The organism is Fimbriimonadaceae bacterium (assembly GCA_019638775.1).
Classification (GTDB): Bacteria; Armatimonadota; Fimbriimonadia; order Fimbriimonadales; family Fimbriimonadaceae; genus JAHBTD01.
In genome coordinates this window covers 1,147,551-1,205,221 of the sequence record JAHBTD010000001.1, presented here as the reverse complement: position 1 = coordinate 1,205,221, position 57,671 = coordinate 1,147,551, and the positions used below count along the sequence as shown (strand labels likewise).

Genomic DNA, 57,671 nt, shown 5'->3' with positions numbered 1-57,671 from the left:
AGTTTGCTTCTTGCGCTTGCCAATCTTTGCCGTAAGCCACTCCACGCGCCTGGACATCGAGCCTTGACTTCATTGTCCAGTCACCATCTTTGGGGAAGATGAGGGTGGCCTTACCGTTCAGAATAAGTGTTTTTGCCGAAATGAGCCGGGGCCACTCTTCGTCTTTAAAGTCTTCAATGCCTGCGAGTTTGCCCACGATGTCAGCGCCTTGGGCATCAAGGAACTCCACTTCGGCGACGAGGGCGGAGCTTGGATCTTGCCGAAGCGAGGCGAGGATGGAACCGGCGGCTCCCGAACGGGCGAGGTCGAGCTTGGCGACCCACTGCTCTCCGAGCCCCTCCACTTTTGCAGAGCCGATTCTGTATTCGCCGGTGAGGAGCCCGCCATCGGCGTCATCTTCTACGGTGAGCTTTGCCCCTTCGATCTCGACGGAGAACGGGGTTGTGCTCGGTTCGTCGGTGGACTCAGGCAGATAGTTCAGGGCGGGGAAGCTGCGATCGGCGTTGCGCTTGAGCACGGCCTGCAACCCGCGCACGCGAACGTTTACGGGCCCATTCCACTGTTGGTCTGAGCCGGGCATCGTCGCGGTCAGGCGGTCGGCTCCGGCAAGGAGGCTTCCGTCGGCTTCATAAATCCTCACCTTGTCGGCGATGAGAGCCCCTTGCCAAATACTGATGGAGTAGCGATCAGCCTTGAGCCGGAGGTCGCCAGAGCGGGTGGGTATGGAGACATCAAGCGGCTTGCCAGGGGAGAGCAACTGGTCGAAACAGGCAAACACGTAGGTTGCACCCCAAAAAGTGAATATCAGGATGGGGGCAACGAGGGTGAGCCAGCCAGCAAAGCGGGTAAGCAGCTTCATGCGGGCCTCCCTTTCGCGGCGTCGGCAACCACATCGGTTCTTCTATATGTGGCTTGGTCCCTGGTGGTCATTCGTAATAATCAGGTTCTTCAACGACCGTGCAAATACCTACAACATGAGCCTGAGACGGTGGTTGTCAAGACAGTTGGCGGAGGCACTCTTGGGCGCAAGAGACACCACTCCTCCAACTGTATCTCTTTAAGACGTCAAAAGGCGGGGGCGCTATTCGCAAAATGTTTGGGAGCGGGGGTTGGATGCGGCAGATCGAAGGTTCGCGATCATTCAGCGATTGGTAGGGGGATACCCTTGCCGACGCCCTTGCGGGCTTCCTGGGCATCCATCGCGGCGAGCCGTTCGCCCATGACTTTCTTGCTGAATTCGATGGCGTTGTAGGAGCTGCGGATAAATGGTCCGCTAGCGACAAACGCAAAGCCAAGCTCTTCACCGATGGTTTCGTACTCTTTGAACTCGTCGGGATGGATGAAGGAGTGGACGGGCAGGTGCTTCATCGTCGGGCGCAGATACTGCCCGATGGTGACGGCATCGACGCCGACGGACCGGAGGTCTTTCAAGACCTGCAAAACCTCATCTCTCGTTTCGCCGAGACCGAGCATAATGCCCGATTTTGTATAGATCGTTGAGTCGTACTCCTTGACCATTTCGAGCACTCGAAGCGTCCGGCCGTATTTTGCCTGTGGGCGCACGATCTTGTGCAAACGGGAGATCGTTTCGATGTTGTGGTTGTAGATATCGGGGCGTGCGTCGCAAACGATCTTGACGAGTTCTGGCTTGGCTTTGAAGTCGGGGGTAAGCACCTCGACAATCGCAAGCGGCGACTTGTGCCGCATCGCACGAATGGTTTGGGCAAACTGCTCCGCTCCCTCATCGGGTAGATCGTCACGGGCTACGCTGGTGACAACAACGTGCTTCAGTCCGAGGTCGGCGGAGACTTTGGCGACATTGGCGGGCTCGAACGGATCAAGCTCCAGCCCCTTACCGACCTTGATCGCACAGAATCCACAGGATCGGGTGCAGGTATCGCCCAGGATCATAAAGGTCGCGGTTTTCTTGCTCCAGCATTCGGGAAGGTTCGGGCAGCGGGCGCTCTCACAAACAGTGTGGAGGTTTTTCGAGCGCATCATCCCCTCAACTTCCTTGATGACCTCCGGCCTTGGGAGGCGGATTTTGAGCCATTCGGGGAGACGCTGCGTCATGAGTTCAGTTTACCAGCGGCATGCTCAGTGAGGCGGACCTGCGACTTACGTGGATTTGCTGGTGGGAAAACACGTATGCCTTATGGTTTGAAGGCGGTGGCGCTGATCTCGGTTCCCGGCTTTGCTATTCCTCTGGGCTCGGGGGTGTCGGGCCATATTCCGTACCACTCGGCGGCGAGTTCGACATCGTGGAAGAGCAGCCAGGTTTTCTTGGGGACGCTAAAGCTGCTGAGAACGTCGCGGACGATGGGAAGACACGCCGGGACATTGGTTAGGGCGAGTTCTATTGAGAGATGTTTTGTGCCAAATCCGCTGCCTATGACACAGCCAAGCCCTTTGGGGACGAGGGCGTTGTCGAGAGCGTCCTCCATGGTCGAGCGCGTTGCGATGCTGTGGGGTAGCTCTTGGGCGCTGTTGTCGATCTGTATGAAGCAGAACGTTTCTCCGTGGCGCGAGTGACGGACCGAGTAGAAGAGCGGACCGGTTAGGAACGCAGCGCCGATCTGAGAGTCGATGGTGAGCGTGACGAGATCATCGCGGGACACGTCGTCGGTCTGCTCGCGTGTGTGCTTTCCAAGGTCAAACATGCCATAGTTGATCCCATCGCCTGGATTCTTCCATCGTGGCGATTGCGGAAGATCGGCACAATAGCGATGGATGATGCTGTCGACGGCAGGATGCAGACCGGCAAGCTTAAGCTTGCCGCTTCCGACGAGTGCGGACCGGGCGCTAATCTGCCCAATCCAGATATTCAAGACCTCTTCGCCGAGAAGAGTTTCGGTGAGAACAAACGCCTCCTCGAAGGCGGTTCGCTCGCTGTATCCGATGGTAGGGAAGTAAAACTCCAGGTCGATCTGGCCGTGCTTGCTTGGTCGAACATCGACGCCTTTGCAGGTGGATTTGCGCCCAGTGCGCGCATAGACAATCGACTCGGCCATCTCAGCAGATTCGGCAACACGGCAAGGGAGGAACTCCCACCCGTCCATCTTTGGCGCTCTTCGGATAATGTCCCGAACCATAGGTCGGAGACAGTGAATGTGTTCGCATGTGATCACGAGTCGGTGCCCGCTGCCCCGTGTTTTTGGCCCGAACTCCCACATCAAGTTGGGGTCGATGGCGTGGAGCGATTCATGCAAGAAAGCCGGGATATCGAATTCGTTTTGGTTCTGGAGTCGCCCCAGGATAAGCGGCGTAGCCTCCTTAAACGCTTTCCACCACCCATCGATCCTGTCAATCACCGCCTCACGCCGCGCGTTCTCAGCGTGGTCGTCAGGGTCGGGATAGCGCCATCGCATGTATCCGTTCATACGTTTGACGTCGTTGATAGTTCACCCCGGTTTGCTGTCCTTAACCAGAATCGGGACCATTACAATTCCGCATTTGTGCTTCCAACAATAGCCGAATCACCCCGTTGAATGCATCAGAAATCTTCAGTTCGTGAAGATTTTGTTTGGACGGATGCTGGAACACTATGGGTTGTGAGTCGTTAATCGTGAATCGTAAAGACTCAAGCCTTCAAGGCATGCCGTCAGATACGTTCTCATTGCGCGATGCCTAACGCGTGATGCCAAAACGGTCCCATAATCAGATTGGAGCCAGCTGGGCGACGGCTATCGTGATGCGGGCAACCGCATCCGGTAGAGGAAAGTCCGGACTTCATAGGGCACGGCGCCCATCAAGCTTCGGCAAGGTGGGGCGGGGCGACCCGACGGAAAGTGCAACAGAAAGAAAACCGCCGGTTGGCGTTGGGCTTTAGGCTTTAGGCACCGGGAAATCCCCGAACGCCACACGCCTAACGCCCGATGCCTTCCGGTAAGGGTGAAACGGTGAGGCAAGAGCTCACCAGCGCATTGGGTAACCATGCGGCTCGGCAAACCCCGCCGGAAGCAAGGCCAAATAGGGAGGGGATGACTCGGCCCGACGACCCTCCGGGTTGGCCGCATAGAGAAATCGTCGCACAAAGACAGAATCCGGCTTATAGGCTGGCTCCGGAAGATTTGTAAAACTTGGGTAAGGAGTGGAGAAACGGGGTGTGGAATCGCTGAGTGGCTCTTTTAGCCTCCACCCTTTGGGAGGGTGGAGGCATGGGTGTTAGCATCCAACCGTAGCTATCAGCTATCGGCTATCGGCTATCAGTTCTATGACTTGCCGGACTCCATCTCTTTGAGGAGTTTATTGACGGCGTCTTCCATCTGCTCATCCCGAAGGTCTTTGAAGCGGATGACGCCCTTGTGATCGATGATGTAGATCGTGGGCCAGCCACGAACGTTCCACTTTCGGGGAAGGTCACCATTGGTCGAACCAAGGATGCCCTGTCTCCATGTGATTCCCTGTTCCTTTAAGATTTTATTGACGACTGCACGGTCGCCATCGCTGTTGAGCCCGAGGAGAGCAAAAGGTTTGTCTTTCAGACGCTCCACCATCTCTTTCTCGTGCGGCAACATCGCTCTACAGGGACCTCACCAGAACCCCCAGAAGTCCAAGACCACCACTTTGCCTCGGTAGTCGGAGAGCTTCCACTTGACACCATTCTCGTCTTCGAGTTCGAAGTCGGGAGCCACTTTGCCGATCGAGAGATTGTCCATCTCGAACAGAGCGCCTTTGGCGCGCTCGGCGTACTGGGTATCTCCGTACTGTTCGATCACACGGTTAAAAACCCGTTTGGCGGCGGCGATGTCTGGCTTCTCCGTTTCGTACGGCGAGCTTAGTAGTACTCCCCTTTGATAGAGAGCGGCTACCCGCACCTCTTTGTGGGGCGATTTGGTTTCGATCGTCATCAACGCCTTCGTCGTTGCCTTGTTCGATTCCTCCGTGTTCCACCCCAGCATCATGTCGTAGCCCATACAGATCGGATAGAGCTGCTGTGCCAGATCAGGTGATGTGATATACATCCCGAGCAGCTTGCCGATGGATTCCTCGGTAGCCTTCTTGTCCCTATCGCCGGCAACTTGGATGACCATCCCTTCGGCGAGCGGCCCGGCTTTCAAATCGCCTTCGGCTCTCTTGGCAAAGCTCTTAAACCTTGCGAGGAACAGCAAGGCTGGGTCCTTCGATTTGTCGAGCTTAGGCGGGGGCTTGCCATCTTTGGCCGCCTTTTGGTAGGGAGCGTAGTACTCCTCTTGCGCTTTGTAGAATTCTTGCTGGAGCTTCGTAAACTCCTGCTTGAGTTGTTCACTTGTCGGCTTCTTTTGGGGCGTTGCCGCTATCAATAGCGGCAGCGCCAAGGCCAAAATGCCGACGGTTTTGATTTTCATCATCGACCTCCGTTTGCAGTGAGGTGAATCCTCTCTACAACCTTGAGTATTTTAGTGCGATTTGGGCCTCTTTGCGCTCGTTTCTTTGGCTGGCATGTGCACACTTTTGAAAGAAATCATCCTTTTGGAACTGAGGGGAAAGAGGCCGTCGTAATCAGTCCGAACGCATGACGTTCGGCGGGGAATTGGAGGAAGGATTTGCGATTTGCGGTTGTGGGCGGGCTCCTTATGCTCGTGCATGGTGTTGTGTGGGGTCAGGAGTCGGCGAGGAAGCTGCCGGCGGCAAAGATTGTGACGCCGCCCGTTATCGACGGAAAGCTCGGCGATGGCGAATGGGAGCAGGCCTCTCATTGCACCGGCTTTGTCGAGCGGTTCGACGGTTCGGCTCCTGTTGAAAAGACAGAGGTATGGATCGGCTACGACGACAAGGCGATCTTTGTGGCGTTCAAGTGCTACGATTCTGAGCCGCAGAAGATCGTCGCCCGAGAAATCAAGCCGGGAGTCGATTTGAGTGGCGATGACGTCGTTGTCTTTCGTATTGACCCCTTCAACACCCAACAGTACGGCAGCACGAGTTTCTTTCGCGTGAACGCGATTGGGACGCAGAGTGAAGAGATTGCCGGAGGCCGCGCAAGCAAGCGCGAGTGGCGGGGTGACTGGCAGGCGGCGGCTCAAAAAACTGATTTTGGCTACGTCGTGGAGATGCGAATTCCTTGGGAGGTCATCGACCACCCCACCGGAGGCGAGCCGCGCGATTTGAACTTTAACTTTGTGCGCTGGCACGGACGCCAAAGCAAGCTCTCCATTTGGAGCTTTACAACTTCCAGCGAACGCCCCGAGCTGAATGCGACCTGGCAGGGTGTGCAAATGCCGACTTCGCGCTCGAAGCCTAAGATTCAACTTCTGCCGTATACCGTTGGCGAATGGGATTTTGAGAACAGCAAGATCGGCCTTGATGCTGGCTTGGACGTCAAGATTCCAATCTCGTCGCAGTTGACGGGAGTTGCAAGCTTCAACCCCGACTTTAAGAATATCGAGCAATCAGTTGTGGGGATAGAGTTCACGCGGTCAGAGCGTTTCCTCGGCGATACAAGGCCATTCTTTGCCGAAGGTGGCAGCCTGTTTAATCTGACTTGGCAGCACAGCATCGGCAGACTTTTTTACAGCCGGAGGATCGCTGATTTTGACGTGGGAACGAAAGGCTACGGCAAGCTGACTGACAAGATTGCTGTCGGAGCTTTGGCGACGTTGGGACAGGACGACGAGGTGAACGGTGCGTTTAATCTCGATTACGACGCCGACGCAATGACGCAATATGGTTTATTTGGGACCACCCATAACGGTTCGGGCAGGCAGAACTCGGCGGTTGGCGCCAATGTCTTGAAGAGGCTCGGCAACTGGTTTGTGTCCGGTGAAGGGATTCGAGAGATGGATGCGAACTACAACGCGTCAGCATATTCGTATTCCGTCGACTATCAGGTGCCCACGCTGTTTGCGACGTTGAGGCACATGGCGATTGATCCGGACTTCCGTCCGGCGCTGGCCTTTATTCCGTTTAACGACCGTCGAGGGACTTACCTGTATTCCGAGTATGGAAGGCAGTTGAACGACTCTTGGATTCAGAGTTACGACGCCAACTTCTTTGCATCGAGCTTTGATCATTACGACGGGACTGAAGACGAGCACGGCTGGGATTTGAGCCTTGGCTTGCGCACACGCAACGATCAGCGGACGTCGGTGAGCTATGAGAATCGGGTGTGGGAAGGTGCAAGGGATACCGTTTGGGGCGTAGGGCACACCATCGGTCAGAGCAACCGTTTCCAGAGGTTTAACATTTACCACCAATTCGGCAAGAGAGCCGATCAGTCTTACAAGCTCTACAGCGCCTCGGGAAGCCTGCGGGTGATGCGAAGGATCGACGTTGGCGCACAGTACAACAAGCAGGAGTATTTCGGCACTGACGACCAGTTTGTCGGTACGGTTTCTTGGGAGATCGACGCAAAACGATCGTTAAGCGGGCGGCTAGTACAAACCAATGGGACCACAAACTGGTATGTGGCCTTTCGGAGCGCGGGCTTTAAAGGCGCGGAGCTCTTTGTAATTTTGGGCGACCCCAATACGGCAGAGTTTCGTCAGCGGCTTGCGATCAAGCTTGTGATTCCGGTCGGGTAGCGATTAGCCGTGTTTGAGTTCGCGCCAGAGCAGGCTAAGGGCGGATAGAACGCTTCTTTCACGAACGCTTGAACGATCTCCGCGAAAACGGTGCTCTTCGACCTGCACTCCTCTCGGGCTTTGCAGGCCGATATAGACCAGACCCACAGGTTTGCCAGGGGTTGCCCCGCCCGGTCCTGCGATTCCGGTGATGCTGAGCGACCAGTCGGTTTTGAGATTTTTGGCGGCTCCTTGGGCCATCGCTTCAGCGCATTCGGCTGAAACCGCGCCGGGACCGCCTTCGCTGAGCATCGCAGGATGGACGTCGAGATGGCTTGTCTTGACTTCGTTGGCGTAGCTGATGATGCCGCCGACAAACACATCGCTAGAGCCGGGCACGTTGGTGAGTCTTGAACCGAGCCCACCGCCGGTACAGCTTTCTGCGACGGAGAGGGTCTGCTTCGCTTTCCGCAACAGTTCCAGAATGACCTCTTCAAGCGTTTGATTCCCCTTGCCAAAGATGGCGTCTCCGATGCGACTGCGGATTTCGGCTTCGAGGGGGCGCAGCATCATGTCGGCTTCGACCTTGTTTGACGCCTTTGCGGTAAGCCTCAGATGAACTTCACCGGGCTTTGCGTAGGGAGCAACGCTTGGGTTATCGACCGACATGAGGTCGCGAAGTCTGTCTTCGACGATGCTCTCGCCCATTCCGACAACCTTGAGGAATCGGGAGCGGATGACCTCGTCGGCAGCGAGAGAAGTGAGGAACTCGTGAACTGGACCGTCAACCATCGGGACGAACTCACCCCGGGGTCCAGGCAGGGCGATGACGATCTTTCCATCCTTTTGGCAGATGAGGCCAGGGGCGGTTCCATTAGGATTCTTGATCGGCTCGGCGCTGGGGGGGAGCATGGCTTGCCGGATTTGAGTCTCCATCCAGGGCAGATTGCGGAGCGCAAAGAGCTTACGGAGCCTTTCTTCAAGCACCTTATCCAAGATCAACTCTTCCTGAAGGGCAGCAGCAATGCCGTCGCGAGTGAGATCGTCTTCGGTTGGGCCGAGGCCGCCGATGGTAAAGACAATGTCTGCGCGGGACAGCGCTAGCTTAAGCGCCTCGGCAAGGCGTTCGGCGTTATCGCCGACGGTTTGGCGGTACCGATGCACGATGCCGAATTCTGGGAGAAGCTGTCCCAGGTGCTGGGCATTCGTGTCGACGATTTGGCCCATGAGAATCTCCGTTCCTACGGAGACGATTTCGGCAGTCATGTGGAGAGTTTAGTCGGAAAGTTTAAATGGTCAGCGGGCACCGACTGTGATCCTGTTTCTCGAGATGGCGCAAAGCCGTCCCACAGGACTCTCTTAGCTGTCAGTGTTTCTTATGTGTAGGTCGCACGGCATCATCGCGGCGAGGCTCTGTTGCAGCTCATCCCCACTGCCTCCCACTCCGCGTCTCGACGGCGTAAGAGCCAAGGAGGGGGAGGAAGGTTGTGGCTATCGGCTATTAGCCGATAGCCACAACAGTTCCTTAACTGCTAACCGCCCCCGACCTTTGTCTTATCGGGCCAGGATGGCTTTGCAACCGGCTTCACAGGATTATTGGCAATCTCCTTCAGCAAGATCTCAATCGCCTTTTCCAACTGTGGGTCACGGCCCTGACGCCACAGCGCCGGGTCCATCTCCACTTCAACGTCGGGAGGTGTGCCCTCATTTTCGATCATGAACTTGCCGTCCGGTGTTCTCGCGGCAAATCCAGGTGCAGTCTGAGTTCCGCCATCGATCAGGTCCGGCGTGCCGCCGATTCCGACCAAGCCGCCCCATGTCCGCTTTCCAACCAACTGTCCAACCTTATGGAATCGGAACAGGTAGGGAAGGTAGTCACCACCGGAACCAGCGTACTCGTTGATGAGCATCACCTTGGGTCCGTTGATCGCCTGAGCCGGAGACGCAAAGTCTTCGCCCTGACGCCCGGTCCACACGCTCGCCACAGGCCGCCGCATCATATCAACGATGTAATCTGCAACGAATCCACCGCCGTTGTACCGCTCATCGATGACCGCGCCCTCTTTTCCTATCGCCGCGTAATAGTAGCGATTGAAGAACGTAAAACCGGGAACGCCGGTATTCGGCAGGTAGACGTAGCCCGCCTTGCCGCCGGTCGCTTCTTCCACCTTTCGGCGGTTGCCCTCGATCCACGCGATCTGGCGCAGACCACCTTCACCGCCGGTCGGCACAACGACAACTTCACGCGAGCCCGTTCCGTCAGGATTGGGGCCTACCTTCAGTCGAGTGTGTTTGCCCGCAGTGCCTTGCAGGAAAGCATAAACGTTATCCGACGCGCTGAGCGCTTTGCCGTTGATCTCCAGCAAATACTCGCCTGCCTTCACGTTTACGCCCGGCTCCGTAAGGGGAGCGCGCAGGCCAGGATTCCAGTTCTCACCGTTGTAGACCTTGGCAAACCGGTACTTCCCGTTCACGATCTCATAGTCTGCGCCGAGCGCTCCTGTCAGAGTGCCCGAAACGGAAGGCTGATCTCCCCCGCCGATATACATGTGGCCGATGCACAGTTCGCCCATCATGTCGACGAGAAGATAGTTCAAGTCTTCGCGGGTGACCAGATTCTCCAAGAACGGCGTGTACTTTGCCTTGAGAGCTGCGAGATCGACGCCGTGGTAGTTCGGGGCATAGAAGAAGTCGCGCTGAATGCGCAAAGCTTCGTCGAAGATCTGACGCCACTCTTCGCGAGGTTCAAGCTTCATCTGAAGCCCAGCCACGCTGACTGCGCCCTGCCCAGGCTGAGGCGGAGCCATCGTCGAAACAACGCTGGGCGATGCACCCTGAAGCAGGAGAATGTGCTGTCCGCCCGCCGCAACTTCGAAGCCAGTCACGCCCTGCGCAAACGGCATCGGCCGGCGCGAAGCGAGATCAAACTTGAACAAGACGGTGTTTATCGCACCTGCCCCAACCAGACTGCCGATGGGGGCAACTTGCAACACAAAGAAGCTGCCTGCTGGTCCCGAATGCAGCGCCGCATAGTTTCCTTGTGGCATCGGAAGGCTAAGCGTTCGCTGGCCGATTCCGTCAAAGTCGATCCGCACGTCGGCGGGTGGCTCCGGCTTCTGAGGAACCACGTTCTCTTGATCGTTTGGAGCGGATAGCGGCGAGGGCTCATCGTTGCGAAGCACGACAAGGTACACCGAGCTATTGACGTTGATCGAAGTGAGGCTCGACATATCCAGCCAACCCTTCGATTGGCCCGAATCCGTACTGGCGTAGAAGTACAGATACTTTCCGTTTCGGTCGAAAGAAGGGGAAGCGGCATCGCTCATCCCGTCGGTGATCTGGGTGCTCTTGCCACTCTCCATCGAATAGACAAAGACCGCGCCCAAACGGCTCTTGAGCTGTCTAGTGTAAGTAATCCACTTGCTATCGTGCGACCAAGAGGGGTTCATCGGTGTTGTGAAATCCGATGCCAAGTAGGGCTGCTCGTCGATCGCCTTGTTCGCGCCCGTCTCTACGTCGATCACCCATAGCTTTTGGCTCTTGTCGGTGTAAGCAATCTTCTTACTGTCCGGCGACCATGTGGGGTTGTAGTAGAAGCTGGCTCCGGAGCCGAGCTTTAATCGCTTGATCACATTGCCGGTGACGGGATCGGCGAGGACCAACTCGTAATCCCCGGTGGAATCGCTCAGAAAGGCAATCGACTTACCGTCTGGCGACCACGAAGGAGCTCGCTCGTGTGAGCCGCTGCTGCCCGTGATGTTCTGGGTTGTGCCTTTGCCAACCGGAACGGTAAAAATCTCACCCCGTGCACTCGCCGCAAGACGTACGCCATTTGGAGAGACCGAGCCGCCCGTGATGGAGTCGCCAACATTGATGTAGCGAGTGCGGACCTCTTGGAAGTCGGCGTTGATCTCTACCGGTACATGGGTGAGCTTCTTCGTCGCCAGATCATAAAGCTTGATCGAGCCAAACTGCTCCAACACAATCGCACCAGGACCTGCGCTTGCCGATTTAAAGTCGAAGCCTGTATTGTCGAGCACTCGCCCAACTCGCTTGCTGTTTACGTCGTAGTCAAAAAGCTTGACCTTGCCTTCGCGGTCAGAGAGGAAGTAGACCTTGTCCTCCACCCACATCGGCATAAAGTCGTTCGAGTTCTTTCTTGGGATCTCGGTCACTGTCGAATCGCTCATCTTGGCGATCCAGATCGGGTAGGTTTGGCCGCCGCGATAGCGCTTCCAAGCCGCTTGAAATTGGAATTTGGGCACGTAGGCAAGCCGCGCCCCATCGGGGGAAAAGGAGGCCTGATGGCCCTCTGGGAACGGAAGCTGCTTGGGCAGTGACCCGTTCAGATCGACGGTAAACATCGCGGGCATACCCAGCGCCTGCCGATATCCCGACGAAAACACGACGCTTTTGCCATCGCGACTCCAGCCGATCACGCTGTCGCCCTCCGGGTTATAGGTCAGCCGCTTGGGCACTCCGCCCGAAGTTGGCATCACATAAACATCGGTGTTGCCTTCGTACTGACCGGTAAAGGCGATCGTCTTGCCATCCGGCGAGAAGTAAGGATTGTCTTCGTTGCCGGGACTGGTTGTCAGTCGGACGGCGGTGCCGCCATCACGGGGAACGGACCATAAGTCTCCTCCAAACGAGAAGACAATGTGAGACGCATTCACGGTGGGATTCTTCATGAGCAAGGGCGATTCCGCAGAATTCGCACTTACCAAGCCTCCGCCCACCGAAAGCGCCACGAGGGGGAATAGATACATCATTGGGCTACCTCCGGGCTGTCTCTGCCAGTCTAACCGACCGCGTGCCCACGGTAATGAAAAGAGCCTGGCAGCAGGACCGTCAGCCCATACGCACCCTTGTCAACGCGGGTTGCAATGAGATCAGCGCCCCATCCGAAGGTCCTGAGGCCTTTCTTTAGATCGTCGTCTGGCATTATCTACCTATTCATTGCGCATTCTAAACGGGTGAGTCAATTAGCAGTTGTCTATCTAATTTCCAATCTCCCGTTTTAGTTGCTCAACTATTTTTCTCTTAACTTTTTTGTCATAGTCATCAGTAGATAGGGCAATTACTCGTTCGTAGTAGCTAATGGCTGCCCGCGCGTCAGGCTTATGCTTTTCTATACTCCACGCCGAAGAATAACAATGAGCAAGAAGCTTCATTGTCGACAAGGTTTCCCCCGTCTTCTTTAGCAACTCCTTAGCAACGGCAATGCCTTTTCGGCAATCCGCAATGTTACTGTTGCATGCTAGCAGGAAAGCATATTTGTGTGTAGCATATACATCACCCTTGTCCGTTTCATGCAATCTTTTAGCTATGGGCAAGTGTTCAATTCGAATTCTTATCTCTGCCTCAAGCACAAACCGCGCTCTGGCGAAAAGCCTATTCTTCGGAGACGGAGCTTTGCGCACAAGTTTCCATACTGCAATGCCTTCGTGCTGGAAATCGGTCTTCAAATTGATATACTTAAGCGTTTTTTCATAATTGCCCGATGATAGGAGCAACATCCATCTGTACAGGTGTTTGGGGTCATTTGGATTCTCAATGGCCTTACTGCGTACCTTAGTGTACAGATCTGTAATATCAGACTTCTTGTTTATGGAGGCTTTTACTTCGCTTGCTATCTGTTTGTATGCGCGCTCATCACCTGCCCATTCTTCCGTCATCCATCGAAAATCAGTGTAGCTACCTATTGGGTCTGCATTGGGGCCTGATCCTTGAGCAAACGCAAAGGCGACAGCAAGTAGTGTGGGAATAACTAATATTGCTCTCATTACTATACCTGTGGACCGACAGGAGGATCGCCTCCGTCCAATGTAAACGTGGCCCAAACGTCAGTACGTCCATCTCGTCGATTGAGAACCTTACGAATTGGACCTTGATAGCCATTGTTGCCTCGGTAATCGTCAGCTTCCAGAAAGTGTTCAGTTTTGCCAACCATGTAAACGGCTGTCATTTTGTAACTCTCCTTCATTAGTGGATTGTAGGTAGGCAGGTATTTCGATGTCTCTCTCCCCCAATGAATTTCAAAGGCGGCTGAGTGCCCTTGCATCTCTTGCTCAATAATCTGCTCAGTCGCGAGCCCAACAAACGAAACCAGACCCGCCACAATAGGAATCGAGACAAAGTCAGCACCTGTGCCTGCCCAATCTGGAACCCAATTTACGTAGTCAATCCATCGGGCGTTCTGGTCGAATGAGTCCCATTGAAAACTGTCGCCAGGACCGCAGCCGTCAGGAGACGGTTGTGGATTGCGGGTCAGAGTGGGAAAATAACGCTGAACGTCTGGGCTAAACCTAGTCCAGTTCTCAAACGGATAGTGCCAACGAACCTCGAAAGGAATATCAATCTCGGGGTTGTTCTCGTTCTCGCGGTCAACAACATGCGCGATAAAGAGACTGAACTGATTCGACGCTTGCCCAGTCGTGGCATCGTAGTACATTAAGGGACGAATCGTGCCCCAGTCGCCGCCAGAGCTGAAATACACACCACGCTCGACACAGTCGCCATGTAGATGATGAGTCCAGTAGACTCGGTTTGAGTCGTAAATGCTCTGCTTAGCCTCAAGAACAGGTTCGGCATACCATCCCGCAGGATGATTGTAAGTAGCATCACGCCACTCTAAAACGGCATCCACGCGGATGAGTTTTTCAGCGTTCCACAGATTTCGCACTCTTTCACCGTTTGGACCCTTGCCAAAGTTCCCAGAATCTTCATGAAAGACCTCATTGCCCGAAATGTATGGATAGGGCAAGACCTGAGAAGAGAACGCGACATTGCCCATTGGTGTGCCATCCACCGATGATAAGTAGGAGTCCACAAACAACATGTTTGTCGGCATCTCGATCAAGCCCGTGCCCTCCAACTTGTAGACACGGCTTCCCGCTTGTCGAAAGCCATGACTCGACCATGACGTTGGCGAACCAAGGCCGTTATTGACCGTGCCTTGCGGAGTTTGCCCCATCGAGCTTCGCGTCGCGCTTGCCGCGTTTCGCACGTAGACGTACCGCGGCGCGGGCATATTGTTTGGTCCAGCAATCCATCGAAACTGTGGCTTTACTCCACCTGAGAGCGTTACTGCCAGTGCATAAGCGACATTAATGTCGTCTTCTTGGTTTAGCCCGTCCGAAAGATGATCTCCAAATGCAGCTGAGCCCCAGTGCCAGTCCGAAGGGTACGTAGCCCAATCTGTAAGTGGCGTGAAACCTTCCGACGCATATTGGTGCAGTTTGTAGCTTTGTCCAATTTGGAGAAGCCGGACTTGCCAGCCATAGACTTGGTTTGGCCCTTGGCCAAAGCTTGTTGCCGAAAGTGCGATTGCTACTCCACCGCACAAGGTTTTAATCGTACGTTTCAATTTGCCTCCCAAACTCACGCACATATATCCTACAGCAACTTTTCGCCGATAGACTCAGTGGCGCGAACAGAGAATCATTATGATTCTCACATGAAATCATACTGAATCTCATACTCACTGTCAAGAGTGATGCCCACAAAAAGAGCCGAATATGCGGTGTTGGGGGCCGTCATCCGTCAAGAGCGTGAGAATTTCGGGCTAAGTCAACGTGCGCTGGCCCGTAAGACGGGGCGGACCGAAACTTCCATCGGGAAGATCGAAGCGGGCTACCAACGAGTCGATCTCGTGGAGTTGCTAGATATAGCACGCGCCCTACGGGTCGAATTGACTCAAATCGTTGCGACTTTTGAGGAAGAGACCCGGAAGTCAGGATGATTCTCCAGCCAAAGCCCGTAGCTAAGCTAAACCTGACTACCCTAGCCATCAGTTGCAAGTCTCCAGATTCCCACATCCCCGCCGATACTTCCAAATATGGAAGTCTCCGGCGCAAACGCAGCCAATGCCGCCTTACAAGCGCTTCAGTCTGCCGAACCGGCGAAAGCAAAGCTCCAAATGGCTTTGCTCAAAAAGGCGTTGGAAAGCGAGAAAGACCAATCCACCGAGCTTCTCAAGCTCCTGGAAGGCAAAGGTCGGATCGTCGATATCCGGGTGTAAAGGTACAATAGCGCTTGCTGTGACCCGGAAAACCTTCCCAAAACCCGTTTGGTATAAGAACACCTATTTCTGGATCGCTGGCATCCTCGTCGTCATTGCCATCCTCGGATTGCCCTTCCTCGCCGGTTCAGAAGCGATCCGCGATCCAGGACAAAAGCGCGAAGGCGGCCTTGTACTCATCTATCTCGGCGGCGCCATCGTCATGCTCATCAATGGCATTCTCAGCCATCGGCAGACGGTCAAGGCGTACGAAGAACATCTCAACGATCCCGACGCCGCCAAGCCGGCAAAGAAACCAAGCAAGCTTGAAACGGTGGAAGAGAGCGCCGAAAAGGAGTCTGTAGAATGATCACCTGTAAGTGCGGAAAAGCGATTGAAAAGGTTCCAGATTGGTTCCAGGCAGTTCAAGTCGAATTTATCTGCAACAACTGCCCCAACCGAAGGCAGAAGCATGGCGGCCTTGGTGCGGACGCTTCCCCCAACCTCCCCAATATGTCGATCGGAGAAGGCGTCGAAAAGATCGCCGACGAAGAAGAAGACTAAGCCTGAAGTGGCCTAAGCCGCAAGCTGCCGCGAAAGCATCACAATGACTCGCCTCGGCGTCATGTGGAGCCCCAGACCTTCCATACAGCGCCGCTGAATCAGCTTGGGCGTGAGTTCGGACCTGTCCGACAAGGTCACGTGAGCCTGGGTCTCGCCTTCGGAGAGCCAGGTTGAGGCATCGAGCACACCCGGAAGCTCAAGCAAAAATCGCTCAATCTGCTTTAGCTTAAGGGCCGGTTCGAATGGAATTGCCTTACCCACGACCCTCATATCGGCGGGATCGCAGCATTCTTTAGAACCAAGACCGAAAAACCAGCATTCTTGTCAGTTGGGACTGGTTCACGCAAAGCCTATAGCGCGGGAAGCGACACTGTCTCGTTTGTAGGCAGCGACCGGTCGTTCAGGTAAGGGTGGCATTGGAATGAGCCCGTGGGCTTCGCCGCACGTAATGCTTGTACCAGCCCAGCTTGAGGCACAGCCAATGAGCGGCGTCGAATACTGAGGCGAGGATTGAAACTAGCCCACCGATGTACCAAACGGCTGCCATAAACGCACTTGCCCAGAACGAGATCTCTGCCATCCACCAAAATGTTAAGACGTTTGCCACACTTGGTAAATAGAACACAAAGAATAGGCTAAACGAAAAGCTGGCCACCCTTGAATACTTCCGAAAGCAGAAAAGTGCGCCAACAATGAGGACGAATGGAACAAGGTCATTTGCAATCGTGACCAGATTCATAAACCAAGGGTGGGACGAACCTATAACTTCAATATTTGCCCGATAGGTAACCTGAAATTCCGCCTGGTAAGCATCGACTGTAAGATAGGTCAGAGCGACCAAAAGCCAGAAAAGGCCCGCAAAAACTGATCCGGCAACTTCCAGCCAAAGGGGCAGCTTGAAGTCCCAATTGACACCCAGGAATTTGCCTTTATACTCCGCCATGGCGATATATGTATCTTACACCAGCGCGACAACCAAGCTACTCCCTTGCCTCAACCCTTAAGCTTGAGGCAAGGGAGCCAAGATTGGGGAAGAAAAAGCGCCTCCCCACTTACAACTCACTACTTACTGCCCACGCCCGCAGCACTTGCAGCCGCACTTGCCACCGCAATTGCAGTTGCCGCCACCAGGGATCACCCTTTGAGAAACGTTTCGACGCGCAAAGCTGATGTTTCCTGCCGACCGGTCCATCCGAATAATCACCCACGGCTGGCTGATCACTTGCGCAACTGGAGTTCCCGGAGCCGGTGAACTCACTACATAGCTCACCACAACATCGTGGGGACGCGGACGGCTGATCGATTCCACATAAACCTTCGTTCCGCCTGCGCGCATCTCGCCAACATGAATCGCTACGGCCATCTCCTTACCCCACTGAATATCGCGCGGGGCTTGGCTTGGCGATTCGCCAAAAGCCTTGCTCCAATAGCTCTGCCACTCCGCCTCGTTGTTGATGATCCGTGTGTGCAGTTCGTTGTGCTTGCTAAAACCGCCGTCCTTGTAGGTTCGCCATTGGATTGCGGGCATCGCCGTCGCTCCGGAGAAGTAGTTGCTCAGGTTCGGGTAGTACACCTCGGTATAGAGCAGGCGCGGCTCGTTGTTGCAGCAGGCACAGCTATGCGGACAACCCCAAGAATTGTAAGCCGGGTAGGTACAGCCAAATCCCCGAATCGGGTTACGACCGTAATAGGTGTCCATCGGCACTGTGGTCAGCTTCTTGATAAAACCAACCTGTCCAGACGGTCTTTCCAGCATCACGATCATGTACGGGCTTGTCCGCACCATCTGTGTGGGTTCGCCAAAATAGGGATTCTTGTGGGCGTAGTTGATAGTAACGCCGTTTGGAATTGCAACCTGGATTGATTCGACGTAGACTTCGTAACCCGTATTGAGGGTCGGGCCTACGTGAAAGGCCACCAGCATCACCCGATCCCACGGAATGTCAAACCGCAGATGCGATCGCCGACGTCCGAAAGCGGTCTGTAGATAGTCCTCGTATTCGGTCTGATTTTGGATCACAAACCGTCGCTCCGAACTGACCTGGCTGTCGTAGCCATAGTCCACGGGGAACCATTCCGGTGCACGTCGAACGGAGATCTGGGCAGAAGCAACCATTGCTGTGGCCAGTATCAACAAGACAAATAGGGCTTTTCCAATTCGGTTCATAGCTACCTTTTTCGACGCCTACCGCCTGCCAAGGTTTCTGCCAGTAAGTCTTGAGGCTGAGCCTTTGTTCTGTCTCCATCTCTCCGCCGCTTCATTGGGGAGTCTGATCGTAGTACACCCAGCTCTCAGCTCCCAGCTCCTAGCTAACCCCAGCAGGGACCCATCCTCCGACGTCGAAATAAACTCACATGCTCGCCGCATTCTGTCTTGCCGTCACCCTTGTACACCCGCAACAGACGATCCCACCGTACAAGAATTTCCGCATCGACCCGGAAATCCGCGCCAAAGACCTTGTCTCACGCATGACGCTGCAAGAAAAGGTGTCCCAGATGACTCACGGCGCAGCCGGTATTCCCAGGCTCGATGTCGCCCCCTACAACTGGTGGAACGAGTGCCTGCATGGCGTTGCCCGTGCTGGTGTCGCCACCGTTTTCCCCCAGTCGATCGGACTCGGCGCAACCTGGAACGAGGACCTCATGTTCAAGATTGCCGACGCGACCAGCACCGAAGCCCGAGCCAAACACCACGACGCGGCGAGAAAGGGCGACTTCGGTATCTACAAGGGGCTCACCTTCTGGTCCCCAAACATCAACATCTTCCGCGACCCTCGCTGGGGACGTGGTCAGGAAACTTACGGCGAAGACCCATTCCTGACAGCTCGTCTTGGCGTTCAGTTTGTCAAGGGCTTGCAAGGCAACGACCCGACCTACTTCAAGGTCATTGCCACGCCGAAGCATTACGCCGTCCACAGCGGTCCCGACCCCATGCGTCACGAATTTGACGCCAAGGCGACCATGCAGGATATGTGGGCCACCTACCTTCCGCACTTCGAGGCCACGATGGTGGAGGCTGGGGCCTGGTCGATCATGGGAGCGTACAACCGCATCAACGGCTACCCCGCCAACGCGCACCCCTATCTTCTGGAGCAGGTGCTGAGGAAGGATTGGAACTTCAATGGCTACGTCGTCTCCGACTGTTGGGCGATCAACGATTTCTGGGGCGGGCACAAGTTCAGCCACGACAAAGTCGCGGCTGTCGCGATGGCGGTGAAGATGGGCTGCGATCTGGAATGCGGCGAGGCGTACCCCGCGCTGGTTGAGGCCGTCAAGAAGGGTCTGATTACCGAAGCCGAGATTGACCGTTCGGTGCGGAGATTGATGGAGGCCAGGATTCGGTTGGGGATGTTCGATCCGCCCGAGCGCGTGCAGTACACCCAAATCCCAATGACCGTCGTCAACAACACCGCCCATCAAAAGCTCGCCCTCGACGCCGCCCGCGAATCCCTCGTCCTCCTCAAGAACGCAAGGCAGACTCTACCGTTCGATTCAAAAAAGGTCAGGAAACTTGCTCTTATCGGCCCCAACGCCGACAACATCGACGCGCTGGTCGGCAACTATCATGGCACTCCGCGCGACCCGATCACGCCCCTGCGCGGACTCCGCGAATACTGCAAGTCCAAAGGCATCGCCTTCGCCTATGAGCAGGCTTGCGGGCTCACCTCAGCCCCCTCCAACCCCATCCCCGCCGACTCACTCCTTGACGCCACCGCAGCCCGTGGCGGGCTCACCGCCGAGTACTTCTCCAACGACAAGCTCGAAGGCGAACCGACGCACAAAACCGAGGAGGCCGTAAACTTCAACTGGGCTCGCAACGCTCCGAAGCCCGGGGTCCCCGCCGACAACTTCAGTGTCCGCTGGACCGGGTACCTCTACCCGGAAGAGACCGGAGAGTACGAAATCGGATTCACCCACGACGACGGTGTTCGCGTCTGGGTGGATGGCAAGCTCATCATCGACAATTGGCGCGACGACGCTGCCCGACGAAGCTCCGCCAAGGTCAAACTCGCTGATGGCAGTCCCGTGCCGATCAAGATCGAATACTACGACCACGGGCTTGAAGCCGTGGCGATTCTGGACTGGGTCACCCCCGATTCCAACCCCTTCGACAAATCTATCGCCGCCGCCAAGAACGCCGACGTCGTCGTACTCGCCCTCGGCATCAGCCCGCGCATCGAAGAAGAAGAGTTGGACCGCCTCGACATCGGCCTCCCAGCCATCCAGCAGCGGCTCATGAAGGAGATCGTCAAGCTGGGCAAGCCGACTGTTCTCGTCCTCCTCAACGGCGGACCCATCACCGACCTCTGGGCACACCAGAACGTCCCCGCCATCCTGGAGGCTTGGTATCCCGGAGAATCCGGCGGGCGTGCCATCGCCGAAGCCATCTTCGGCGAATACAACCCCGGCGGACGCCTGCCTGTGACGGTCTACCGCTCGCTCAGCCAACTCCCATCCTACGAGAGCTACGCCATGCAAGGCCGCACCTACCGTTACTTCGCCCAAGACCCGCTCTACAAGTTCGGGCACGGGCTCAGCTACACTTCCTTCCGCTATGATCGCCTCCGTGTAACGAACGCTAAAGACGGCGGTTTGGAGGTTCGTGTGCGGGTGACCAACACCGGCAAGCGCGCAGGAGACGAGGTCGTCCAGGTCTATCTCGCTCACGAGAAAGCCCCCTTCCCCAAGCCGATCCGAGAACTGAAAGCTTTCGACCGCATCCGCCTCGACGCCGGAAAGTCTCAGGAAGTCGTCCTCAAGGTACGCAAGCGCGACGTCGGCCTGATCGACCTAAGCGGCAAGAACGTGCGCATCCCTGGAATGCTCCAAGTCTGGGTGGGCGGCCGCCAGCCCGAAAAGGCCGACAAGATCGCTGCGAATTCTGGAGTTGTGGTCGGGGTACGGTATACCATCAAGTGATGAAGCGAATTCCCGGCGTCGCATGTACAATCCCAGCATGAGCCAGTGGATCGAACGTGCGCGGGAGTTGGATGCGCAAGACCCCATCGCGGCTTTTCGCGACGCGTTCGTGATTGAGGATCCCAATCTCATCTACCTCAAGGGCAACTCACTCGGGCGAATGCCAAAGCCAGCCGCAGAGAGGGTTCGACGCACGACCGAAGAGCAATGGGCGGGCAGGCTGGTGCGAGCTTGGAATGAAGGTTGGTACGAACTTGCCTCAGGTATTGGCGACAAGATCAGCCAGATCATAGGGGCAGAACCGGGAGAGGTCATCCTTTCCGACTCGACGACCATTAACCTCTACAAGCTTGCCCACGCGGTCCTTCAAGCAAACCCGGGCAAAACCAAAGTCGTCACCGATACGCTCAACTTTCCGTCCGATTTCTACGCACTTCAATCCGTTGCCAAGCAGTTCGGGGGTGAGGTTGTCGTCGTATCCTCCGAAGACGGCCTGACCGTCACTCCCGAAGCAATAGAGGCGGCTCTGGATGCCGAAACTGCGCTGCTGTCGCTCAGCCTCGTGTGCTTCCGCAGCAGTTGGCTGCATGATGGCGAGCGTCTCACAAAAGCTGCCCATGGTGTAGGGGCGATGGCGTTGTGGGATCTTAGCCATGCAGCGGGTTCAGTGGCAGTTGCACTCAGGCACTGGAACGCCGATCTCGCCATTGGATGCACCTACAAGTATTTGAGTGGTGGCCCCGGCGCGCCAGCATTTCTCTACGTCCGCAAAGACCTCCAAGAATCGCTTGTCCAGCCGCTTTGGGGGTGGTTCGGGCAGGAGCGCCCGTTCGAGTTCGACCTTGAATATTCCCCGGCTTCCGGTCTCGCGAAGTTCTTGGTGGGCACTCCGCCCATCCTCTCGATGGTCCCTATCGAATGCGGAGTTGATCTACTCATTGATGCAGGCATGGGCTCAGTAAGGGCGAAGAGCACTGCCCTCACTGATTTCTTCTTGCAGATCTTCGATGCCGAGCTTTCGCCACTTGGCTTCCGGCTCCAATCTCCCCATGAAGCCCAAAGGCGCGGCGCCCATGTCTCCATGGGCCATGACGAGGCGTACCGCATCTCACGTGCCCTTATCGAGAAAATGAACGTTGTGCCCGACTTCCGCGCGCCCGATAACATCCGCTTCGGATTCGCCCCTCTATACACGCGCTTCGAGGACGTCGCCCTTGCGTGCGAACGACTGCATCATGTGATGGTGGAAAGGGTCTATGAGAGCATCCCCGCCGAGCGCCTCACCGTTACTTAGTCGCCCACCAATCCACAATCGCCTGCTCCCACGACTCCTTGAAAAAGGTATCGACATAGGACTGATAAGAGGCGATTGCCTTGTTATAGTGCACGACAAGCGATTGTGCTTCCGACATCCGAACCCATTCCACCCAAGCCTCTAGCCCGCGAGTGAGCAGGTCGTGGCCTTCATCAGGGGTCGCCTTGCTCGGGTGCTCGCCCAAAACGCCATGAACCTTGGGCTTAATCTGCTTCGGTAGACGGTCAAGCTGAACCAGGTCTGGCCGGATCGCGGAAAGCTGGGAGGTCTCTGATCGTCCCGCATGATCTAGCAGAGCCGGATTGCCCAATAGCTCCAGCGGAGAAGCGGCGAAAACGCGCACATCCCCCTTCTCACAAACGGATCGCGAATAGAGATAAAGCTCGGCCATGTGGCCTTGAGCGTAATGCCCAGAAACCCAACAGATTGTCTTGAATCCGGCCTGGACAAGACCGTTTGTCGTCTCCTCAACGATTCGCCGGAACGTTTCCGTCGAAATCTGAAGAGAAGCCTCGTGGGGAAGAGTTGTCATCGCTCGCCATTGCGTCGGCAGGATGACCCCTTCAAGTTTTTCACAGAGCTGCGAGCCGAAAAACTCGGCGAGCAGTCCATCTAAGCCTAACGGAAGGTGCGGGCCATGCCACTCCAGCGCTCCAAGGGGAACGATCGCAGGTGAATTTCGGTCGATCGCTCCTCGCAACTGGTCGGGATTAGCCTCAGCATATTGCAAAACCATCCATAGAGCTTACTTGGTAGCGCCCTCTCCGAGCGGTTTTACTGGCTCGGAAGGCCCGGACAGACCACGCTTCACCACACAAAACAGCAAGAAACCATGTCAAATAGTGTTCAAAACGCCATTCGCTGATTTTGGTCAAGTTTTGGAGTGACGTTCTCCTCAGGGGCCGATGAAGCCCATTTTCTCGGCTATATTGAGGACAGTCAACACTATGAATCGTCGTGATTTTCTCAAGACAGTCGGCGCCGCAGGAATCGGCGTTGCCACCGGATCGCTCGCAAAAGCTGCCGAAGCAGCGGAGTCATCAACTCCCCAAGCCAGACAGCGCAAGTCTGCCGCTGGGCTCACCGCTCCAAGAATGGACAAAGTGCGCGCCGCTTTCATCGGTGTAGGCGCAAGGGGCCCCGGACACGTCGCCAACTGCCTCAAGATCGACGGTGTCGAGATCACTGCCATCTGCGACCCCCATCTCCCCTCAGCCGACCGTACCGCCGCGATGGTCACCAAGGCTGGACGTCCCAAGCCCGCCATGTACACCAACGGCGACCTCGACTACAAGAAGATGCTTGAGCGCGACGACATCGACGCCGTCTTCATCTCAACGCCGTGGGAGTGGCACGTTCGACAGGCCGTCGACACCATGAAAGCGGGCAAGCACGCTTTTCTCGAAGTCCCCGCCGCTTACACCGTTGATGGGTGCTGGGAGCTTGTCGATACCTCCGAAAGCACGCAAAAGCATTGCATGATGATGGAAAACGTCAACTACGGGCGCGAAGAGTTGATGGTCCTCAACATGTGCCGACAAGGTTTATTCGGCGAACTGCTTCACGGCGAGGCGGCCTATATCCACGACCTGCGTGGGCAAATGCACGAAATCGGACATGGCACCGGATCGTGGAGAACTATTCACTACACCAAGCGAAACGGCAATCTTTATCCCACCCACGGCCTTGGGCCGGTCGCCCAATACATGAACATCAACCGCGGTGACCGTCTGGACTATATGAGTTCGGTGGGCTCACCCGCCCGCGTTCGCGAGATGTATGCGAAAGAACACTTCCCAGAGGGACATGAGCGCCAAAAGCTCAAGTTCGTCTGCGGAGACATTAACACAACCATTGCGCGAACTGTACAGGGCAAAACACTCATGATTCAATGGGATGAGCAACTCCCACGCCCCTACACACGTCATAATCTTATTCAAGGCACTCGAGGGTGCTGGGGAGGCTTCCCAAACCGTCTCGTCGTGGAGAAAGATCCAAACGTTGCGGTAAACGGGACAAAATCCACTGACTCGTGGGCTCAAGGTACGGAACTTGCGGAGTGGTTTAAGCAGTACGATCATCCGTTGTGGAGAAAGATAGGCGACCTTGCCGTAGGTGGCGGTCACGGCGGAATGGATTTTGTCATGATGTGGAGAATAATCTACTGTCTGAGAAACGGTGAGCCGCTTGATCAGGATGTGTACGATGCCGCGACCTGGTCGGTGATTTCCCCACTTTCTGAAAATTCGGTAAAAAATCGGGGGAAATCAGTTGATGTTCCGGACTTCACTCGTGGACAATGGAAGACAATGAAACCTCTAGGAATAGTTTCCTGAGGTCGTATAAAGGTGCGTGGTTCGAAGAGGTTCGCCTCCCCAATCAAATCTCGGAGGGCCCGCACCTTTATACGGAGAAACTTTCTCACCCCTAAACCCCCTTACCCGGCCTGAACGGCCCAACTCTCCCAATCTTTGCCAAGTCGGGATTCTCTCAAGATCTTTTAGTGTTGAACGAATCACGTAAGATCGCACAGCGTCCTCATTGTGTGCGTGTCAAATCGTGAGGCTATATGGCAGTAAGCACCAACGTTGGTGACCCTCCCGCCACCGAGCGCTCAGAAACTCGGTCCCGGTCCGCCCTCGGCATCATGCTCGCCGCGACCGGCATGGCCCTCATCGGGCAAGAGCTGTTGTTCGATGCAGCTACCGGATTCTCGAGCACTCTTTTACTCTTGCTTGGGACAGCGATCACGCTACTCCTACTACGGCAAAGCCTGATTGAGCTAAAGCGCAGTTCGCTCTGGCTTTTCGCTCCTATTGTCGCCGCCGCGATCGGCCTCGGACTAAACGATTCTCGTAGACTTGCCGCTCTGAATGTGCTGATCATCCTCTTTGCCATCGGGCTCATTGTGGTGATCGAAACCGATGATGGCACCCCGAACATTCTCCACACCTTCGTCGTTTCCGCGCTTTACCCAGTTCTCTTTCCGCTCATCTCGCTCTTTCTTCCGTTTCTCGCCGACTGGAAGCGGCTGCGGCCTGCTCCTCAATCTAAGCGGACCTCCGGCGTCATGCTCGGGATTGTCGCCGCAATTCCTGTGATGTTCATCTTGGGCGTGATTCTCGCCCAGGCCGATCCTGTATTTGGACGTCTGTTCTCCCTGGAGTGGAGTATTGACCCCGACACTGTGGTCGAGCGGGGGCTCCTATTCGGAATCGTTGGATCTTTCACGGCTGGGGCATGGATGATGATGTCCTCGCGACTTCGCAAGAAGGCGTTTGAAACTACGGGCATGGGCGATCCGCCCCCCGGCTACACAACCACAAATCCGGCCGCACCGCCTATCGAGACCCAAAAGGCTGGCATTGACGCCACCCATGCCATCAGCGCTTTTGCCACCTTCTTTGGCCTGATCGGTCTGATGTTCCTGATATTCATCCTGGTGCAAGTTCGCTACCTTTTTGGGGGCAACGACGTCGTGCTCAAAACTGCCGAGCTCACCTACGCCCAATACGCTCGTCGGGGATTCTTCGAGATCGTCACTGTCACTGCGCTGAGTTTGCCGATCCTCCTCGGTGCGCAGAGTGTGCTGAAATCGGTCGAGGCTGCCCACCGCAGGCTTTTTAATGCCGTAGCTGTCGGAATGTCCATCCTCCTTCTTTGCCTGCTTGCATCGGCGGGATTCAGGATGTCGCTCTATGTGCAGGCCTACGGCCTCTCGCCCATGCGCTTTTATGTTTGTGCGGGGATTGTCTGGCTTGCTGTCGTGATCGGCCTCTACATGTGGTTGGGCGTGAGTTGGCAACTCTCCCGGTTTGGCCTTGCTTGCATGGCGGCTTTTTTTGCCGTCGGCGTCAGCCTAAACGTCATCCGTCCAGATTCCGTCATTGCATCGGTTAATCTCAACCGTGCCGATAAGCAAAACCTCGACCGCGATATGATCATCAACGCCGGGGCTGACGCTTGGCCCGCTCTTCAGGCCGCTTCCCCGGACTTGCGCAAAGACTGGCTTGATCGCTTTGCCGGGAACAAACGCGGTTGGAAGTCGATGAGTTTGAGCAAGTGGCGTGTGTTCCAAACGGGTCAAGTGCCCGCAGCCTCCGAGTCTAAGAACGAAGACACCGATAGTCTCTTCTGATACTCCAATGCCTCCACCCCCATATTTAGCCTCAATTCTAGGGGAGGATTCAGGCATAGAAATCCTGCGTTTTTACGAGAGACCCGGGAGGGCAACGCTCTGTCGTTGCCGTACAACACAGCGAATGTGCAGGCAAGGACGCCTGCACCACAATCGGTTGAACAGGCTTTGCAACTTGGCGAGAACCAACACGGAAGTTCACGCAGAGGTGCAGAGCTCACAAAGACCTCAACCCAAACTCTGCGTTCTTTGTGAACTTTGCGTGAAACAAAAAAACGCCTCTCTCACAAAGACACGAAGAACCACGAAGGCACAAAGAGGATGGGGGAGGGTAACGCTCCGTCGTTGCCGCAACGACCGCTGAGATTTGGCTCAAACCCGCTTAAAGATCAAGCTCACGTTATGCCCGCCGAACCCGAAAGAGTTCGAGAGTGAATACGCCACGTCAGCCTTTCGCGCAACGTTCGGCACATAGTCCAGATCACAGTCGGGATCGGGATTCTCGTAGTTGACCGTGGGAGGAAGAACCCCTTCCTTCATCGCCAACAGACAGATCATCGCCTCAATCGCACCGGCCGCACCCAGAGTATGCCCGATCATCGACTTTGTCGAGCTCACCGGCACCTTGTAAGCATGTTCGCCAAAGGCGCTCTTGATCGCCATCGTCTCAAACTTGTCGTTATAGGGCGTGGACGTCCCGTGGGCATTGATGTAGCCGATATCTTCCGGTTTTAATCCAGCCGACCGCAAAGCCGCCTTCATCGCCCGACGTGCCCCGTCGCCCTCAGGGTCGGGAGCCGTGATGTGATAGGCGTCTCCCGTCATCCCATAACCCACGATCTCGCCGTAAATCTTTGCTCCGCGAGCGACTGCATGATCGTAGTCCTCAAGCATCATCACGGCTGCGCCTTCGCCCATGATAAAGCCGTCGCGCTCGGAATCGAAGGGCCGAGAGGCGCGCTTGGGGTCGTCATTGCGGTTCGACATCGCCCGGGCCGAGCAGAATCCAGCCAAGCCGATTTCGTTGATCGGGGCCTCGCTGCCGCCCGCCACCATCGCCACCGCATCTCCGCGTTTGATGATGTGATAGGCATCGCCCAACGAGTTTGCACCCGTCGAACAGGCGGTGACCACGCACGTGTTAGGACCTTTGAGCTGATGAACGATAGAGACGTATCCCGACGCCATGTCCGGGATCATATAGGGCACGAGGAACGGCGAAACCTTGCCTGGGCCGCCTTCATACAGACGCTTCGTCTGTTCGGTCATCGTGGTCAGTCCACCGATGCCAGAGCCGACCAAAACGCCAACCTGCTCGCGGTTGTCATCGGTCACCGGAAAGCCGGAATCCTCAAGCGCCATCGTAGCCGCTCCCACTGCAAACGCAATGAAGCGGTCGATACGGCGGGCTTCCTTCTTATCCAGGAAACGCTCGGGCTCGAAATCGAGCACCTCAGCGCCAATCTGTGTGGTGAAATCCGACGGGTCGATAAGACTGATCCGGTCGATGCCGCTCTCCCCTGCGATCAAGCGTGGCCAAAAAACGTCCACGCCGGTTCCCAGGGGGGTGACAGCGCCTAGACCGGTGACGACAACCCGCCCTGAAGGGCGAGGCCAATCACTCATTATTCACTCTTGGATTCGATGTACTTGACCGCGTCGCCAACAGTCTTGATGTTGCTAACTTCGTCGTCAGGGATCTCGATTCCAAATTCATCCTCTAAAGCCATGACGAGTTCCACGACGTCGAGCGAATCCGCACCCAAATCCTCGGTAAACGAGGCTGTGCCCGTGACTTCTTCTTCTTTCACGCCAAGCTCTTCGACTGTGACTTTTTTGACTCTTTCCAATACGTCTGCCGACATGGTTTTGACCTTACCTCACGTCCGCTGCGATTGACTCACGACCCGGACGCATTCCTCATGCATTATGACCGACCAAGGCAAACGCTTTGTCCACCAACAAGCCTATCGCCGGTCAATTCTGGGACGCAGGCCCAGCAAGGTTCGCTTCTGCAATTCGACAACTTCGCAGAATGAATTTGATTTTTTACTCCGTGCGCGAGATCGTCACCCTTGGCTCAAGCTCCAAAATGACCGGCTTCCGAGCGATCTCCGCTCCGCTGGTCGTTGCGGTCGCGGCTCCGCAAGCCACACCCCACCGAAACGCCTCCTCTACCGACTTCCCGCTCTCAAGCCCCCACAAAAATCCCGCCACCAAAGAATCGCCGCTGCCGATCGTGCTCACGGCCTTAACTTTCGGCGATTCGGCGACGAAAACACCTTCCGAACAAGCCAAAACCGCGCCATCTGCTCCACGGCTGATGACAACGAAGTCGATGCCACGCCCGTGCAACTCCTTCGCTCCATCGACACATGCTTCTACGCTGTCCATGGGGCGACCCAAAAGCCGTTCCGCTTCGTGTGCGTTGGGCTTAATAAACTGAGGCCCCGCCTCCAAACCAAGCTTCATGGCTTCGCCGTCCGCATCCAGTGCGAGTTTGCAGCCTGCCTCCTTGAGAAGGCCTCCAAGCGTGCGATAGGCGTCCTTTCCCAGCCCGGGAGGGATCGACCCACCCATACACGCCCACGCTGCCTTAGGAGCCCACAGCGTGCATTTTTGAAGCAGCTCATCCCAATGCTGTGATGTGATCTCGGGGCCACGCTCGTTGAGAGTGGTAGGTGGGCTGCCGTTCCCCTCCTCGATGCTCACATTCATGCGAGTCTCGCCAGCGATCTCCACAAAGTCATACTCAACGCCCTGATCGTTCAGAACGCACCGAATGTATGCACCCGGCCCACCCCCAAGAAACCCAAGCGCAACTGTGTGCCCGCCAAGCTCAGCGGCAACGCGTGAAAGGTTGAGACCTTTGCCGCCGGCGTCGGTCTCTGACCGGCCCACCCTGTTCGTATCCCCAACCTGAAGCGCATCGACAAATACAGTTCGGTCGATGCTTGGGTTTAGGGTCACCGTCAGGATCAAATCGCCATCGCCTCCGCGAGGAGCAACCGGTCGGGGTCGATAGCGCGCTCGGTGCTTAAGACATAGCTCAATGGATGAGAAACGAGCTTGCTTCCATCAACCCCTGCCATCTCCCCCGAGAATCCGTTCAGCAGCCGATTGGTCGCAAAAGCGCCAAGGCGAAGCGCGAGCACGCGGTCGAAAGCGGTAGGCGTTCCTCCCCGCTGCATGTGTCCGAGCACTAGATACCGCAACTCAAATCCGGTGTTCCGCTCGATGAACTCCTTGATATCAACCGCACGAGCCGCTCCCTCGGCGACGACGATAATGCTGCTTTTCTTGCCCTTTGCCGAAGACGATTTGAGAAGGTTACAAACGTCGAGCAATGCATACGGAACCTCCGGGATCAAGATCGCTTCCGCTCCGGCGGCAAGGCCTGCCTCCACCGCGATAAAGCCGTTCTTGCGCCCCATCACCTCGATCACAAAAACGCGCTCATGCGAATAAGCCGTGTCCCGTACGCGGTCGATCGCTTCGACCGCAGTATTCACTGCCGTATCAAATCCGATAGAAAAGTCGGTTCCCGAAATGTCGTTGTCGATTGAGCCGGGCAACCCCATCACGGGAAAATTAAACTCGGTCTGGAGAGAAAGCGCACCGGTGAGCGAACCGTCACCTCCGATCACCACCAGCCCCTCAACGCCAAGCTCCTTCAACACTGCAACGGCTTTCTCTCGACCGGCGGGCTCGCGAAACTCCTTGCTTCGCGCCGTTCTTAGCACCGTCCCACCACGGTCGATGATCCCACCCACCGACTTTGAAGTCATGGGGAAGCTCTCGTTGTTTAAGATGCCGTCGTAGCCGTGGTAAAAGCCCGTGACCTCGACGCCCCTGCCCAACGCTGTACGCACAACCGCACGTATCGCCGCATTCATTCCGGGGGCATCGCCTCCGCTGGTTATGACCGCAATCCTTTTCAAGTCGTCCAGATTATAGTCGAAGCCGTAGAATGGGCGAAGAATGAAAATTCTGCGATGTTAAGGATTGTTAGGAGCAAAGGTTATCGAGCCTGCCTCGGCTATGCGCGGTCTTTACGGAGCCAAGCCGCAAGCTACTCACGACTCACCCCTAGTGACTGACAACCCAGTACAATCGAATCCTATCGAAATGCAGCCCGATTCTCTCGGACAACCGATTTCCGCGCTTGTGCGAACGACCACTGCCCTGGAGCCGTGGGAATCGCTTGCGCGTGCCGCAAAGCTGTTTCGTGAAACCGTATTCGACCGGCTCCCAGTAGTGGAGGAAGATCGCGTTGTCGGAGTCGTCACCCAGCAAAGCCTGGCCCTTGCCCTGGCAGGAGGCGCGATTTTTGAAGAGCCTGTAAGCCTCGCGATGGTTACCGACGCTCCAACGATCACGCCACTTGCCACCGGCGCCGAAGCCCTTCGAATGATGGCGGAAACGGGCGTGCCTGAACTCATCGTTGTCGACAAGGACGGATTTCTCATCGGCATGATTTGCGCCGGAGATCTTGCCGATTCAGGACCCCGATACATCACTCCCCCGATGGTCGGAGGAATGGCGACACCCTTCGGTGTCTACCTCACCACCGGATCGTTGCGTGCCGGAGCAAGCGGGTTCGCGCTCGTCACCACGGGAATGCTCCTATTCTCCATGCTCTTTGTCACCCAATGGACCTCTATCCTCTTGGCGGATTGGCTGCTGTCCCAAGGACTCAGCATCCGATGGGTGGCAAATATCGAGCAGGGGTTGCCCATCATTCTCTTTCTGGTCGCTATCAAGGCGATCCCTCTATCCTCGATCCACGCCGCGGAGCATATGGTCGTCAATGCCATCGAACGCGGAGAGCCGCTACAACCCTCCATCGTCAAGCGGATGCCACGCGTTCATCCAAGGTGCGGGACGAATGTAGCCGTCGGACTCACCCTGTTCTTGGGGATATCGACGACCCCCTGGATCCCTTACTACGAAGTGAGAGTCCTCGCCGGACTTATGGCCGCGATGTTCCTCTGGCGGCCTCTTGGCGGGCTCATGCAGCTTCTGGTGACCACCAAAACACCGAAAGATCGACACGTGGCAATGGGCATCCAAGCCGGAACCGAACTACTAGAGAAGTTTCGCACGACTCGAGGAAGAACCACCGTCGCGACGCGCATCTACAACAGCGGGATGCTGCACGTGATCACGGGCTCCATGCTCTTCTACGGCTTCCTCCAGCTCATCTCTTGGCTCTTTAAGATCAATCTCCCATTCTGAGTAGCCGCCACGGAACATTAGACTTAGGCACTGCCGGAGAACCGATGGTATACTCCTGCACCCAATCGGAGTCAATCGTGCAGACCGTTTATAACATTGTCCTTGGAGTGTCGATATTAGTCGCACTGGTATTCGCCGCGCTGGTGTTTTTCTCCGGCAAGGGCGATGCGATGTCCGGCGGCTCCGGGGTTCGCACGAGCTTCAAAGGCAAGGCGGGATTCGATGACTTTATCTCTCGCTTGATCCTTTACCTGGGTGTCGGGTTTATGGTGTTCATGCTCGTGCTGGACGTTATCGCATCGCGATTTCTTCACAAGTAAACCGACTCAATCTTGACGGCTTTCGACAGCTTCAGCGCTGCCTTCACGTGGGCTTTGTGTCCCGTCTTTTCCATCGTCACGCTCAGCAAACTCGGCGGTAATCCTGAAAGGAGGAGATCGCCTATAGCGTCGAGCATTTTGTGGCGCGCGGGTTCATCGGCAAAGCGGGGTTCATTGACGTACCCTTCCTTCCCCAAGACCAAAGCTTTCTCAAAGTCCAAGCCCTTCGCCAGCCCGGCCTGCTGGATCATCGGAATCTCCTCTTCAAAGCCGAAAGTCCGCGCCGGGGCGATCTCGCCAAGGTAGCTGGCGCATACATTCTCCACTTCAAATATCTGTTCCCTTGGCCACCGTTCACCGGTCAAGAACGAATATCGCCAGTGCCCTTCACCCTTGGCAATACCCATTTTGCAATCGGGTTCCTGCACGAAGACTCGTGTATACAGACCGTCGACCGTGGACCTCCCAATCTCCGTCGTCCCGGCTTTCAGGAGCCCATTGGCAAACTCAAGAGAACTTCCGTCAAGCGCTGGACACTCCCCAGCCGACATCTCAATCTCTGCATCCGTGATCTCGAGTCCGGCAAGGGCGCTCATAAGATGCTCAATGGTCGAAATCGGACCAAGGCGGGTACAGCGCGTCGTCTCCGTGACATTCGCAGCCTTGGCCTCGACCCTTTCTTCCCCAAGCCGAAACCACAATCCACCTTTGCTCGGATGGACCACCAATTGAACCGGCACGCCCGAATGCAGCCCCAAGCCTTCAAAGCGCACCTCGGCTGCAACGGTTCTTCGAACGAACTCTACGGTCATATAGGCTCTCACACTACCCCGATTAAATAGCTGAGATAGGCGCAATCAGAGCCGAATGCCAAACGTGAGAAAAATCTGATTCTGCCCCTGGTTGTTGCCGACAAAACCAGCATTGGAGAGGTGGAGATAGCGGAGTCCATACATGAACTCCCGGTGTCGAGGACCGTGAGAAATCCAGAATGACAAGGCTGGAGAGGAGTTCAGCCGACTGTCCAAATCGCGCGTCCGGTCGCTTCCATAGGTCAAGCCCCAACCCAGGTCTACCAAGTAGGCAGTATCACCGTGCAAGTGCTTTTTGAACCTAAAGAAGACGAGGACGCCGGCACTAATGAGGGTGCTGGGGGGCTCTAGGTCCAGGACACCCCGCCGGTTGTTGCCATAATAGCCTTCCAGGACAAGATCGGCGTTGTGGCCAAAAAGACGTGCGCGTGTGTTCGGGAGCTCGTATTGCAGCCCCAAAGTGTAGCCGCGCCGCAACTCTTCCGATCCCAGAATCGTCAGAGACCGGCCCAGGCCGCCGACAAGGATAAACCTGGAAGAGGAGTTTCGGTAGCCTTGCGCTGGGTTGGATAGCGGCGCAGGCGAAGGCAATTCGTCAGCGGGGCTTAGCCCGCAAGCAGCAAGCAAAGCCAAACTAAGCCATATCTGACGACCGCCCATAACCATCCCTCGCCAAATGATACGCGGGCGCTACGTCCGGGAAGGGACTGAAGGACCGAAGAATTAGGATAAATTCATGCCAGAAAAACTTCCCGTTGTTGTGATTGTGGGCCGCCCGAACGTGGGCAAGAGCACCTTCTTTAATCGGCTCATCCGAAAGAGGGTCGCCGTGGTCGAGGATCAACCTGGCATCACCCGTGACCGCTTGTATGCAGAGACCGAATGGCAAGGCAAGCGGTTTACCCTCGTCGATACCGGTGGAATCCTCTTCAACGATGAAGACCCGCTGGTCGAGCAGATTCGCGTTCAAGCCCAAGTCGCCCTCGAAGAGGCCGATCTTATCCTTTTCCTGACCGATGTGATTGACGGTCTGCATCCCGACGATCAAACGCTCGCCAATCACCTTCGCGGCAACAAGCTGCCCCTCTACGTGGTGGTCAACAAAGCGGACAACTCTCAGCGAGAAAAGTCCGCCGGAGAGTTTTACTCCCTCGGGATAGGAGAGGTCTTCGCTCTTTCTGCACTGCACGGACGCGGTGTTGCCGATCTTCTCGACATCATCGTTGAACACCTCCCCAAAACTAAAAAGAAGGATGAAGCGGAGCAGGAGGAGATCACACTTGCGATCGTGGGGCGTCCGAACGTCGGAAAGTCATCGCTCCTGAATGCCTTCACCGGAGAGCAGCGAGCTATCGTTTCTAACATCCCCGGCACAACACGAGACGCCGTCGATACCCTGCTGGAGTATCGCAATGAGAAGTTTCGCCTCGTCGATACGGCGGGCTTGCGACGGCGTGGAAAGATTCAGGGCACGGTGGAGTACTACATGGCCGACCGAATGGTCCGGGCCGTGGAACGTGCCGAATGCGCCCTCGTATTGATCGACGGTGGGGAGGGGCTCACCGACGGTGACAAGCGTGTCGCCAAAATCGCCCACGATTCTGGAAAGGCGGTTGTTTGGGTCGTCAACAAATGGGACCTGAAAGAGGAGCCCGATGGTCGCCCGAAAACGATGTCTCTGATCAAGAAGGACATGATGAAGATCATCAGCGACCAGGTTCCTGAGCTCCACTATGCCCCCGTCTGCTTCACCAGCGCCAAAGAGAACGCGGGTATGGAGCCTGTGCTGGATACGGCGCTGGACGCGCTTGAGAGCTACAACTTCCGCATCCAAACCGGACAACTTAACCGCCTTGTGCAGGACGCGATCTTTGAAAAGCCGCTGTCTCGAAAGGGCAGAGCGCTGAAGATCTATTACTGCACGCAGGTGACCACTCGCCCGCCGACATTTGTGCTCTTTGTCAACGACCCCGAGCTCGTCCACTTCTCCTATCTGCGCTATATCGAAAACCGTATCCGGCGCGAATTCCCGATGTTCGGCTCCCCGATCCGGCTCAAAGTCCGGAGCAGTCATGAAAGGGCGTAGTAGCGATTCGTTGTCATGTGGTTTGCAAGTGGTCGGCAAGTTGTTTTTGGAACCGACTTGCCGACCACCTGACGACTACTTGGCGACGACCTGTCGATGCTTTCCCCAAAGGTAAACTAACCCCATGTCGATGCCCCTGAGCCGCGAGAACTACTTTTTGCATAAGTTGCACTCGCTCACCGGCATCGTTCCGGTCGGCTTCTACATGGTGCAGCACCTCACGCTGAACTCTTTCACGCTTGCCGGGCCGGAGCGTTTCAACGGCGTTATCGACTTCTTTGAGAGCATCCCAAAACACATCCTGCTGACGCTGGAGATCACGGCGATTTGGCTCCCGTTGCTGTTTCATGCCGTGTACGGGATGTTCATCGCAGGCCGAGCGAAAAGCAACTATTTTAGCGAGAAGTACAAGTGGTCGCAAAACCGGATGTACATGCTCCAGCGCGCAAGTGGCATCGTCGCATTTCTGTTCCTGCTTTATCACATCATCACGACGACTGTTGCAAAATATGTGAGTGGCGCGCATGTGATCAAATATGCCGCTTTTCAAGAGAAGCTGACCTCCTATGGGTACGTCTTTCTGATCGTCTACATGATCGGCGTGCTTGCTTGCAGCTACCACCTGTGCTATGGCATCTGGAACTTCTGCATCCGTTGGGGCATCACGGTGAACGAGAAGGCACAGATCACGGTCCAGAAGCTTTCGGGCGCGATGTTTATTGCACTGACCTTGCTGGGCTGGGCGGCTCTGTTTGGGTTCCTGATTCACAAGCCGACATCTTCGGGCATTGTCGTCGATAAGAGCCCCTCCCAAGCACAGACTATGGCTATCGTCGCGCGATAGCGCGAAGTTACAGATACGTCATCTGCGCGATACAACGGCAACAACGGAACGTTGCCCTCCCATGGCGACTTGGCGTGCAACAAACTTTGATCCCTCATACCGCTTGCGGTGAAGGGTCTTTTCAAACATTTGCTTTGCCTGCTGCGCTTGTGTTGACGTCTCGCGTGAGATGGATTTTGTTTCTCGCAAAGGCGCAAATCCTGTCTAAGCGGCTAAAATCCACTAAATCCCCGATCCTTGAGACTGCCATGTCAGAAACCATCCAAACGCTCCTATCCGAACAACGCTCCTTTGCCCCAAGCGCCGAGTTCACTGCTCAGGCGAATGTGAACGAGCCAGCGATCTACGACAAGGCCGACGCGGACTACCTGGCGTTCTGGGAGGGTTGGGCCAAGGAGCTAAGCTGGTCGGAGCCTTGGACTGAAGTCCTTGACTGGTCCAACAAGCCGTTTGCCAAGTGGTTCGTCGGCGGCAAGATCAACGTCTGCTACAACTGCGTCGACCGCCACGTCGAAGCAGGTCGGGGCAGCCGCACGGCGATCATCTTCGAGGGGGAGCCCGGGGACGCCTGCAGCATCACCTATTCCGAACTCAAATCCCACGTCAGCCGCGTCGCCAATGCCTTGAAAGAGCTGGGAGTAAAGAAGGGCGACCGGGTTTGCATCTACATGCCGATGGTGCCGGAACTCGCCTACACCATGCTCGCCTGCACCCGCATCGGCGCCGCCCATTCGGTCGTGTTCGGCGGATTCAGCGCCGAGTCGCTGCAAGAGCGCACCAACGACGCCCAGGCCAAGATCATCGTCACCGCCGACGGCGGATGGCGGCGAGGCGGGATTGTCGCCCTCAAGAAGACGGTCGACGATGCGCTGGAATTAGGCTGTCCGACGGTGGAGAAGGTACTGGTGCTGGAACACGCGGGTTCGCCCGGAACCGTCACCAACGGCGTCGCCACACCCGACTATAGCCAGGGCACGGCATCGGCTAAGGATGTGAGCTGGAGCGAGATCGTGCCGCGCCAGTCCGACGACTGCCCGTGCGAGCCGATGGACAGCGAAGACCTGCTCTATATCCTCTACACGTCCGGCTCGACCGGCAAGCCCAAGGGGATCGTCCACACCACCGGCGGTTATCTGACAGGCGTTTATGCGACGACGAAATGGGTGTTCGATATGAAGGATTCGGACATCTATTGGTGTACCGCCGACTGCGGCTGGGTGACCGGGCATAGCTACGTGGTCTATGGGCCGATGGCAAACTGCGCAACCGTCGTGATGTACGAAGGCGCGCCAGACACACCCGATAAGGATCGCTTCTGGCGAATCGTCGAGAAGCACAAGGTGACCATCCTCTACACCGCGCCGACCGCCATTCGCACCTTTATGAAGTGGGGCACTCAATATCCGGACCGCTGCGATATGAGTTCGCTGAGGCTGCTCGGCTCGGTGGGCGAACCGATCAACCCTGAGGCATGGATTTGGTATCACGAAACCATCGGCAAGGGCAAGTGTCCAGTTGTGGACACCTGGTGGCAGACCGAAACCGGGGCGATCATGATCACGCCGCTTCCCGGAATCGTCGCGACCAAACCGGGCTCTGCAACAAGGCCATTTCCTGGCATCCGCGCGGCGATCTACAACGAAGCCGGCGAGGACCTCACCGACGCGCACATGGCGAAGGTCAAAGCCGGAGAGGCCAAGCACGCCATCGGCGGCTACCTGGTCCTCACGCGGCCCTGGCCCTCGATGACGCGGGGCATCTACGGCGACCCCGAGCGCTTCATCACAACCTACTGGTCGCGGTTTGACGGCGTTTACTTCACGGGAGACGGCGCGAAGCTGGACGAAGACGGATACTTCTGGCTGCTCGGTCGGGTGGACGACGTGATGCTCGTCGCCGGACACAACATCAGCACGATGGAGGTTGAGTCAGCGCTGGTCGACCACAAAGCCGTCGCCGAGGCAGCGGTGATCGGCAAAGCCCACGAGGTGAAGGGCCAAGCCATCTCTGCGTTTGTCATCATCCGCAGCGAGTACAAAACTCACGACGGCATCATTGACGAGCTGAAGGCTCACGTCGCCGCCAAGATCGGCCCCATCGCCCGCCCGGACGACATCATCATCTCGGCAGAGCTGCCCAAAACCCGCTCGGGCAAGATCATGCGCCGACTTCTGCGCGACGTCGCCGAAGGTCGGGTGCTGGGAGATACGACGACGCTCGCCGATCCGGCGGTGGTTGCCGCGCTGAAGGAGAAGTATGAAGGGTCGGAGGGTTAGTGCAGAGTCTCAACAGGCTCACTTAATAGGATCGCGTATCCGTCGGGGTCAGTTATCAGGAACGTTCTTTCCCCCCAGAGAGCCATTTCAAGACCCCGCAGCACATTCACATGGTTCTTCTCAAGGTTTGTCGCCACCTTGGGGAGGTCGCGAACCCGGAAGTTGATCACCATGCCGCCAGTGCGGTCGAGCATTGGATTTTGCTCTTCGACAGGCTGCTCGACCAAGGTTAACTCGGTCAGTCCTGTGTTCAGTCGGGCAAGACGGTGCCCATCCACTTCTTCCTGATTTCTGATCGGAAGGAGCAACAGCGTGTGATAGAACTCAAGCGAGCGGTCTAAATTTTTCACGTCCAGAATAAGGTTCGTCAACATCCTTCACCGAGCCTGTGTGAGGGGAGTTCGACACCTTGGATGTGGGCTCCTGCTTGAATATTTGGGATTGTAAGGATTGTAAGGATTGTAAGGACGGGAAGCAGGTTCTAGGCTTGAACCCGGGGTTCTTCCGGTCACGCCCTTACAATCCTCACCCTTTACGAACCTTACGGCGAAGCCTAGGCTGTCCAAACGAACGGCTCGGCATCGGTCAGGATGCGGGCGTTCTTGGTGGCTTCGAGCATCCACTCCGGAAGGGTGAAGACGGCGTTGTGGAACCTCGGTGTGTAGTACCGATTTGTCACGCCCCGCGCGGCGAACCGGGCTGCAATCTCATCCATGCTCAGGCTCATCGGATCGTACTTTTTGCTGGCGAGGACAAACCCCCAAGGCTGGAAGAATGTCGTCACGATGCCATAGTAGCCGGCGACGTGGGCAAAGCAGTCCATCGACTGCAGAGTCTTGATACAGCAAGCCATACACTCAGGATAGTTCTCATTCGCGCTGCCGGCTTGCATGGCGAGGATGCCGTCATCGGCAAGCGCATCGGCGGCGATCTGGAAATACTCTTTGGTAAAGAGCATCTGCCCCGGACCCTCTTCGTGGGGATTGGGGAGGTCGCTGAGGATCACGTCAAAGCCTGCGCCTTTGTGATCCACAAGCCATTGCCGAGCATCCATGTGCAGCAGATTGGTGCGAGGGTCGTCAAACGCGCCCTGGTGCCACTCCGGCATGTGGACTTTGACCATATCGACGAGGTCCTTGTCGATGTCGATCATGTGGGCTTCGGTGACGGTGTTGTGCTTGAGCGCTTCGCGCAGGGTAGCCCCCTCGCCGCCGCCACAAACCACGACTTTCTTCGGGTTTGGGTGGAGGGTCATGGCGGGCTGGCTCATGCACTCGTGAAAAACGTACTCGTCGAGAATTGAGGTCTGGATGTTGTAATCCAAGAAGAGCGACTTGCCAAAGCGTGGTATCTCCGCAATCTGATAAGTCTGATACTGCGTTTTGCCCTCAAGGATCATCTTGGCGACGCGGTATTGCCAGATGGCTGCGTCGGTGTGGGTTTCGTTGATAAAAATACCAGTGGCGTCAGAACTCATTTTGAACTCACTTTACGATAGAAACTATACCAATTCAGGCTTACGGACGGTTGGGCTGGCTCTCCTCACCCAACACACAACGAAACAGCCTATTCATTACGCATATGTCACGTAATGAATAGGCTGATCGCTTGAAATCTGCTTACCGGTCGACTTCGCCTTGCAATCCTCGCCGCACGACCAAGAATTTGATCCTCTCGGGCTTAAAGCGCTCGCGAAGTACGCGGACAGCCTTGTGTACCTTCACGGTTCCGCCGCAGTAGAACAAATCCACTGCCGCATAGCCGTGCTCGGGCCAAGTGTGGATCGTGTAATGCGATTCTTGAATCACGATCGCCCCGGAAACTCCGTAGGGTTGGAACTCATGGAACGACTGCGCGACAACTGTGGCCTCGCTGGCAACAGCGGCATCGCGCATCGCAACGCCGACGCTGCGTTCCTCTTCCAGGGAAGCCTTGTCGCAGCCAAACAGCTCCACCAGGAGATGGGATCCGAGCGAATGCTCTTCTCCGCTGCCATAAGGAAGGCCCTCTTCGTCTTTTCCAAGCCACTCGTTGAACGACTGTTCATCGTCACAACTGATGAGCTGCCACCCCGCCTCACGTGAGAGGACGGCGCTCGAATTCATGGGCTCGGCTTTACGTCTGTTCAGAAGGTTCTTAAGCCAAGACACGGGGCGGACGCCCCCGACGGCGATAGCCGCAAACATAGCGGCAAAGCTACAAAGGATGCTGAAATTTGACAATCACATGTACCTCACTTGCGATCCGTGCGCAGACACCAGTGGGGTTCTGGCGCGAGAAACCAAGAACATGACCGCCCCCATAACGGAGCCAGAACCGACTTGCCTTGATGCGTTCGTCTCCATTGACGACGTGCGTTTGCCGCACCCCCACGCAAATTGCAATCTGTTCATCGCTTTGTCTCGACGGTCAGGATCTCTCCTAACGCGAAGTTGCCAGCTTCGCATAGCCACGTCATCGGTCACCCGTGACGCAATTCGGCAGTATACCAACGGCGTGTTGATCTGTCAATCAAACTACGCGCCAATGCCTTACCATGATGCATGATTGTGGCGAAGTGCCTAATTTTCTTTAGTAATCGGTCCAAATGAGGGCAATTTGGTGGGTGAGAGGGTGGGTGATCCGTAATCCGGCTGAAACCAGGAATTACCGGGAAGCACGTCACCAAGACTTTGAGATATCGGATCACGGTTAACAGATCGCCGATCACGAATCACGAATCACAACAAAGTATCCTTATCCCCATGTCGACCAGCGAAGAGTTTTGGGCCGCCGCGACCACCGGCGATGTCGAAAAGGTGAAAGAACTGCTCGCCGAGAATCGGGAGCTTGCGAACGAGACCAAGCCAGCGGGTGTCTCGGTTTTGATGTTCACGCTCTATCATGGACGCCTCGACACCGCCCAGGCCATCGCTGTACAAAAGATGAACTGGAATGTTTTCGAAGCCGCCGCGATCGGCGATTCGCTGATGGTGTCGAGCATGATTGCTGAGGATCCATCGCTTATCTCTGCGTTCAGCGCTGATGGTTTTACCGCGCTCGGACTCGCCAGCTACTTTGGAAAATTTGAAGCCGCCAAAGCTCTCGTTGAGGCTGGCGCCGACCCGAACACGCTTTCCAACAACGATTTTCACGTGGCCCCGATCCACTCTGCGCTGGCGGGAGGGCACATCAACATCGTCAATTTGCTGCTCGATAACGGGGCAAACGTGAACCTTGCTGCGGGCGGCGGCTGGACCCCTCTGCACTATGCCGCCGATATCGGCGATGCTGACTTGACGCTGCGGCTGCTGAAGATGGGAGCAAACACTGGAGCCCTTACAGGGGATGGGCAAAGTGCCGCCGAATATGGCGATCAGGTCGGGCACGGACACATCAGCGACATTATCCGCGACTTTAGCGACTGAGCCCAGGCACACCGGCCAAACGCGCGAAGCTGGTAAAACTCACCCGTGCCGAACCTGGTTCTTGGCGTTTCTGGAAGTGTCGCGGCCTACCGTGCCGCCGATCTTGCTCGCGAGTTGATGCGAGCGGGGTTCACCGTCCGCGTTTGCCTCACCGATGCGGCGCAAAACTTCGTCACCCCCGCACTTTTTGAAACCCTCACCGGGCAGCCGTGCCTGATTGACACCTTTGAAGAGCCCGAGCGCGGACGCATGGCCCACATCGACTGGGCACGCGAAGCCGCCGTGCTCGTGATCGCCCCCGCGTCAGCGAACACGATCAACAAGATCGCCCACGGCATCGGCGACGATATGCTCACAACATTGGCCTTGGTGTTCGAAGGGCCTATGGTCATCGCTCCAGCGATGAACCCCTCGATGTATGCCAACGAGAACACTCAGGAGTCTGCCCGCCGACTTGAGGCCAAGGGGGCTTTCTTTGTCGAACCGACGGAGGGTGATGTTATCGTCGGGGAAACGGGACTCGGGAAATTGGCTTCGACGGCTACCATTACCGAGACTGTCCTAACCGTCGCAAATAGAACGCAAGCGCTGAAGGGCAAGAGGGTCTTGATCACGTCTGGTCCAACCCAAGAGCCGATTGACGACGTCCGGTTCCTCAGCAACCGATCCAGTGGGAAAATGGGGATCGCACTGGCGAAGGCTGCCTTGCTGATGGGCGCTGAGGTGACGCTTGTCACGGGTCCGACCGCCCAGGCGGTGCCTTTGCGAGCAGTAGTACGGCGCGTTCACACTGCCCAAGAGATGCTAGCGGAGGCTTCCAGTTTTGCTTCTGACGCCGATCTGATTATCGGGGCAGCCGCAGTCGCTGACTATCATCCCGTCGAGCGGATCGTTGGGAAGCGCCGCAGCACCATGGAGAACTGGTCGCTGGAACTGACGCCTAACCCAGATATCATCGCTGCGCTTTCGAAGCTGAGCAAGCCGGGGTCGATGGTGATCGGGTTTGCGGCCGAGCCGACCGGTGACTTATCGGTTGCCCGGGCAAAGCTTGCCAAGAAGGGCCTACACGCCATCGCCCACAACGACGTTTCTAAAGAGGGGATTGGGTTTGAGTCGGACGAGAATGAATTGACGCTTATCTGGCCGGAGGGCGAGATGCTGTCAAGCGGAAGACTGAGCAAGCTCGGGTGCGCGTTGTGGCTCTTGGGGCAGCTCGTGCGATAGCCCGCTATAAGACTTATAGGACCTCTATGTCAAACAAGTCTTATGGGGGTCGAAGCCTAAGCCGTTCTTCGCCCACGGCTGCTGAGCAGACGTGTCCGATCTCGATACTTGTTCACCGTCCTTCGGGCGACGACCACTCCGCGGTCGGCCAACAGCCGAGCGATCGCCTCATCGGAAAGCGGTGTTGACGGATTCTCCGTCTCCAAAATCTCTTCAATCATCTTTTGGATGCGCAGTGCAGGCTTAAAGAAGACCTCGAACGGCACGATCTCGCCATCTTCAATCTGCACAAATTTACCCATGGTCGCACGGCTGACGGTTGATTCGTGCAATCCCAATTCTCGCGCCATGATCGACTTCGTCAGCGGCTGCAAATACTGGTAGCGCCCGGTCGAGATAAAGCTGGTTTGCTTCTCGATCAAGTACTCTCCGATCCGCCGCAGAGTCTTCTTGCGCTCCTTGATCGACTGAATAAAGTTATCCGCTCGACCAACATATTCGCCGAGGTGCTTCTTCTCGTCCTTGTCGGCTTGTGCCTTCGCTTCAAGCTTTGCCAAGCGCTGTCGATAGCTACGATCAACAACGAGCGATGAAGCGTCCACACCCTCGACTTCGACGACCCAACCAATCTCTGAGCGCGTGAGGATAATGTCTGGTCGAACCGCAATCGGCTTCTGTCGAGCGCTGTGCGAGTTCGCTGCAAACCCCTGGGCTGGATAGGGATTCAGCGCTAGAATCTCTTGGAAGGCGGCCTCCACCATCTCAGTGGGGGCCTTAAACTTGCGGGCGATCTTGCCCGTTCGGCGAGCGATCATCTCGTCCAGATAGTGCTTTGCAATCTCCCTTGCCAGCTTTTGCTCAACCGTATCCGGGTCCTGAAGCTGCAATAACAAACACTCTTGGACGTTGCGCGCCCCGATCCCTGCCGGGTCACACTGCTGAAGCTTGTGGAGTACGGCTTCAACATCTTCAACTGTCATGTTTGTGGATGCAGCGACTTCATCAAGGGGCATGATCAAATAGCCTTTCTCATCCAAACAGCCGATCACAAACTCTGCGAGCTTATGATGCTCAGGCTCAACAATCGGGAAAAGCTGGGCTTTCAAGTGGTCCGAAAGTCGAGTCTCACACGCGGCAAAATCCAGCCAGTCCATGACGTCTTCGTCGTCGCGGATCGTGCTGCGCTGAAACTCATAATCGTCGCTAGAAGGCTTCAACTCCTGGGGAGCCACGGACTTGAGCACGCCCTCTTCGGTAATCGGCTCAGTATCATCTTCAAGTCGCTCAAGCGCAGGGTTGTCGGCAAGTTCGGCTTCGACGGCCTGCTCCAGGTCGGCCTGAGAAAGCTGCAAGATATGGCTGCGCAAGACCAACTGAGGGTCAACGCGCAACCCCTGCCGAAGCTCTTGATTTTGGCTGTTCCAATTCCCAGGACGAAATGCCATTTAGCTCTACCTTCACGCTGCATCCTTGCAGCGCCCACAGTAGAGTTATCGGCTTGATTGAGGCTGGAACACTTGAGAGAATTACGGGGATTTGACGGGGCATCGGCTGTTTACTAGGCTCGGCGTCAGACCTCGGAGCATTCTCGTGTGTTGCCGTTTCGACGTCTTGACACGACGTCCTGAGTGTGAAACATCAGGCACCTATCGGACCGAAACGCGCATTCGCGCTCCATACGAGACACACCGCCTTAGGGTTGCGTTGCATTAGGCTGGTTCGTGGAGAACCCGTACCGCCCAACCCCTTCCAGCACTTCTCGCCCGATATAACGCCGCAACGGCTCAGGCACAACCACCGTGCCATCTTCTTGCTGGAAGACTTCAAGGATCGACGCAAACAGTCTCGGCGTCGCCAGGCCTGAGCCATTCAAGATATGCACAAACTCCGGTTTTGCGCCTTGCTCACGCTTAAATCGGATATTTGCCCGACGCGCTTGGAAAGCCTCGAAGTTAGACACACTGGAGATCTCCAGATACTTGTCCACGCCCGGCGCCCAAACTTCGATGTCGTAGCACTTGGCGTTGCTAAAGCTCATCTCGGGGCCGCAGAGCAGCGTCACTCGGTAGTGCATTCCTAAAGCCTGTAAGACAGATTCGGCATCGGCAAGCATCGCTTCAAGCTCGTCATAGCTCGTCTCAGGCAACGAGTACTTCACCAATTCGACCTTGTCGAACTGGTGCATTCGTTGAATGCCACGGGTGTCTTTGCCGGCTGCACCGGCTTCTCGGCGGAAGCACCCCGAGTAGGCGGCAAACTTCATCGGGAGTTGCCAAACGTCCAAAATCTCGTCGCGATAGAGGTTCGTCACCGGCACTTCTGCGGTTGGAATTAAGAAGAGATCGTCGTCAACTTTATACAAATCATCTTCGAATTTAGGAAGTTGCCCTGTTCCGATCAAGCTATCCCTGTTCACGATGAACGGTGGATAGACTTCATAATAGCCGCGCTCTTCGGTCTGCCAATCCGCCATAAAATTAAACAGCGATCGTTGTAAGCGAGCGCCGAGACCCGTATAGACCATGAACCCACTGCCGGAGATTTTTGCGGCGCGGCCCGTGTCGAAGAGCTTTAAGGTATCGGCGATCTCCCAATGCGGTTTCGGCTGAAATGTAAACTCGGGCTTCTCGCCCCAAGTCTTGATGACCACGTTATCTTGCTCGCCATCACCGACTGGGACGCTCTCGTGGGGAAGATTTGGGAATTGAAGCTCAAGCTCGTAGAGTGCCGCATCAAGCTCTCGCTCACGGACTTCACCCTCGGCAACCGCTTCGCTCAGAGCTTTCGCACTCACCTTAGCAACCTCAGCCTCTTCCTTCTTCCCCTGCGCAAACAAGCCGCCAATCGACTTGCTCACCACATTGAGCTCGTTCCGCTGTGAATCAAGCTGGACTTTGAGCGAGCGATACTCCTCGTCGACCTTCAAAAACTGCTCTACGGGCGCCGAGATGTTCTTCACGCTTGCGCGCTGCTTAACGAACTCGGGCTCGGTGCGGATGAGATTGCGGTCCAGCATAGGGAAGTTTTACCCGTGTTAGGTTCAGGCAAAAACGCTGGTTGAGGCATTTGACTAGTGAGGTCGGGACCGGGAAAGGGTGATTGATGAATGAGGTGCCCTGGTCAAAGCCACATTAATACGGACAACCGCATTCCCCTATTCACGGTTCCAACTCCTATCTCCATGCTCTTAGCTGATCGCCAATAGCTCTTCCCTTAACTACCCAAACCCAAACTCCATCGCCGCGATGGGATGGTTCGGATCAAGTTCATACGCCTTCTTGAAGGAGTTTCTCGCCTCTTGATCCCTTCTCAGCCGCCGAAGGGCGATCCCCTGCTGCGCCCAAGCCTCCACATAGTTGGGGTTCACCTCAAGCGCTTGCATAAACTCAACCAGCGCCTCGTCCACCCGGTCGGCCTCCAGCAGAGTCTGCCCAAATCGACAACGGATATCAGGGAAAGTCGGGGCAATTCTTGCGGCCTCTTCAAAGGCCAGCATCGCGTCGTGCATTCGTCCCTCGCGTGCAAACCTGTCGCCGTCATCCTTCAAGCGATTCGCCTGCACGGCGGGGTTGTTCGCTAGTTCGGCAAACCGAGTTTCCGCCTCTTCCCACTTGCCAGAGGCAGCGTCCTCAATCCCCTTCAGAAAGCCTTCGCCCGCAAAAATTCGGCTCATCGAAGAAGCCTTTTGCAGCCACTGCACTCCATCGTCCGACTTCCCGATCTGATGAAGCCAAAGCCCTTTTCGGAAAGCAGCCTCCGCAAACGATGGGTTGATCGTCAGAGCCGCAGTAGCGTCGTTCACCGCATTTAGGAAGTCTCCAGAAGCGGCCCGAGCCATGCCTCGACGCAGATAAAGATCAGCGTAATGCGGGAAGATTGCGAGCGCTTTCTCGTAACACTCCATTGCCCGATCTGGCTCGCGCGATGCCAACGTCACGCAAGCTTGCATGAGGTCGTTTTGGGCCATCTCTCGAACCTTGGGGTTTTCTGTCGCCCCAAGACACTGCTCAAAAACGGCGATTGCACCGTCAAAGTCGCCTCCACGCAGCTTGCGCACACCCTCGTCGTAGAGGGGATCCAAGCCAAAGCCAAACCATTTCCCAGTGATGGACATAATGCTGCCCTCCAAGGTACCTGCGAATAGCAAGAAATGTGGGAAGTCAGCGGGCAAAGAAGATAGAGGCCATCCTAGCCAAGCGCCCGCCAATCCGTTGGCATGGGATAGGACGGCAGGACTCTCTGAAAAGCATCATCAAGTTTGCGAATGGGACGAAAGGAGCGGAAGGGACGGAGATCGGAAATCGAATCTCATATCTCTTGGCGCCTCGCTCCAGGTTGAGCGTTACCCGAGCAGAACCCGTTCTGCGAGGATCACAGCAACGAAGTCATCCACCGGGTCCGGAGGACTCTGGAGTGTCGATGGCAACAATCGTCGCCACCCCTTGCGTTTATGATGCTGCCAATATCTTTCCCGCGCCTGCAGAGTCGTATCCTTCTCGTCAACAACCAGGATGCCCATGCTCGGCATTCGCTCACGCAGTTCGTGCACCAGCGGCCTTGAGCGCGTACCCGAACCAACAACGACCATCGAAAAAGGCTCCGATTCATGCAACTCTGCAAGCTTGTCGGCTAACTGGTCGGGAGGTACGATCGCGCGTTCAACGAGCGTTATTGAGCCATCGGCTTCGCGCCGCACAAGCGCAACGCCGCACTTTGCGCTTCCCGGATCGACCGCCGCAATGGTTCGTACATCCATAGCTACCGGAATCTAAAGACGAACTCAAGGCGATCTCCGGCGCGAGTTTGCTTCACAGCGTGTGCAGAAACTCGAACGGGCGCGTTGACGTCTCGGATGCGACGGATGAGTTGAAGGACGTCTGAGGTCGAAAGCGAGCCAAGACCGCTCTCCGAACCAAGGGTCGGGATCATGCCTTTCTTGATCGCTTCTGGGCGAACAATTTCAGAGAAGAACTTGGTCAACTCGTCAAAGATTTCGCCATCAGACCTCGACCCGTCAATGCGCACATCGGCGATCTGCTCGTTGACTTCATAAATCACTGGGTTGTGGAAGAGCCGCACCTCAAGAGCAACCGGCTCGTTGACGAAGGCGTTCAATCGAGATGTCGCGGCGATGAACGTGTAGTCCGGCAGGTTCCGAATTCTCTGGATAATCAGCTCAATCTGCTCGCGAGTAGAAACCTCGGCGCCCTCCGGCCCCGCTGGCATAATCATCGCCGCCGACGGCGTTTCGTTGGCTGCCGCCCCGCGAGCCTCGGCTGCCGTGATCGACTGCCTCAACAGGGAGTTCAGGAGCCCCCGAGCTTGCTCTTCGGTTAAGCGCGGCGGTAAGAAAACGCGTACCAGCTCCTCGTTTTGATAGTAAGTGATCCTCTGCGTCCGCGCATATCCAAAGGTGTTTTGGAGCTTCACATAATCGCGCTGGGCTTCCGAAAGCTGACGCTGAGTCTCCGTCAGGCTCAATTTGGCGGCGTTCAATTGGTTGTTCAGCCCGTTCAACTCCTTCTGATAGTCCGCCTTTGCCTGCGCGACCTGCTGCTCAAGGTCGGTGCGCTCCTTCTCAAGTTCAGTGATCTTTCCTTGCAGCCCCTCAACCTCAGTCCGCAGCTTTTCCTGATCTCGCTCAAGTTGCGCATTCGCCCGCTCGATCTCGGTATTCCGAATGCTGATCTCCTTAAAGCGATCGTTCTGAATGTCGAAGCTCATCTTCACGCGGTCGTAGTCTTTCTTCGACGCAAGGTACTGCGCATTGATCTTGGCAGTCTGCTCTTGAAGCTTGCGAACACCCGCGTTCAGCTTGCCGATGTCGCTGTTCAGCGTGGCGACCTGCCCTTGCAAGGCCAGTCTCTTTGCCTCGATTTCCTTGCGTTGCTGCAGAACCGTCAACAGCTCCTTGTTCTTCTGCTCAAAGTCCTTCGCCGTTTGCTCTTTGAGCTTCATCAGGTTGTCGACTTGCTCTTGCAAATCTGCTGCCTGCTTCTCATAACGCTTCGCGTCCTCATAAGCCTGTGCACCGCGCACAAACCATTGCCGATACGATGAGCTGATGGCAATCACAACCAGGAGCGTGACGATGGGGATGAGAAATCCGGCGGCGAAGGTCAAGACCTCAGCGGTCTTGCGCGGGCGCATGCCAAAGAGCGTGTGGCGACTCTTGCCCAGCTTGCGCCCAAGACGGTCCGCAAACACTGCGATTCCACCGCCCATCAGGGCCATCAAGAGCAAAAATCCGATACTTCCGACGTCCAATGTCTTTTCCTACGCGCCTATCCCGACGCTCAGCCGTTCTTCTTCCAAATCGTAATCGCAGCAGCCACGAGCCCGATCACACACGGCATAAAGCTTGCAGCGGCTGGAGAGATTAGGCCGCTCCTCGAATATACCGCCATAAAATTAGCCAGGGTCAGATACCCAAAACTAAGCAAAACACTTAACGCAAACCCTGCCCCCACACCCGTCCGGTGGTTTCGTATCCCAAGCGGCGCGCCCAGAAGGCCGAACACGACCGCAGCAAGGGGAAGCGCGATCTTGTTGTAATAGCCAAACTCAAGGTTCGCAATCTGCCTCAGGTCCGGGTTCTCTTGTCGCCGCATCCTTTCGATCTCTTGACGAATTTGAGGCATGCTCAATACGTCCAGATCGGTCAAGAAACCGGCAAGCAGATTCTTTGGCTCGAAATCAGGCTTTGGTACTTCAGACGGTAATGCGCCCTGCTCCAGTTCGATTCTGTCCACTCCGTCGACGCTTCGGAGCAAAGCTTTCCCCTCAATCTTCCAGTCCTTCTCGTCCCGATACACCAGCTTCTCTGCCGTGACCAAGTAGGTGGGCTCGCCATCCCGGCCCATCACTACGATCACAACGTTGATCAAGCTCTTGTCGAGCAGGTTGAAGTCCTCGGCAAGTACCCATGCCGAAGAGCCATTCGGACCCTTGATCTTTTGGCTCACCGAACGTGTCTTCCGATTGTCCGATATCTGTTTTTGCAGCTCCTCTTGAAGCGCATTGGCCTTGCCCGCCGCCCAAGGCACGAACGACTCGTTGATAGCAAAGGTCAGCCCCGCAACCGCCGTGCTAAAGATCAAAACCGGCAAAACAAGCCTATATAAGCTTGCCCCTGCCGCCCGCATAGCCACAATCTCGCTGTCGTTGCTCAACCGCCCAAACCCGAGCAACGAGGCCAGCAACAAGGCCATAGCAAAGGTCTTCGTCATGATGCCCGGCATCAACAGCAGCGATAGCTGCAAGATCGTGCCCGGATCGACTCCACTGACTACCCAGTCAGAAATCCGATTCAATAGTGCCGTCGCAAAAACTAGCGACGTAAAGATGGCGACACCAAAGCCCCAAGGACCGATTAACTCCCGGATGATGAGCCCGTCGATGCGTTTCAAACTGTGCCCTCTGTCTCCCCGCTCGGATCGCCCGTTTCCGACATGGCGCGAACCCCTCGCCCATCATCGAACTGCTGACCCAAGTAGTGCTTCCGAACGTGCGTGTTGGAGGCGATCTCCGCTGACGTTCCTGACGCGATGATCTTGCCGTCGATCAAGATATAGTTGCGGTCGGTGATCCTTAAAGTCGCCCCGACGTTGTGGTCCGTGATCAAAATGCCGATCCCCTGATCGCGCAGTCGGTGGATGATCTCCTGTAGCTCCTCAATGGTCACCGGGTCAATCCCCGTAAACGGCTCATCCAGAAGGATGAATTTGGGGCTGGTGGACATCGCCCGGGCAATCTCGACGCGCCGTCGCTCACCACCGGAAAGCACACCCGCTTGCGCATCCAGAATGCGCGTGATGTGCAGCTCTTCGGCAAGCTCTGTGGTCTTGTCATGTATCTGAGCCTTCGAGTGCCCAGCAAGCTCCATCACCAGCCGAATATTGTCGCGAACGCTCAGCTTGCGAAAAACGCTCGGCTCCTGCGGCAGATAGGCTACTCCGGCTCGTGCCCTTCGATACATCGGCAGTCGGGAGACCTCCTCTTCATCGAAGAAGACCTTGCCCCCATTCGGGCGAATCAGGCCCGTCACCATATAGAAAGTGGTCGTCTTCCCGGCGCCGTTCGGCCCAAGCAGCCCCACAATCTCACCCTGTGTGATCTCGACGCTTACGCCATCCACAACCCGGCGGCCTTTATACTGCTTCACGAGGTCATTGGTTTTAATCTTCAAGCAGGCCTCCAATGGTGGCTTGGGAGTCCCGCCCGTAGAGCAGAGTCGCGGCCGGTGGCTTAGTCTTAATCACCGTCGTCCCTGGCTTGTCGTCGGCCTCTCCTTCAACCTTTACAGGCTTGCCGTTCGCGTCGAAAGTGATCGTAATCTTCGATCCCGTCATATCCCCGATAAAGACCGGCGCATCGCCCTTAACGACAACATTGCCGATGAGCGTCAGTGTTCCGGCGGCCTCGTTAAAAACCATCTTGTCCGCGTTGCCGTGTGTCGTGAACTTCTCCCAAGTTGTCGCTTTCGTCTTCTCATCCGTCGATCGATAGCGACCCTTGATGAGGAAGGTTACGTTGCCGCTGATTGTCCCCGTCTTCACGGGAAAACGCGTCTGCTTGGGGCGATCGTCGCCAAAGAGTCCAACCGTGGCTTCTCGGCCCTTGATATTGACGACGCGTGAAATCGAGGGGTCCTCCTGATCCACGGCAATTCCCCCATGCAAAACCCACTGCTCTCCGGACCGCGTGTACTCCGCAGACGTCGAACGAAGCTCCGTCGTGCTCACTGCATCCTTGATCCCAGACTCCGACGGCTTCACCTGCTTCACATAGATGCCGCCCGTTAAAGTTGCGGCGTCCAGGGTGATCCCCCCATTCGTCGAGCGAATCACATCCCCGACTGCCTTCTGGGCCTGAATCGTTCTGCCGTCAAGGTCCGATACCGCGCTGAACGGGTTGCCCTCTGCCGTAAATCGAAACTTGTTCTCTCCGATGGCTTCGCTCGACCAGTTCTTGGCATAGATTTTTAGGTTCTGGCTGCTTAGTATCGGCTTTTGGCTGGTCTGAGCGACAGCCGCCGCGATGAGAACGATGGACGCGAGTGGGATGAGGGCTTTCATTTGGGCTCCTTAAAAAGGTCCGGTGTGGAAACGTACTGCAATTCTGGCGAGCAAAGCAAGCGCTCGAAAGGACCAAGCGTGTAATCCTTATACACTACGGTGACGACTCCAGACGCCTCCAAGACGCCTCGGTCAGCATGCCAGGTTAGCTTCTCGCAAGTGAGTGTGGCTTGATGCTCCTTGGAGCGGACGGTTACTTTGCCCCATAGTTTCAGAGTGTTAGTCTCTTTGTCCGCGTCTGCGCCCTCTGCGTCAAAGGTGCTGGCATCGGCCCCATCTTTATACATAATCCCGGTGACGGTCTTCATCGAACCGCCCATCGCCTGATCGTCCGAGAGCGCGAGCTGCACCGACTGCCACTCGATATGCCAAAGCTTCGTTCCGCGATTCGTTTCGGAAGACCGAGTCATATTCCCCGGACCGCTGTTGATCCGTCGAGACTCCGGCGGTTCCTCCTTCTTAGAGCCCGATTGCTTGCCGCCATCCTTGCCCTTTGACGGCTTGCCACAGCCCCCGATCAGGCCCAAAGCCAGCATAGCGGTCACGACAAGAGCGGCAATGCGGATGGTTGATCCCTCCTCGCGAACTTGCCCTTGTGCTGACCAGCGAGCTGGCCGCACGCTGCCGCGATGTCGTGCCCGCGCTCCATACGCTCGGTCACATTCACACCCCGATTCTTAAGCTCCTGCTTGAAGGCTCGCACGCGCTCGCGCGAAGGGCGTTTGAAATCTTCCTCGGTCGCGACCCAGTTGAATGGGATCACATTCACCACACACGGCAGGCCCTGAACAAGCTTTGCTAACTCCCTAGCCTGCTCGGGTGTGTCGGTGAGTTCGGATAGAAGCAGGTACTCGAAGGTCACTTTGCGTCCTGTGGAGTGGTGGTAGTCGCGCATCTCTTGCACAACTTCCTGCACCCGCCACTTATGATTGACGGGCATGAGGCGGTCGCGTATCTCGTCAATAGGGGAGTGCAGACTAAGGGCGAGGTGAATCGGCAGTTTTTCCTTGGCGAGCTCACGAATCTTGGGAACGATGCCGACCGTGGAGATAGTGATGTGTCGATAGCTCAGACCGATCTCTTCGTGCATCAGCGTCAGGGTTTTGAGTACACCAGCGAGGTTTAACAGCGGTTCGCCCATGCCCATAAAGACGACGTGGGAGATGCGGTCCTTGGAGATTTTTTGAAGCAGCAGATACTGCCCGACGATCTCTCCAGCGCTCAGATTGCGGTCGAATCCGCCGAGGCCGGTGGCGCAAAAGGTGCAGCCCATCGGACAACCCACTTGACTTGAAAGACAACAGCTGACGCGGTCTTGGTAGGGCAGAAGAACGCACTCGTAAACCTGGTCGTCCCCGTTGTGAACGAGAAGCTTCTGCACCTTGTCCGTGGATGTCCTGTGCGTCGCCACCGTCAGCGGACTCACCCGATACGCCTCCTTCAGTCTTTCACGAACGGTAGCAGGCAAGTCTGTCATCTGGTCGAAGTCGTCAACGGCCTTCGCATAAATCCATTTTGCAAGCTGAGACGCCCGCATTTTGGCAGCCTTGTGCCCACCCAGCGCGTCGTCGTTTGTGACAAGCTCGGTCAGCTCATTCCGGTCCATGCCGATCAAGGCAGGCTTGGCGTCAGCCATCTGAGAAATTGTACCGGCGGAGGCGTTTTTGGCCTTGGGAGAGCCCGGTAAGTCGCACAAGGAGGGCTTAGGAGCGAAAATCTTCGTGCGTTGATGCGATCGCATCTCGCGAAACCATCCCGCGTGGATCAGGCTTCTGTACTCGACCCGCCAGCCTTCACAGCCTTACGACGCATCGCTGAATTCGTTGCAAGCCAGAATACAAGCCAACTGATCCCTGTCGGCACCATTGCTTGCATGAACTTAAACCCGATAGCGTAGCCCTCAATCTCCTCACGCGGCAAACCCTCGGTTAGACTTGCCCAGAAGATGCCGAGCCCGAGGAGGGCAGCGATGACGACCATCGAAACAACGCCGTATAGCCTGCTTAAGCTCCTCGACACAGCGAGACGAGCAAACCCTTCCCATAGCAGCCCGATTCCCACGATTAGAATTCCAAGGCGGATTCCTAGTTCCTCGATCCCGGAGAAAGCCCATCCCATGAGCCAAATAGTAGCCACGGCTCCCAAGATGGTTCCGATGCTTCGGGCCGCATCTTCTTTTTGCTGGGCAGGGTCGGGCGGCGTGAGCGGGAAGAACTGCGGAGCTGGGAGGATGAGTTCGAACTCTTCATCATTCTTTAACAGGACGTCTGCGTACCAATTTGCGAACTCAGGACTCCAGCCTGCTTGTGCAATCTTGGCTGCAATCTCGGCCATAGACTTGCCTTTTGCCTTCAATGCTGCCGTTGCAGAGGCTAGGTCGTTGATATCGTCCGCGCTGGACGACTGATACTCCTTGCGGAAGCGCTCTGGGAGTTCGATTTTTGCCATAAGCATGTTTTATCACATGTAGACAAATGATGCAAGAATGATTTGCATTTAGCCGTAGCTAAAAGAAACTAATCTGTCTCCGCCCACACCTAACTACTTGCCAATCCGAGCTTTCGTGCGGTCGTGGAGATCCTGTAGCTTGACAAGCAGAACCTCAAGATTATCGTCGAGGTCCAAGAATTCTTGGCGAAGCTCCTTAATCCAGAACTTGAAATTGCCCGTGTGTCCAAGGAGTTTTCGCAGGCTACCGTCTGGTGGCTCTTGGGCGAGAAGTTTGCTCCAGTTGTCAAGAAGCATGCGGACAACTACCGCCGCCTCATATCGGCTCCCTGGGCTCCTTTGGCCCGTGAGGGTTGTTGGTCTGAACCATAACCCCTCCGCCGCTGTCTGATTGAGAAAACCGCTTATCCTTGCCTTGATTGGCGTTCGATCATGAGGATCGTTAAAGTTGCCGTTCGGATAGCCTCGCAGAATGCCAGCGTCCTTTAGGTTCTGGACAGCGGGCGAGGCCCAGTGGTTGGCGGGGACGTCGGGGAAGGGGCTGCTTTGAAGCGCAATGGTTAGGGCGGCGACGGTGATGGATAGCATGCCTGTGCCTCGTGAAACTACTGTAACACGGAATTGTTGGGGAAGACGGTTATTCGCGGATTGATTTTCACTTGCAACACCGATCCCTCCATAACTGCCGTTATTGAGGGTACTTGTTAGATCCTTTCGAACCCCAGTTATGGAGGAATTGGAGCCCGGATATACCCCACCCCTAGCCCCTCCCCATCAATCCTTCGGCTTGACAAGGAGGGGGATTTGAACGCGCCTAAATCTTCGCAGCCGTAAACCGCATCTTCACCAAATGCTTGATCTGCATAGTGGTAAACCCAATCAGGATGCTGCCCATCACCCACGCTGCAGCCGTGGCGTAGCCGAACTTGAGGAACATGAACGCGTTGGTCCAAATCTCCAGCCCGATCGTGTGCGTGGCGTAGAGCGGGCCACCGCCCGTGAGGATGAAGATGTTCTCCATCGCTTTGAATCCTGCGATGAAAACACCGAGCAGATTGATGAGGATGAGCGGCGTGAGCGCCGGGAATGTGATGTACCGAATCTTCTTGAACCAGCCCGCACCATCGAGATCGGCGGCTTCGTAGCGCTCTTCGGGGACGTTCTTAAGCGCGGCAAGGTAGAGAATCGAGCCCGGCCCTGCCGCCGCCCAGATGCCGGGGAGCACCACGGCAAACAGCGCCAAAGTCGGATTGCCGAGCCAGTCGTTGGCGATGGGAATGTCCGAACTCAAAAGGTGCATCTTTTTATGGAAGAGCCAATTGATGCCGTTAATGAACGGAGCGAGGATCGTGTTCAATAGTCCAGCTTCGGTCTTGTCGTAGAACTGCCGCCATAGGAAGGCGATCACGATGCCGCTGGTCATCGCGGGCAGATAAAAAACTGTTCGGAAGAAGACCTTGAAACGCGGGATTTCGTTGAGCGCGAGCGCGAGGAAAATCGGCAGGAAAAAGCCGATGATGAGCGTGAGGGCAACATACAAAAAGCTATTGAGGAGTGAGCGCCAAAAGATGGGGTAGGTGAAGACGGCGATGAAATTGTCGAGCCCGACCCATGACGTGCCCTTTACGATTCTGTAATCCTGGAATGCGATGACAAGCCCGCGCAAGAGCGGATAATACGCCCACGCGATGATGCTGCCACCAGCCGGAAGAATGCACCAGAACATGAACCGGCGGATGCTCGAACGGCTGATTCCCGCTGGCAGCCTCTCGATGAAGACCTCCGTTCGCTTGCTTGCCCTTCGCCATGCGATAGCGATCCAAACAGCGACGATGAGGAAGACAGTGACGAGGACGATTCTGGCGACGCTGCGCTGCTTTTCGAGGACATCGGGTGGAGTGTAGCCGAGCAGCTTTGCGTTCATCTCGGCGCTGACGTCGCGCAGGATCTCCCTGGCTGGTATGTCTTTTTCGAGCACTGCACGATCGAGGGCGTTGTCGACCACGACGTACACTTGCTGAACATTACGCCCGTACGGTTCGGGATGACCCGTTTGAAAAATCTCTTCGTTGGCACGAACGTAGGCGGGATCGACCTGGCCAAGGAGATCGTCGTGTCCGAATTTTCGGAGGTAGACGGGACTGACGAGGTTGCCCATGCCTAGCTGAATAAACTGCTCCGTGTTCACGCGGGCGGCCTCTTCGCCAGAGAAGTATTTGATGAATCGCCAGCAAGCCCCCAGCCTTTTAGGGTCTTTCACAGCCGCGTTGATCGCCCACATTCCCGCGTTGATCTCGTTTTTGCGGCCTGCAGGCCCGGCGGGAAGGGCGGCAATCCCAAGCAGGGCGGCGTTGAGGTCCTGCATGTTCAGCAGAACGTCGTTTGTGTAGCCGAACCACATCGATACGTTACCGTTACGTATTTCGTCGTTGATATTGCCGACGATGTTGGCGACCGGTCCGTACTGCTTGCCGTCTTTCCCGGTCCACTTGTTCATGACCAGGGTGCGGTAAAAGTCGAGGGCGACGGCGGCTTCGTCAGAATCCAGGGCTGACTTCCAGTACCCCCGTTCTCCGGGCTCGACGTACTCTCCTCCGGCCTGCCAAACGAAGTTGATCCACCAATAGGCCCGGCTTCCCGAGCCTTGCCCAAAAACGAATCCGTAGCGACCTGTTTTCGATTCGGTAAGGCGCTGAGCGTAGGTGTAGAACTCCTCCCAGTTTTTCGGCGGTTTGGTGGGGTCGAGGCCCGCTTCGAGGAAGTGGTCGCGCCGGTAGTAGAGCGCCATCGCGACCTGGTACCACGGCACCGCGTAGATCTTGCCGTCGTAGCTTTCAAGAACCTCCATGATGAGGGGGTTCACGCGCGCCATACTTTCGGGGTCCTTGGCGATGAGATCGTTTAGCGGGCGGCAAAACCCTTGATCGACAAAGTTGTAGTACTGCCGGAAGTTGACATAAAAGACGTCGGGGGCGGTGTCCCCCGCCATGGACATAAGGAATCCACTTTCAGCGCGGTCGCCGGTGAGTTCAAGACCTCCAGCGTTGACGACGCGGATGTCAGGGTTTTGGCGATGAAATTCGTCGAAGACCGCACGCCGGGCTTGGGAGCGGGGGTCGGTGGCTTCTTTGGGTGGGATGCCCATTGCTGGGCTTGCCATCATGCGAATGGTGATCGACTCCTGGGCCCCAGAAATGCAAGCCAGGAGAAGCAATATGGGGATCAGCCATTTGCGCATGATGAGGTCATTATGCGGGGTTTTTGAAGTTGCACAACTTTCGCTCGAATCTGTTCGTCATCGTTATCAGCAAAAAATACATTTGACCGTTGCATATTTGTTTTCTTTCCTGTAGACTTATGTAGACAAAGATTGAGGTGTATTCATCAATGGCAACCGAACGTACTATGACTCGTGATATTTCTCCGGACCGCGAACGCGCGCTTGATTCTGCGCTGAGCCAGATTGAAAAGGCCTTTGGAAAGGGCGCGATTATGCGCATGGGCGAAGGTACAAAGGAACCT

General features: G+C 56.1%; 52 protein-coding genes and 1 other RNA gene (2 of these 53 cut by a window edge). 18 read left to right on the top strand and 35 right to left on the bottom strand.

Translation table 11 applies throughout. The features are described from left to right. From KF784_05630 to KF784_05620, 3 genes are all read right to left on the bottom strand, one after another. Nucleotides 1-859: the 5' end (the start) of a translocation/assembly module TamB domain-containing protein gene (locus tag KF784_05630; protein ID MBX3118524.1), read on the bottom strand. Its footprint begins 3,785 nt before the window's first position; only the first 859 of its 4,644 coding nucleotides appear in the window; it begins with the start codon at nucleotides 857-859; the stop codon falls past the left edge of the window. A 278-nt stretch (nucleotides 860-1,137) separates the two neighbouring features. Continuing rightward, nucleotides 1,138-2,073, bottom strand: a complete 936-nt coding sequence (lipA, locus tag KF784_05625) for a lipoyl synthase (protein ID MBX3118523.1) — start codon at nucleotides 2,071-2,073, stop codon at nucleotides 1,138-1,140. Between the two features lie 80 nt (nucleotides 2,074-2,153). Beyond that, nucleotides 2,154-3,380: a hypothetical protein gene (locus KF784_05620; protein MBX3118522.1), complete on the bottom strand. Its 1,227-nt coding sequence runs from the start codon at nucleotides 3,378-3,380 to the stop codon at nucleotides 2,154-2,156. A 284-nt stretch (nucleotides 3,381-3,664) separates the two neighbouring features. Between KF784_05620 and rnpB the strand changes: the two genes are divergently transcribed. Next, an RNA gene (rnpB, locus tag KF784_05615) (RNase P RNA component class A) lies at nucleotides 3,665-4,067 on the top strand. A 144-nt stretch (nucleotides 4,068-4,211) separates the two neighbouring features. Here rnpB and KF784_05610 read toward each other — a convergent pair. Both KF784_05610 and KF784_05605 read right to left on the bottom strand, forming a co-directional pair. Beyond that, on the bottom strand, nucleotides 4,212-4,517 hold the full coding sequence (locus KF784_05610; protein ID MBX3118521.1) for a TlpA family protein disulfide reductase: 306 nt from the start codon (nucleotides 4,515-4,517) through the stop codon (nucleotides 4,212-4,214). 15 nt (nucleotides 4,518-4,532) lie between these two features. Beyond that, nucleotides 4,533-5,330 carry a redoxin domain-containing protein gene (locus tag KF784_05605; GenBank protein MBX3118520.1) on the bottom strand — a complete coding sequence of 266 codons (798 nt, stop codon included), beginning with the start codon at nucleotides 5,328-5,330 and terminating at the stop codon, nucleotides 4,533-4,535. A 195-nt stretch (nucleotides 5,331-5,525) separates the two neighbouring features. Here KF784_05605 and KF784_05600 point away from each other — a divergent pair, with 195 nt between their 5' ends. Continuing rightward, nucleotides 5,526-7,499 (top strand): carbohydrate binding family 9 domain-containing protein, encoded by a 1,974-nt coding sequence (locus KF784_05600; protein MBX3118519.1) that lies wholly within the window; start codon nucleotides 5,526-5,528, stop codon nucleotides 7,497-7,499. Nucleotides 7,500-7,502: 3 nt separating this feature from the next. On the opposite strand, the gene KF784_05595 is transcribed toward KF784_05600, so the two are convergent. From KF784_05595 to KF784_05580, 4 genes are all read right to left on the bottom strand, one after another. Next, complete coding sequence (locus tag KF784_05595) at nucleotides 7,503-8,744, bottom strand: competence/damage-inducible protein A (GenBank protein ID MBX3118518.1); 1,242 nt, start codon at nucleotides 8,742-8,744, stop codon at nucleotides 7,503-7,505. A 266-nt stretch (nucleotides 8,745-9,010) separates the two neighbouring features. After that, nucleotides 9,011-12,250 (bottom strand): PD40 domain-containing protein, encoded by a 3,240-nt coding sequence (locus KF784_05590; GenBank protein ID MBX3118517.1) that lies wholly within the window; start codon nucleotides 12,248-12,250, stop codon nucleotides 9,011-9,013. 228 nt (nucleotides 12,251-12,478) lie between these two features. Beyond that, nucleotides 12,479-13,264: a hypothetical protein gene (locus tag KF784_05585; protein MBX3118516.1), complete on the bottom strand. Its 786-nt coding sequence runs from the start codon at nucleotides 13,262-13,264 to the stop codon at nucleotides 12,479-12,481. A gap of 2 nt (nucleotides 13,265-13,266) precedes the next feature. Further along, on the bottom strand, nucleotides 13,267-14,847 hold the full coding sequence (locus KF784_05580) for a hypothetical protein (protein ID MBX3118515.1): 1,581 nt from the start codon (nucleotides 14,845-14,847) through the stop codon (nucleotides 13,267-13,269). A gap of 129 nt (nucleotides 14,848-14,976) precedes the next feature. Here KF784_05580 and KF784_05575 point away from each other — a divergent pair, with 129 nt between their 5' ends. From KF784_05575 to KF784_05560, 4 genes are all read left to right on the top strand, one after another. Further along, the gene (locus KF784_05575; protein MBX3118514.1) at nucleotides 14,977-15,222 is read left to right on the top strand and encodes a helix-turn-helix transcriptional regulator; all 246 of its coding nucleotides are present in this window, start codon (nucleotides 14,977-14,979) and stop codon (nucleotides 15,220-15,222) included. A 96-nt stretch (nucleotides 15,223-15,318) separates the two neighbouring features. Then, nucleotides 15,319-15,501: a hypothetical protein gene (locus tag KF784_05570; protein MBX3118513.1), complete on the top strand. Its 183-nt coding sequence runs from the start codon at nucleotides 15,319-15,321 to the stop codon at nucleotides 15,499-15,501. Between the two features lie 19 nt (nucleotides 15,502-15,520). Next, nucleotides 15,521-15,850 (top strand): hypothetical protein, encoded by a 330-nt coding sequence (locus KF784_05565; GenBank protein MBX3118512.1) that lies wholly within the window; start codon nucleotides 15,521-15,523, stop codon nucleotides 15,848-15,850. Further along, a complete protein-coding gene (locus tag KF784_05560) occupies nucleotides 15,847-16,044 on the top strand; it encodes a hypothetical protein (GenBank protein MBX3118511.1) in 198 nt (65 codons plus the stop codon). The genes KF784_05565 and KF784_05560 overlap by 4 nt, the downstream gene beginning before the upstream one ends. A 12-nt stretch (nucleotides 16,045-16,056) precedes the next feature. Here the strand turns inward: KF784_05560 and KF784_05555 are convergent, their stop codons facing one another. The 3 genes from KF784_05555 to KF784_05545 all read right to left on the bottom strand — a co-directional run bounded on the left by KF784_05555 (nucleotide 16,057) and on the right by KF784_05545 (nucleotide 18,211). Further along, nucleotides 16,057-16,305, bottom strand: a complete 249-nt coding sequence (locus KF784_05555; protein ID MBX3118510.1) for a hypothetical protein — start codon at nucleotides 16,303-16,305, stop codon at nucleotides 16,057-16,059. A 139-nt stretch (nucleotides 16,306-16,444) separates the two neighbouring features. Then, nucleotides 16,445-16,987 carry a hypothetical protein gene (locus KF784_05550; protein ID MBX3118509.1) on the bottom strand — a complete coding sequence of 181 codons (543 nt, stop codon included), beginning with the start codon at nucleotides 16,985-16,987 and terminating at the stop codon, nucleotides 16,445-16,447. Between the two features lie 123 nt (nucleotides 16,988-17,110). Beyond that, nucleotides 17,111-18,211: a protease complex subunit PrcB family protein gene (locus KF784_05545; GenBank protein ID MBX3118508.1), complete on the bottom strand. Its 1,101-nt coding sequence runs from the start codon at nucleotides 18,209-18,211 to the stop codon at nucleotides 17,111-17,113. A gap of 188 nt (nucleotides 18,212-18,399) precedes the next feature. On the opposite strand from KF784_05545, the gene KF784_05540 reads away from it, so the two are divergent. Continuing rightward, entirely contained in the window at nucleotides 18,400-20,964 is a 2,565-nt protein-coding gene (locus KF784_05540) for a glycoside hydrolase family 3 C-terminal domain-containing protein (GenBank protein ID MBX3118507.1), read from the top strand. 37 nt (nucleotides 20,965-21,001) lie between these two features. Next, nucleotides 21,002-22,258, top strand: coding sequence for a kynureninase (gene kynU, locus KF784_05535; GenBank protein ID MBX3118506.1), 1,257 nt, complete (start codon nucleotides 21,002-21,004; stop codon nucleotides 22,256-22,258). On the opposite strand, the gene KF784_05530 is transcribed toward kynU, so the two are convergent. Continuing rightward, the gene (locus KF784_05530) at nucleotides 22,251-23,015 is read right to left on the bottom strand and encodes a creatininase family protein (GenBank protein ID MBX3118505.1); all 765 of its coding nucleotides are present in this window, start codon (nucleotides 23,013-23,015) and stop codon (nucleotides 22,251-22,253) included. The genes kynU and KF784_05530 overlap by 8 nt on opposite strands. Nucleotides 23,016-23,226: 211 nt before the next feature. Here KF784_05530 and KF784_05525 point away from each other — a divergent pair, with 211 nt between their 5' ends. After that, the gene (locus KF784_05525) at nucleotides 23,227-24,615 is read left to right on the top strand and encodes a Gfo/Idh/MocA family oxidoreductase (GenBank protein ID MBX3118504.1); all 1,389 of its coding nucleotides are present in this window, start codon (nucleotides 23,227-23,229) and stop codon (nucleotides 24,613-24,615) included. A gap of 233 nt (nucleotides 24,616-24,848) precedes the next feature. Next, entirely contained in the window at nucleotides 24,849-26,417 is a 1,569-nt protein-coding gene (locus tag KF784_05520; GenBank protein MBX3118503.1) for a DUF4173 domain-containing protein, read from the top strand. A gap of 372 nt (nucleotides 26,418-26,789) precedes the next feature. Here the strand turns inward: KF784_05520 and fabF are convergent, their stop codons facing one another. The 4 genes from fabF to pfkA all read right to left on the bottom strand — a co-directional run bounded on the left by fabF (nucleotide 26,790) and on the right by pfkA (nucleotide 30,358). Then, nucleotides 26,790-28,043, bottom strand: a complete 1,254-nt coding sequence (gene fabF / locus KF784_05515) for a beta-ketoacyl-ACP synthase II (protein ID MBX3118502.1) — start codon at nucleotides 28,041-28,043, stop codon at nucleotides 26,790-26,792. Beyond that, entirely contained in the window at nucleotides 28,043-28,282 is a 240-nt protein-coding gene (locus KF784_05510; protein MBX3118501.1) for an acyl carrier protein, read from the bottom strand. Before KF784_05510 ends, fabF begins: the two co-directional genes overlap by 1 nt. Nucleotides 28,283-28,466: 184 nt before the next feature. Next, nucleotides 28,467-29,399, bottom strand: a complete 933-nt coding sequence (pfkB, locus tag KF784_05505) for a 1-phosphofructokinase (protein ID MBX3118500.1) — start codon at nucleotides 29,397-29,399, stop codon at nucleotides 28,467-28,469. Then, a complete protein-coding gene (pfkA, locus tag KF784_05500) occupies nucleotides 29,396-30,358 on the bottom strand; it encodes a 6-phosphofructokinase (protein ID MBX3118499.1) in 963 nt (320 codons plus the stop codon). The genes pfkB and pfkA overlap by 4 nt, the downstream gene beginning before the upstream one ends. A 187-nt stretch (nucleotides 30,359-30,545) precedes the next feature. Between pfkA and KF784_05495 the strand changes: the two genes are divergently transcribed. Both KF784_05495 and KF784_05490 read left to right on the top strand, forming a co-directional pair. After that, nucleotides 30,546-31,655, top strand: a complete 1,110-nt coding sequence (locus KF784_05495) for a DUF1385 domain-containing protein (GenBank protein ID MBX3118498.1) — start codon at nucleotides 30,546-30,548, stop codon at nucleotides 31,653-31,655. A gap of 77 nt (nucleotides 31,656-31,732) precedes the next feature. Further along, nucleotides 31,733-31,975 (top strand): preprotein translocase subunit SecG, encoded by a 243-nt coding sequence (locus tag KF784_05490; GenBank protein MBX3118497.1) that lies wholly within the window; start codon nucleotides 31,733-31,735, stop codon nucleotides 31,973-31,975. Here the strand turns inward: KF784_05490 and KF784_05485 are convergent. After that, nucleotides 31,966-32,787: a UDP-3-O-acyl-N-acetylglucosamine deacetylase gene (locus tag KF784_05485; protein MBX3118496.1), complete on the bottom strand. Its 822-nt coding sequence runs from the start codon at nucleotides 32,785-32,787 to the stop codon at nucleotides 31,966-31,968. The two genes, KF784_05490 and KF784_05485, sit on opposite strands and share 10 nt — an antisense overlap. Nucleotides 32,788-32,832: 45 nt before the next feature. Continuing rightward, nucleotides 32,833-33,447, bottom strand: coding sequence for an acyloxyacyl hydrolase (locus tag KF784_05480; protein ID MBX3118495.1), 615 nt, complete (start codon nucleotides 33,445-33,447; stop codon nucleotides 32,833-32,835). Between the two features lie 76 nt (nucleotides 33,448-33,523). Between KF784_05480 and der the strand changes: the two genes are divergently transcribed. The 3 genes from der (at nucleotide 33,524) to acs (ending at nucleotide 37,993) form a co-directional block, all read left to right on the top strand. Then, nucleotides 33,524-34,873, top strand: coding sequence for a ribosome biogenesis GTPase Der (gene der, locus KF784_05475; GenBank protein ID MBX3118494.1), 1,350 nt, complete (start codon nucleotides 33,524-33,526; stop codon nucleotides 34,871-34,873). 124 nt (nucleotides 34,874-34,997) lie between these two features. Beyond that, the gene (locus KF784_05470; GenBank protein MBX3118493.1) at nucleotides 34,998-35,717 is read left to right on the top strand and encodes a hypothetical protein; all 720 of its coding nucleotides are present in this window, start codon (nucleotides 34,998-35,000) and stop codon (nucleotides 35,715-35,717) included. Between the two features lie 248 nt (nucleotides 35,718-35,965). Continuing rightward, complete coding sequence (gene acs / locus KF784_05465; protein MBX3118492.1) at nucleotides 35,966-37,993, top strand: acetate--CoA ligase; 2,028 nt, start codon at nucleotides 35,966-35,968, stop codon at nucleotides 37,991-37,993. Here acs and KF784_05460 read toward each other — a convergent pair. The 3 genes from KF784_05460 to speD form a co-directional block, all read right to left on the bottom strand. Then, a complete protein-coding gene (locus KF784_05460; protein MBX3118491.1) occupies nucleotides 37,990-38,367 on the bottom strand; it encodes a VOC family protein in 378 nt (125 codons plus the stop codon). The genes acs and KF784_05460 overlap by 4 nt on opposite strands. Before the next feature lie 179 nt (nucleotides 38,368-38,546). After that, nucleotides 38,547-39,470: a hypothetical protein gene (locus KF784_05455; GenBank protein ID MBX3118490.1), complete on the bottom strand. Its 924-nt coding sequence runs from the start codon at nucleotides 39,468-39,470 to the stop codon at nucleotides 38,547-38,549. Between the two features lie 142 nt (nucleotides 39,471-39,612). Further along, on the bottom strand, nucleotides 39,613-40,215 hold the full coding sequence (speD, locus tag KF784_05450; protein ID MBX3118489.1) for an adenosylmethionine decarboxylase: 603 nt from the start codon (nucleotides 40,213-40,215) through the stop codon (nucleotides 39,613-39,615). 522 nt (nucleotides 40,216-40,737) lie between these two features. On the opposite strand from speD, the gene KF784_05445 reads away from it, so the two are divergent. Together KF784_05445 and coaBC are read left to right on the top strand one after the other, a co-directional pair. Then, nucleotides 40,738-41,400 (top strand): ankyrin repeat domain-containing protein, encoded by a 663-nt coding sequence (locus tag KF784_05445; protein ID MBX3118488.1) that lies wholly within the window; start codon nucleotides 40,738-40,740, stop codon nucleotides 41,398-41,400. A 45-nt stretch (nucleotides 41,401-41,445) separates the two neighbouring features. Beyond that, nucleotides 41,446-42,624, top strand: a complete 1,179-nt coding sequence (gene coaBC / locus KF784_05440; protein ID MBX3118487.1) for a bifunctional phosphopantothenoylcysteine decarboxylase/phosphopantothenate--cysteine ligase CoaBC — start codon at nucleotides 41,446-41,448, stop codon at nucleotides 42,622-42,624. A 56-nt stretch (nucleotides 42,625-42,680) separates the two neighbouring features. Here the strand turns inward: coaBC and rpoN are convergent, their stop codons facing one another. From rpoN to KF784_05375, 13 genes are all read right to left on the bottom strand, one after another. Continuing rightward, nucleotides 42,681-44,069, bottom strand: a complete 1,389-nt coding sequence (rpoN, locus tag KF784_05435; protein MBX3118486.1) for an RNA polymerase factor sigma-54 — start codon at nucleotides 44,067-44,069, stop codon at nucleotides 42,681-42,683. Between the two features lie 248 nt (nucleotides 44,070-44,317). Beyond that, a complete protein-coding gene (serS, locus tag KF784_05430; protein ID MBX3118485.1) occupies nucleotides 44,318-45,640 on the bottom strand; it encodes a serine--tRNA ligase in 1,323 nt (440 codons plus the stop codon). A gap of 201 nt (nucleotides 45,641-45,841) precedes the next feature. After that, entirely contained in the window at nucleotides 45,842-46,738 is an 897-nt protein-coding gene (locus tag KF784_05425; protein MBX3118484.1) for a tetratricopeptide repeat protein, read from the bottom strand. Between the two features lie 228 nt (nucleotides 46,739-46,966). Beyond that, complete coding sequence (locus KF784_05420) at nucleotides 46,967-47,380, bottom strand: hypothetical protein (protein MBX3118483.1); 414 nt, start codon at nucleotides 47,378-47,380, stop codon at nucleotides 46,967-46,969. A gap of 2 nt (nucleotides 47,381-47,382) precedes the next feature. Further along, on the bottom strand, nucleotides 47,383-48,891 hold the full coding sequence (locus KF784_05415) for a DUF3084 domain-containing protein (protein MBX3118482.1): 1,509 nt from the start codon (nucleotides 48,889-48,891) through the stop codon (nucleotides 47,383-47,385). 29 nt (nucleotides 48,892-48,920) lie between these two features. Beyond that, nucleotides 48,921-50,033, bottom strand: coding sequence for an LptF/LptG family permease (locus KF784_05410; GenBank protein ID MBX3118481.1), 1,113 nt, complete (start codon nucleotides 50,031-50,033; stop codon nucleotides 48,921-48,923). Further along, nucleotides 50,030-50,812: an LPS export ABC transporter ATP-binding protein gene (lptB, locus tag KF784_05405; GenBank protein ID MBX3118480.1), complete on the bottom strand. Its 783-nt coding sequence runs from the start codon at nucleotides 50,810-50,812 to the stop codon at nucleotides 50,030-50,032. The genes KF784_05410 and lptB overlap by 4 nt, the downstream gene beginning before the upstream one ends. Then, nucleotides 50,802-51,701 carry a hypothetical protein gene (locus tag KF784_05400; GenBank protein MBX3118479.1) on the bottom strand — a complete coding sequence of 300 codons (900 nt, stop codon included), beginning with the start codon at nucleotides 51,699-51,701 and terminating at the stop codon, nucleotides 50,802-50,804. The genes lptB and KF784_05400 overlap by 11 nt, the downstream gene beginning before the upstream one ends. Then, a complete protein-coding gene (lptC, locus tag KF784_05395; GenBank protein MBX3118478.1) occupies nucleotides 51,698-52,237 on the bottom strand; it encodes an LPS export ABC transporter periplasmic protein LptC in 540 nt (179 codons plus the stop codon). The genes KF784_05400 and lptC overlap by 4 nt, the downstream gene beginning before the upstream one ends. Nucleotides 52,238-52,242: 5 nt before the next feature. Beyond that, on the bottom strand, nucleotides 52,243-53,337 hold the full coding sequence (gene rlmN / locus KF784_05390) for a 23S rRNA (adenine(2503)-C(2))-methyltransferase RlmN (protein ID MBX3118477.1): 1,095 nt from the start codon (nucleotides 53,335-53,337) through the stop codon (nucleotides 52,243-52,245). A 128-nt stretch (nucleotides 53,338-53,465) separates the two neighbouring features. Then, nucleotides 53,466-54,149 (bottom strand): hypothetical protein, encoded by a 684-nt coding sequence (locus tag KF784_05385; protein ID MBX3118476.1) that lies wholly within the window; start codon nucleotides 54,147-54,149, stop codon nucleotides 53,466-53,468. A gap of 93 nt (nucleotides 54,150-54,242) precedes the next feature. Next, nucleotides 54,243-54,737 carry an S-layer homology domain-containing protein gene (locus KF784_05380; protein ID MBX3118475.1) on the bottom strand — a complete coding sequence of 165 codons (495 nt, stop codon included), beginning with the start codon at nucleotides 54,735-54,737 and terminating at the stop codon, nucleotides 54,243-54,245. Nucleotides 54,738-54,963: 226 nt separating this feature from the next. Beyond that, the gene (locus KF784_05375) at nucleotides 54,964-57,387 is read right to left on the bottom strand and encodes an extracellular solute-binding protein (protein MBX3118474.1); all 2,424 of its coding nucleotides are present in this window, start codon (nucleotides 57,385-57,387) and stop codon (nucleotides 54,964-54,966) included. Nucleotides 57,388-57,536: 149 nt separating this feature from the next. Here KF784_05375 and recA point away from each other — a divergent pair, with 149 nt between their 5' ends. After that, on the top strand, nucleotides 57,537-57,671 hold the 5' end (the start) of the coding sequence (gene recA / locus KF784_05370; GenBank protein ID MBX3118473.1) for a recombinase RecA. The gene runs 939 nt beyond the window's last position; only the first 135 of its 1,074 coding nucleotides appear in the window; it begins with the start codon at nucleotides 57,537-57,539; its stop codon lies beyond the right edge, outside the window.

Coding starts and splice junctions, on each gene's coding strand:
- lipA (MBX3118523.1), bottom strand. CDS start 2,073: ATGACGCAGCGTCTCCCCGAATGGCTCAAAATCCGCCTCCCAAGGCCG.
- KF784_05620 (MBX3118522.1), bottom strand. CDS start 3,380: ATGAACGGATACATGCGATGGCGCTATCCCGACCCTGACGACCACGCT.
- KF784_05610 (MBX3118521.1), bottom strand. CDS start 4,517: ATGTTGCCGCACGAGAAAGAGATGGTGGAGCGTCTGAAAGACAAACCT.
- KF784_05605 (MBX3118520.1), bottom strand. CDS start 5,330: ATGATGAAAATCAAAACCGTCGGCATTTTGGCCTTGGCGCTGCCGCTA.
- KF784_05595 (MBX3118518.1), bottom strand. CDS start 8,744: ATGACTGCCGAAATCGTCTCCGTAGGAACGGAGATTCTCATGGGCCAA.
- KF784_05590 (MBX3118517.1), bottom strand. CDS start 12,250: ATGATGTATCTATTCCCCCTCGTGGCGCTTTCGGTGGGCGGAGGCTTG.
- KF784_05585 (MBX3118516.1), bottom strand. CDS start 13,264: ATGAGAGCAATATTAGTTATTCCCACACTACTTGCTGTCGCCTTTGCG.
- KF784_05575 (MBX3118514.1), top strand. CDS start 14,977: ATGCCCACAAAAAGAGCCGAATATGCGGTGTTGGGGGCCGTCATCCGT.
- KF784_05570 (MBX3118513.1), top strand. CDS start 15,319: ATGGAAGTCTCCGGCGCAAACGCAGCCAATGCCGCCTTACAAGCGCTT.
- KF784_05560 (MBX3118511.1), top strand. CDS start 15,847: ATGATCACCTGTAAGTGCGGAAAAGCGATTGAAAAGGTTCCAGATTGG.
- KF784_05550 (MBX3118509.1), bottom strand. CDS start 16,987: ATGGCGGAGTATAAAGGCAAATTCCTGGGTGTCAATTGGGACTTCAAG.
- KF784_05545 (MBX3118508.1), bottom strand. CDS start 18,211: ATGAACCGAATTGGAAAAGCCCTATTTGTCTTGTTGATACTGGCCACA.
- KF784_05540 (MBX3118507.1), top strand. CDS start 18,400: ATGCTCGCCGCATTCTGTCTTGCCGTCACCCTTGTACACCCGCAACAG.
- kynU (MBX3118506.1), top strand. CDS start 21,002: ATGAGCCAGTGGATCGAACGTGCGCGGGAGTTGGATGCGCAAGACCCC.
- KF784_05530 (MBX3118505.1), bottom strand. CDS start 23,015: ATGGTTTTGCAATATGCTGAGGCTAATCCCGACCAGTTGCGAGGAGCG.
- KF784_05525 (MBX3118504.1), top strand. CDS start 23,227: ATGAATCGTCGTGATTTTCTCAAGACAGTCGGCGCCGCAGGAATCGGC.
- KF784_05520 (MBX3118503.1), top strand. CDS start 24,849: ATGGCAGTAAGCACCAACGTTGGTGACCCTCCCGCCACCGAGCGCTCA.
- fabF (MBX3118502.1), bottom strand. CDS start 28,043: ATGAGTGATTGGCCTCGCCCTTCAGGGCGGGTTGTCGTCACCGGTCTA.
- KF784_05510 (MBX3118501.1), bottom strand. CDS start 28,282: ATGTCGGCAGACGTATTGGAAAGAGTCAAAAAAGTCACAGTCGAAGAG.
- KF784_05495 (MBX3118498.1), top strand. CDS start 30,546: ATGCAGCCCGATTCTCTCGGACAACCGATTTCCGCGCTTGTGCGAACG.
- KF784_05485 (MBX3118496.1), bottom strand. CDS start 32,787: ATGACCGTAGAGTTCGTTCGAAGAACCGTTGCAGCCGAGGTGCGCTTT.
- KF784_05480 (MBX3118495.1), bottom strand. CDS start 33,447: ATGGGCGGTCGTCAGATATGGCTTAGTTTGGCTTTGCTTGCTGCTTGC.
- der (MBX3118494.1), top strand. CDS start 33,524: ATGCCAGAAAAACTTCCCGTTGTTGTGATTGTGGGCCGCCCGAACGTG.
- KF784_05470 (MBX3118493.1), top strand. CDS start 34,998: ATGTCGATGCCCCTGAGCCGCGAGAACTACTTTTTGCATAAGTTGCAC.
- acs (MBX3118492.1), top strand. CDS start 35,966: ATGTCAGAAACCATCCAAACGCTCCTATCCGAACAACGCTCCTTTGCC.
- KF784_05460 (MBX3118491.1), bottom strand. CDS start 38,367: ATGTTGACGAACCTTATTCTGGACGTGAAAAATTTAGACCGCTCGCTT.
- KF784_05455 (MBX3118490.1), bottom strand. CDS start 39,470: ATGAGTTCTGACGCCACTGGTATTTTTATCAACGAAACCCACACCGAC.
- KF784_05445 (MBX3118488.1), top strand. CDS start 40,738: ATGTCGACCAGCGAAGAGTTTTGGGCCGCCGCGACCACCGGCGATGTC.
- rpoN (MBX3118486.1), bottom strand. CDS start 44,069: ATGGCATTTCGTCCTGGGAATTGGAACAGCCAAAATCAAGAGCTTCGG.
- serS (MBX3118485.1), bottom strand. CDS start 45,640: ATGCTGGACCGCAATCTCATCCGCACCGAGCCCGAGTTCGTTAAGCAG.
- KF784_05425 (MBX3118484.1), bottom strand. CDS start 46,738: ATGTCCATCACTGGGAAATGGTTTGGCTTTGGCTTGGATCCCCTCTAC.
- KF784_05420 (MBX3118483.1), bottom strand. CDS start 47,380: ATGGATGTACGAACCATTGCGGCGGTCGATCCGGGAAGCGCAAAGTGC.
- KF784_05400 (MBX3118479.1), bottom strand. CDS start 51,701: ATGAAAGCCCTCATCCCACTCGCGTCCATCGTTCTCATCGCGGCGGCT.
- lptC (MBX3118478.1), bottom strand. CDS start 52,237: ATGCTGGCTTTGGGCCTGATCGGGGGCTGTGGCAAGCCGTCAAAGGGC.
- rlmN (MBX3118477.1), bottom strand. CDS start 53,337: ATGGCTGACGCCAAGCCTGCCTTGATCGGCATGGACCGGAATGAGCTG.
- KF784_05385 (MBX3118476.1), bottom strand. CDS start 54,149: ATGGCAAAAATCGAACTCCCAGAGCGCTTCCGCAAGGAGTATCAGTCG.
- KF784_05380 (MBX3118475.1), bottom strand. CDS start 54,737: ATGCTATCCATCACCGTCGCCGCCCTAACCATTGCGCTTCAAAGCAGC.
- KF784_05375 (MBX3118474.1), bottom strand. CDS start 57,387: ATGCGCAAATGGCTGATCCCCATATTGCTTCTCCTGGCTTGCATTTCT.